At 54.4% G+C, this 57,671-nt stretch carries 48 protein-coding genes and 2 pseudogenes (1 of these 50 running past the window's edge); 19 read left to right on the top strand and 31 right to left on the bottom strand.

Features of this window, described 5'->3' with window-relative positions:
* Window positions 1–1,096, top strand: the 3' portion of a protein-coding gene (metG, locus tag GTGU_RS17615) for a methionine--tRNA ligase (protein ID WP_038160027.1). 938 nt of this gene lie to the left of the window's left edge; the window shows 1,096 of its 2,034 coding nt (coding positions 939–2,034); its start codon lies beyond the left edge, outside the window; its stop codon occupies window positions 1,094–1,096.
* Window positions 1,097–1,131: 35 nt separating this feature from the next.
* On the opposite strand, the gene rlmC is transcribed toward metG, so the two are convergent.
* From rlmC to GTGU_RS17565, 10 genes are all read right to left on the bottom strand, one after another.
* On the bottom strand, window positions 1,132–2,268 hold the full coding sequence (rlmC, locus tag GTGU_RS17610) for a 23S rRNA (uracil(747)-C(5))-methyltransferase RlmC (protein ID WP_038160019.1): 1,137 nt from the start codon (window positions 2,266–2,268) through the stop codon (window positions 1,132–1,134).
* Between the two features lie 42 nt (window positions 2,269–2,310).
* Window positions 2,311–2,784: a YbjO family protein gene (locus GTGU_RS17605; protein WP_038160017.1), complete on the bottom strand. Its 474-nt coding sequence runs from the start codon at window positions 2,782–2,784 to the stop codon at window positions 2,311–2,313.
* Between the two features lie 66 nt (window positions 2,785–2,850).
* Window positions 2,851–3,696: a putrescine ABC transporter permease PotI gene (potI, locus tag GTGU_RS17600; protein ID WP_038160016.1), complete on the bottom strand. Its 846-nt coding sequence runs from the start codon at window positions 3,694–3,696 to the stop codon at window positions 2,851–2,853.
* The gene (gene potH, locus GTGU_RS17595) at window positions 3,693–4,646 is read right to left on the bottom strand and encodes a putrescine ABC transporter permease PotH (protein ID WP_038160015.1); all 954 of its coding nucleotides are present in this window, start codon (window positions 4,644–4,646) and stop codon (window positions 3,693–3,695) included. The genes potI and potH overlap by 4 nt, the downstream gene beginning before the upstream one ends.
* Window positions 4,647–4,655: 9 nt before the next feature.
* Window positions 4,656–5,789 carry a putrescine ABC transporter ATP-binding subunit PotG gene (gene potG / locus GTGU_RS17590; RefSeq protein ID WP_038160012.1) on the bottom strand — a complete coding sequence of 378 codons (1,134 nt, stop codon included), beginning with the start codon at window positions 5,787–5,789 and terminating at the stop codon, window positions 4,656–4,658.
* 142 nt (window positions 5,790–5,931) lie between these two features.
* Entirely contained in the window at window positions 5,932–7,044 is a 1,113-nt protein-coding gene (gene potF / locus GTGU_RS17585; RefSeq protein WP_038160008.1) for a spermidine/putrescine ABC transporter substrate-binding protein PotF, read from the bottom strand.
* Between the two features lie 384 nt (window positions 7,045–7,428).
* Complete coding sequence (locus tag GTGU_RS17580) at window positions 7,429–7,908, bottom strand: type III secretion system chaperone family protein (RefSeq protein WP_038160005.1); 480 nt, start codon at window positions 7,906–7,908, stop codon at window positions 7,429–7,431.
* 86 nt (window positions 7,909–7,994) lie between these two features.
* On the bottom strand, window positions 7,995–8,897 hold the full coding sequence (rimK, locus tag GTGU_RS17575) for a 30S ribosomal protein S6--L-glutamate ligase (protein WP_038159999.1): 903 nt from the start codon (window positions 8,895–8,897) through the stop codon (window positions 7,995–7,997).
* 83 nt (window positions 8,898–8,980) lie between these two features.
* Complete coding sequence (gene nfsA, locus GTGU_RS17570; protein WP_038159991.1) at window positions 8,981–9,703, bottom strand: oxygen-insensitive NADPH nitroreductase; 723 nt, start codon at window positions 9,701–9,703, stop codon at window positions 8,981–8,983.
* A complete protein-coding gene (locus GTGU_RS17565; protein WP_038159983.1) occupies window positions 9,687–9,974 on the bottom strand; it encodes a YbjC family protein in 288 nt (95 codons plus the stop codon). Before GTGU_RS17565 ends, nfsA begins: the two co-directional genes overlap by 17 nt.
* A 163-nt stretch (window positions 9,975–10,137) precedes the next feature.
* On the opposite strand from GTGU_RS17565, the gene GTGU_RS17560 reads away from it, so the two are divergent.
* Window positions 10,138–10,401 (top strand): GrxA family glutaredoxin, encoded by a 264-nt coding sequence (locus GTGU_RS17560; RefSeq protein ID WP_038159980.1) that lies wholly within the window; start codon window positions 10,138–10,140, stop codon window positions 10,399–10,401.
* Window positions 10,402–10,429: 28 nt separating this feature from the next.
* Here the strand turns inward: GTGU_RS17560 and ybjM are convergent, their stop codons facing one another.
* Window positions 10,430–10,804 (bottom strand): inner membrane protein YbjM, encoded by a 375-nt coding sequence (gene ybjM, locus GTGU_RS17555; RefSeq protein WP_038159979.1) that lies wholly within the window; start codon window positions 10,802–10,804, stop codon window positions 10,430–10,432.
* Window positions 10,805–11,080: 276 nt separating this feature from the next.
* Between ybjM and GTGU_RS17550 the strand changes: the two genes are divergently transcribed.
* Complete coding sequence (locus GTGU_RS17550) at window positions 11,081–12,766, top strand: aspartate:alanine antiporter (RefSeq protein ID WP_038159978.1); 1,686 nt, start codon at window positions 11,081–11,083, stop codon at window positions 12,764–12,766.
* Between the two features lie 598 nt (window positions 12,767–13,364).
* Here the strand turns inward: GTGU_RS17550 and GTGU_RS17545 are convergent.
* Complete coding sequence (locus GTGU_RS17545; RefSeq protein ID WP_051857385.1) at window positions 13,365–14,450, bottom strand: acyltransferase family protein; 1,086 nt, start codon at window positions 14,448–14,450, stop codon at window positions 13,365–13,367.
* Between the two features lie 158 nt (window positions 14,451–14,608).
* On the opposite strand from GTGU_RS17545, the pseudogene GTGU_RS17540 reads away from it, so the two are divergent.
* Both GTGU_RS17540 and GTGU_RS17535 read left to right on the top strand, forming a co-directional pair.
* A pseudogene (locus GTGU_RS17540) lies at window positions 14,609–15,883 on the top strand (MFS transporter); the annotation flags it as partial.
* Complete coding sequence (locus GTGU_RS17535; RefSeq protein ID WP_038159976.1) at window positions 15,883–16,695, top strand: Cof-type HAD-IIB family hydrolase; 813 nt, start codon at window positions 15,883–15,885, stop codon at window positions 16,693–16,695. The pseudogene GTGU_RS17540 and the gene GTGU_RS17535, both read left to right, overlap by 1 nt.
* Before the next feature lie 3 nt (window positions 16,696–16,698).
* Here the strand turns inward: GTGU_RS17535 and GTGU_RS17530 are convergent, their stop codons facing one another.
* Entirely contained in the window at window positions 16,699–17,931 is a 1,233-nt protein-coding gene (locus GTGU_RS17530) for an MFS transporter (RefSeq protein WP_038159974.1), read from the bottom strand.
* Window positions 17,932–18,218: 287 nt separating this feature from the next.
* Here GTGU_RS17530 and ybjG point away from each other — a divergent pair, with 287 nt between their 5' ends.
* Window positions 18,219–18,827 (top strand): undecaprenyl-diphosphate phosphatase, encoded by a 609-nt coding sequence (gene ybjG, locus GTGU_RS17525; protein WP_038159972.1) that lies wholly within the window; start codon window positions 18,219–18,221, stop codon window positions 18,825–18,827.
* A 71-nt stretch (window positions 18,828–18,898) separates the two neighbouring features.
* Window positions 18,899–19,657, top strand: coding sequence for a DNA-binding transcriptional repressor DeoR (gene deoR, locus GTGU_RS17520; RefSeq protein ID WP_038159969.1), 759 nt, complete (start codon window positions 18,899–18,901; stop codon window positions 19,655–19,657).
* Window positions 19,658–19,666: 9 nt separating this feature from the next.
* On the opposite strand, the gene dacC is transcribed toward deoR, so the two are convergent.
* Window positions 19,667–20,866, bottom strand: coding sequence for a serine-type D-Ala-D-Ala carboxypeptidase (gene dacC / locus GTGU_RS17515; protein ID WP_038159962.1), 1,200 nt, complete (start codon window positions 20,864–20,866; stop codon window positions 19,667–19,669).
* 239 nt (window positions 20,867–21,105) lie between these two features.
* Here dacC and GTGU_RS17510 point away from each other — a divergent pair, with 239 nt between their 5' ends.
* The gene (locus GTGU_RS17510; RefSeq protein WP_038159959.1) at window positions 21,106–21,732 is read left to right on the top strand and encodes a glutathione S-transferase family protein; all 627 of its coding nucleotides are present in this window, start codon (window positions 21,106–21,108) and stop codon (window positions 21,730–21,732) included.
* Here GTGU_RS17510 and GTGU_RS17505 read toward each other — a convergent pair whose 3' ends face one another.
* Entirely contained in the window at window positions 21,733–22,806 is a 1,074-nt protein-coding gene (locus GTGU_RS17505; RefSeq protein ID WP_425427485.1) for a PQQ-dependent sugar dehydrogenase, read from the bottom strand. It lies immediately after the preceding gene.
* 154 nt (window positions 22,807–22,960) lie between these two features.
* Here GTGU_RS17505 and GTGU_RS17500 point away from each other — a divergent pair, with 154 nt between their 5' ends.
* Window positions 22,961–23,419: a hypothetical protein gene (locus tag GTGU_RS17500; RefSeq protein ID WP_038160175.1), complete on the top strand. Its 459-nt coding sequence runs from the start codon at window positions 22,961–22,963 to the stop codon at window positions 23,417–23,419.
* Window positions 23,420–23,447: 28 nt separating this feature from the next.
* On the opposite strand, the gene GTGU_RS17495 is transcribed toward GTGU_RS17500, so the two are convergent.
* The 4 genes from GTGU_RS17495 to GTGU_RS17480 form a co-directional block, all read right to left on the bottom strand.
* Window positions 23,448–23,831 carry a biofilm formation regulator BssR gene (locus GTGU_RS17495; protein ID WP_038159955.1) on the bottom strand — a complete coding sequence of 128 codons (384 nt, stop codon included), beginning with the start codon at window positions 23,829–23,831 and terminating at the stop codon, window positions 23,448–23,450.
* 151 nt (window positions 23,832–23,982) lie between these two features.
* On the bottom strand, window positions 23,983–24,441 hold the full coding sequence (locus tag GTGU_RS17490; protein WP_038159953.1) for a (2Fe-2S)-binding protein: 459 nt from the start codon (window positions 24,439–24,441) through the stop codon (window positions 23,983–23,985).
* A 50-nt stretch (window positions 24,442–24,491) separates the two neighbouring features.
* Window positions 24,492–27,707, bottom strand: coding sequence for a molybdopterin cofactor-binding domain-containing protein (locus GTGU_RS17485; RefSeq protein ID WP_038159945.1), 3,216 nt, complete (start codon window positions 27,705–27,707; stop codon window positions 24,492–24,494).
* Window positions 27,708–27,745: 38 nt separating this feature from the next.
* Window positions 27,746–29,224, bottom strand: a complete 1,479-nt coding sequence (locus tag GTGU_RS17480; RefSeq protein WP_038159944.1) for a nucleobase:cation symporter-2 family protein — start codon at window positions 29,222–29,224, stop codon at window positions 27,746–27,748.
* A 402-nt stretch (window positions 29,225–29,626) separates the two neighbouring features.
* Here GTGU_RS17480 and rimO point away from each other — a divergent pair, with 402 nt between their 5' ends.
* On the top strand, window positions 29,627–30,952 hold the full coding sequence (gene rimO, locus GTGU_RS17475) for a 30S ribosomal protein S12 methylthiotransferase RimO (protein WP_038159943.1): 1,326 nt from the start codon (window positions 29,627–29,629) through the stop codon (window positions 30,950–30,952).
* A gap of 70 nt (window positions 30,953–31,022) precedes the next feature.
* On the opposite strand, the gene gsiD is transcribed toward rimO, so the two are convergent.
* From gsiD to iaaA, 5 genes are read right to left on the bottom strand one after another with little or no spacing between them, the layout of a single operon-like run.
* Entirely contained in the window at window positions 31,023–31,934 is a 912-nt protein-coding gene (gene gsiD, locus GTGU_RS17470; protein ID WP_038159942.1) for a glutathione ABC transporter permease GsiD, read from the bottom strand.
* A gap of 1 nt (window position 31,935) precedes the next feature.
* A complete protein-coding gene (gsiC, locus tag GTGU_RS17465) occupies window positions 31,936–32,856 on the bottom strand; it encodes a glutathione ABC transporter permease GsiC (protein WP_038159941.1) in 921 nt (306 codons plus the stop codon).
* Window positions 32,856–34,394 carry a glutathione ABC transporter substrate-binding protein GsiB gene (gene gsiB / locus GTGU_RS17460; RefSeq protein WP_038159936.1) on the bottom strand — a complete coding sequence of 513 codons (1,539 nt, stop codon included), beginning with the start codon at window positions 34,392–34,394 and terminating at the stop codon, window positions 32,856–32,858. Before gsiB ends, gsiC begins: the two co-directional genes overlap by 1 nt.
* Before the next feature lie 27 nt (window positions 34,395–34,421).
* On the bottom strand, window positions 34,422–36,287 hold the full coding sequence (gene gsiA, locus GTGU_RS17455; RefSeq protein WP_038159935.1) for a glutathione ABC transporter ATP-binding protein GsiA: 1,866 nt from the start codon (window positions 36,285–36,287) through the stop codon (window positions 34,422–34,424).
* A 9-nt stretch (window positions 36,288–36,296) separates the two neighbouring features.
* Entirely contained in the window at window positions 36,297–37,238 is a 942-nt protein-coding gene (iaaA, locus tag GTGU_RS17450) for a beta-aspartyl-peptidase (RefSeq protein WP_038159932.1), read from the bottom strand.
* A 185-nt stretch (window positions 37,239–37,423) separates the two neighbouring features.
* On the opposite strand from iaaA, the gene moeA reads away from it, so the two are divergent.
* The 6 genes from moeA (at window position 37,424) to GTGU_RS17420 (ending at window position 45,243) form a co-directional block, all read left to right on the top strand.
* Window positions 37,424–38,659, top strand: a complete 1,236-nt coding sequence (gene moeA / locus GTGU_RS17445) for a molybdopterin molybdotransferase MoeA (protein ID WP_038159923.1) — start codon at window positions 37,424–37,426, stop codon at window positions 38,657–38,659.
* Complete coding sequence (moeB, locus tag GTGU_RS17440; protein ID WP_038159921.1) at window positions 38,659–39,408, top strand: molybdopterin-synthase adenylyltransferase MoeB; 750 nt, start codon at window positions 38,659–38,661, stop codon at window positions 39,406–39,408. The genes moeA and moeB overlap by 1 nt, the downstream gene beginning before the upstream one ends.
* A 148-nt stretch (window positions 39,409–39,556) precedes the next feature.
* The gene (locus tag GTGU_RS17435) at window positions 39,557–40,456 is read left to right on the top strand and encodes a glycyl-radical enzyme activating protein (protein ID WP_038159919.1); all 900 of its coding nucleotides are present in this window, start codon (window positions 39,557–39,559) and stop codon (window positions 40,454–40,456) included.
* Between the two features lie 4 nt (window positions 40,457–40,460).
* Window positions 40,461–42,893 carry a formate C-acetyltransferase/glycerol dehydratase family glycyl radical enzyme gene (locus GTGU_RS17430; protein ID WP_038159917.1) on the top strand — a complete coding sequence of 811 codons (2,433 nt, stop codon included), beginning with the start codon at window positions 40,461–40,463 and terminating at the stop codon, window positions 42,891–42,893.
* Window positions 42,894–43,011: 118 nt separating this feature from the next.
* A complete protein-coding gene (locus GTGU_RS17425) occupies window positions 43,012–43,827 on the top strand; it encodes a Cof-type HAD-IIB family hydrolase (protein ID WP_038159915.1) in 816 nt (271 codons plus the stop codon).
* A 150-nt stretch (window positions 43,828–43,977) separates the two neighbouring features.
* Window positions 43,978–45,243 (top strand): DUF1479 domain-containing protein, encoded by a 1,266-nt coding sequence (locus GTGU_RS17420; RefSeq protein WP_038160172.1) that lies wholly within the window; start codon window positions 43,978–43,980, stop codon window positions 45,241–45,243.
* On the opposite strand, the gene GTGU_RS17415 is transcribed toward GTGU_RS17420, so the two are convergent.
* Window positions 45,240–46,370, bottom strand: coding sequence for a LacI family DNA-binding transcriptional regulator (locus GTGU_RS17415; protein WP_169741187.1), 1,131 nt, complete (start codon window positions 46,368–46,370; stop codon window positions 45,240–45,242). The two genes, GTGU_RS17420 and GTGU_RS17415, sit on opposite strands and share 4 nt — an antisense overlap.
* A gap of 247 nt (window positions 46,371–46,617) precedes the next feature.
* On the opposite strand from GTGU_RS17415, the gene GTGU_RS17410 reads away from it, so the two are divergent.
* Window positions 46,618–47,919: an MFS transporter gene (locus tag GTGU_RS17410; protein WP_038159910.1), complete on the top strand. Its 1,302-nt coding sequence runs from the start codon at window positions 46,618–46,620 to the stop codon at window positions 47,917–47,919.
* 15 nt (window positions 47,920–47,934) lie between these two features.
* Window positions 47,935–50,298 carry a glycoside hydrolase family 31 protein gene (locus GTGU_RS17405; protein ID WP_038159909.1) on the top strand — a complete coding sequence of 788 codons (2,364 nt, stop codon included), beginning with the start codon at window positions 47,935–47,937 and terminating at the stop codon, window positions 50,296–50,298.
* 91 nt (window positions 50,299–50,389) lie between these two features.
* On the opposite strand, the gene GTGU_RS17400 is transcribed toward GTGU_RS17405, so the two are convergent.
* Window positions 50,390–51,985, bottom strand: coding sequence for an ABC-F family ATPase (locus tag GTGU_RS17400; RefSeq protein WP_038159908.1), 1,596 nt, complete (start codon window positions 51,983–51,985; stop codon window positions 50,390–50,392).
* A gap of 269 nt (window positions 51,986–52,254) precedes the next feature.
* On the opposite strand from GTGU_RS17400, the gene ldtB reads away from it, so the two are divergent.
* Window positions 52,255–53,175 carry a L,D-transpeptidase gene (ldtB, locus tag GTGU_RS17395; RefSeq protein WP_038159907.1) on the top strand — a complete coding sequence of 307 codons (921 nt, stop codon included), beginning with the start codon at window positions 52,255–52,257 and terminating at the stop codon, window positions 53,173–53,175.
* 85 nt (window positions 53,176–53,260) lie between these two features.
* Here the strand turns inward: ldtB and arsC are convergent, their stop codons facing one another.
* From arsC to GTGU_RS17370, 5 genes and pseudogenes are all read right to left on the bottom strand, one after another.
* Window positions 53,261–53,686, bottom strand: a complete 426-nt coding sequence (gene arsC, locus GTGU_RS17390; protein ID WP_038159899.1) for a glutaredoxin-dependent arsenate reductase — start codon at window positions 53,684–53,686, stop codon at window positions 53,261–53,263.
* Between the two features lie 12 nt (window positions 53,687–53,698).
* Window positions 53,699–54,849, bottom strand: a pseudogene (locus GTGU_RS17385) (arsenic transporter).
* A 45-nt stretch (window positions 54,850–54,894) separates the two neighbouring features.
* Window positions 54,895–55,215 carry a metalloregulator ArsR/SmtB family transcription factor gene (locus GTGU_RS17380; RefSeq protein WP_038159898.1) on the bottom strand — a complete coding sequence of 107 codons (321 nt, stop codon included), beginning with the start codon at window positions 55,213–55,215 and terminating at the stop codon, window positions 54,895–54,897.
* A 65-nt stretch (window positions 55,216–55,280) separates the two neighbouring features.
* Complete coding sequence (locus tag GTGU_RS17375; protein WP_038159897.1) at window positions 55,281–55,997, bottom strand: GntR family transcriptional regulator; 717 nt, start codon at window positions 55,995–55,997, stop codon at window positions 55,281–55,283.
* A gap of 2 nt (window positions 55,998–55,999) precedes the next feature.
* Complete coding sequence (locus GTGU_RS17370; RefSeq protein WP_038159896.1) at window positions 56,000–57,373, bottom strand: glycoside hydrolase family 1 protein; 1,374 nt, start codon at window positions 57,371–57,373, stop codon at window positions 56,000–56,002.
* Window positions 57,374–57,671 lie beyond the last annotated feature (298 nt).

Below are 57,671 nucleotides of genomic sequence, written 5' to 3'. Positions count from 1 at the left end.
CGGTTTCCGCAAGCCGACCAACCTGTTCGTTCACGGCTATGTGACGGTAAACGGCGCGAAGATGTCAAAATCACGCGGCACTTTCATTAAAGCCAGCACCTGGCTGAACCATTTTGATGCCGACAGTCTTCGCTACTACTATACGGCGAAACTCTCTTCCCGCATTGACGACATCGACCTGAACCTGGAAGATTTCGTGCAGCGCGTGAATGCTGACATCGTCAATAAAGTGGTTAACCTGGCGTCCCGTAACGCAGGTTTTATCGCTAAACGTTTCGACGGTGTGCTGGCCGCTGAACTGGCTGACCCGGCGTTGTATCAGACTTTCGTTGACGCCGCTGACACCATTGGTGAAGCCTGGGAAAGCCGTGAATTCGGTAAAGCGATCCGTGAAATCATGGCGCTGGCCGATGTCGCCAACCGCTATGTTGACGAACAAGCGCCGTGGGTGGTGGCGAAGCAGGAAGGTCGCGATGCCGATCTGCAGGCCATCTGCACCATGGGCCTCAATATGTTCCGCGTGCTGATGACGTGGCTGAAGCCGGTGCTGCCGTCACTGACCGAACGTGCCGAAGCGTTCCTCAACACCGAACTGACCTGGGACGCTATCCAGCAGCCGTTGCTCAGTCACAAAGTCAACGCCTTCAAAGCGCTGTATAACCGCATTGAGATGAAGCAGGTGGAAGCACTGGTAGAAGCTTCGAAAGAAGAGGTGAAAGCCGCTGCCGCTCCGATCACTGGTCCGCTGGCGGATGATCCGATTCAGGAAACCATCACTTTTGATGATTTCGCGAAAGTGGATATGCGCATCGCACTGATTGAACACGCAGAGTTCGTTGACGGCTCCGACAAACTGCTGCGCCTGACGCTGGATCTCGGCGGTGAGAAGCGTAACGTCTTCTCCGGCATCCGCTCAGCTTACCCGGATCCGCAGGCGCTGATTGGGCGTCTGACAGTGATGGTCGCCAACCTGGCGCCGCGTAAAATGCGCTTTGGCATCTCTGAAGGGATGGTGATGGCCGCCGGTCCTGGCGGGAAAGACATCTTCCTGTTAAGCCCGGACAGCGGCGCACAGCCAGGCCAGCAGGTCAAATAATTCTCTTACTACCGGGCAACGCTATGTTGCCCGGTTTATTTCTGGTCCACACGAACCAGTAGCGTCAGCACTTCGTAATGCGCAGTGTGCGGAAACATATCGAACAACTGCACACGCTCCACGCGATACCCCGGAAGATGGCGGAAATCAATGGTCATCGTCTGCGCATTACAACTCGAATAAAGTATATATGACGGTGCCACCTGGCTCAGGTAGTCGCACAGCGCTTTACCAATGCCCCGACGTGGCGGGTTGACCAGTACCAGATCAGGAACATCACCCTGGCCGGTGGCAAATCTTGTGGAGTCCAGCGCCTGAAAATGCAGGTTTTGCAATCCCAGTTCTGCTGCGGACTGTTTCGCGCAAGTAATGGCTTCTGGCGAAATTTCAATACCGGTTAAGGTCATTTCCGGTGTCGCGCAATGCAGACCAAAACCACCGACGCCACAGAACAGATCCCACATATGCTGCACCGGAAGTTGCCGCACCCAGTCACGCGCGGTGGCATACAACTGGCTCGCCACCGTCGGGTTGGTCTGGAAAAAGCTATGTGGACGGATCCACAACGGTATGCCGTTAAACGTCTCCGCCAGCGCCTGCTGCTCCGTGAAGAAGATCTCCTGCTCCCCTTCCATGATTGCCATATGCACCGGCTGAATATTCGCGGTGATCACCTTAAGTTGTGGGAGCTGCGCCTGCAGCCACGGCAGCGCTGCACGTAATTGTTCCAGCTTATTTTCTGAACGCAGCACAAAACGCAGCATCATGCCGCCATCGCGCTGGCTTTCGGTCAGCAACAGATATTTCAGCTCGCCGCGTTTACGGGCGACGTTATAGGGCGTCAGCCCTGCCCGGGCGATAAACGGCTTGAGGGCGGCGAACACCGGGTAAAACGAAGCCGGATAGAGCGGACAGGCGGTAAGATCTTCCGGCGTGCCGTCGCGGTGCAGCATGCCAAGCAGCGGTTTTTCCACGCTGCCACTGACCACCATTTTAGCTTTATTACGAAACCCCTGTTCCGGACCGCTGACGGGCGCACACCACTCAGCCACCGGCATGGACGCCAGCAAGTGGCGGAGATTATCCATTTTTGCCGCGAGTTGTTCGCTGATCGGCTGCGCTATCCACTGACAGGAGCGACAACGATCAGCATCATAGAGTGCGCACTGCATACTAAAGCCTTAACGAATTCAGGGGCGGGGATTGTATCACCGTTATTGTAAGCGGAAAAACCGACGACTCGCGGAGGGGATAAAAAGCAGAAGCAGCACCAGAATATCGGGAAGTTTTTGCATCATCAGCGAGCGGAAAATTTCCCGTTTCGAGCCCCCGGCAATACTGAAAAGTTCCGGATAACCATACCCGAGCGACGACGCCCATAGATAACCAGTGGTAATAATTTGCGTCAGCAGATACAGCCAGCGCGCCCAGTTGCGCCCTTTTACCAGCGAAAAAGCGCAGTAAATTTCGATGAACACCAGTACCAGACTACTGAGGAAAACCAGCGTCAGGCTCCATGTCTGCACGCTACGGTGAATAAATTCTCCGAGGCCGCGTACACCGAGCAGGTTAAAGATCATCAGAAAATCCAGCGCCCGGATCATGATGATGGCGAGCGCCGCCACCTGCACAATGGCAGGGACGTTTATGCGAGCATGCGACTGACGTGTTTTGGTAAAAAATCCCACAGCTTACTTCCCTGAAAACCGTGCCGCGACGGGCGCGGCACTTTCGCGGAGGAAATAGTAAATCCTTCAGCCACGTCTTGCACGCTGGATATCGCGCACCCGCTGCTTTTCTGCGCGAGCCATCAGATACCAGGCGATTAAACCAACAATACCCACCACACCGAGGATCAGCGATGCCAGGGCGTTAATTTCCGGATTGACCCCCATGCGCACGCTGGAGAAGACCAGCATCGGCAACGTGGTGGCACCGGGGCCGGAGACGAAGCTCGCAATCACCAAATCATCAAGCGACAGCGTGAACGCCAGCAACCAGCCGGAAATCACTGCGGGCATGATCATCGGTAGCGTAATGATGAAAAAGACCTTCAGCGGCGTGGCGCCGAGATCCATTGCAGCCTCTTCAATGGAGCGATCCAGTTCACGCAGGCGCGAGGAGATCACCACCGCCACATACGCCGTGCAGAAAGTGACATGCGCCAGCCAGATGGTCAGCATACCACGCTCAGACGGCCAGCCGATGGCGTGACCGAGGGCGACAAACAGCAGCAACAGCGACAAACCGGTGATCACGTCCGGCATAACCAGCGGCGCGGTGATCATAAAGGCAAAGCCGTTTGACCCGCGAAAACGCCCGAAGCGCACCATCACCACGGCGGCAATGGTACCAAGGATCGCCGCCATAGTCGCCGCCAGCGCAGCAATGGTCAGACTCAGCCCCACCGCGCTCATCATGGCGTCGTCATGAAACAGCTCTCTGTACCAGCGCGTGGACCAGCCGGCCCACACAGTCACCAGTTTTGAACTGTTGAAGGAGTAGATCACCAGCATCAGCATCGGTGCATACAGAAACGTAAACCCGAGCACCAGAATGAAAATACGCCACGGGGAGCGCACTACCGGCAGATTGTTCATCCGTGTTCTCCCATCTGTTTTTGCTGATGTTTGTGGAACCACATGATTGGCACAATCAGCAGCAGCAACATGATAATCGCAACCGCGGATGCCACCGGCCAGTCACGGTTATTGAAGAATTCCTGCCACAGCACGCGACCAATCATGATGCTGTCAGGCCCGCCGAGCAGTTCCGGGATTACAAACTCGCCGACCGCCGGAATGAACACCAGCATCGAACCGGCAATAATCCCGCCTTTCGTCAACGGCACAATCACGCTGAAGAAGGTTTTCAGCGGGCGCGCGCCGAGATCGAGCGACGCTTCCACCAGCGAGTAGTCAATACGGGTCAGCGCGGTATAAATCGGCAGCACCATAAACGGCAGATAGGCATAAACAATTCCGATGTACACCGCGAGGTTGGTGTGCAGGATGGTTAACGGCTGGTCGATAATGCCTGCCCACATCAGGAAATTATTCAGCACGCCATTGTTTTTGAGGATCCCCATCCAGGCGTACACGCGGATCAAAAACGAGGTCCACGATGGCAAAATCACCAGTAGCAACAGAATATTGCGCGTGGAGGGTTTGCTGTGCGCCACCGCCCAGGCTAGTGGATAACCCAGCAGCAGACAGCAGAATGTGGAGATCGCCGCCACCTGTAGCGACTGCAGGTACGCTTCAAAATAGAGCGGGTCATCGGTCAGTTGCAGGAAGTTGCCGATATTGAGCGTCAGCGAGAGCTGATCGTCCGCCCACTCGATGAGATCGGTGTACGGCGGAATCGCCCTTGCCATTTCAGCAAGGCTGATTTTGAACACAATCAGGAACGGCAACAGGAACAGCAGAATAAGCCAGATATACGGCAGGGCTATCACCAGCTTGCGACCGTGCAGCATCTGCATACGCGCCAGCCACGGCGCAAACCCTGTCGGTTTTACGGCGCGAACCGGTGGTTCTAATGTACTCATCGCCCCTCCTTACACCGTCAGGACTACACAGCTGTCAGCATCCCAGCACAGCCGGACTTCATCACCCCAGGTCGGCAGACCTTTGCGGTAGCGATGGGCATTCTGCAACTGAGCGCTGAGCATCTGACCGCTTTTGAGACGCACGTGATAAATAGAGAGATCGCCAAGATAGGCGATGTGCACCACTTCGCCGACGGCAAAGTTGTAGCCATCCGCCGGCGGTTCTTCGCAGAGCATGATTTTTTCCGGGCGCAGCGCGACGTACACCGGTACGTTGTCGACCACAGAGGCGTCCGGGTCGACCTTCAGCGGATGCACCAGCCCCGGCGAGTCAATCACCAGGCCATCGTCCTGGCGATCTTTCAATAACCCCTCAAAGACATTCACCGAGCCAATAAATTCTGCGCTGTAGCGGGTGGTCGGATGCTCATAAATCTCTTCCGGCTCGCCAATCTGCACGAACTTGCCGCGGTTCATGATGGCGATACGCCCGGCCATGGTCATCGCCTCTTCCTGATCGTGAGTCACCATGACGCAGGTCACACCAACGCGCTCAAGAATATCCACCACTTCAAGCTGCATCCGGTCGCGTAGTTTTTTATCCAGTGCGCCCATCGGTTCGTCGAGCAGCAGCAGTTTTGGCCGTTTCGCCAGACTGCGCGCCAGCGCCACGCGCTGACGTTGCCCACCGGAGAGCTGGTGCGGTTTACGTTTGGCAAACTCCTGCATATGTACCAGCGTGAGCATCTCCTGCACCCGACTGGCGATTTCCGCTTTCGGCAGTTTGTCCTGCTTCAGGCCAAACGCAATATTTTGCTCCACCGTCATGTGCGGAAACAGCGCATAGGACTGAAACATCATATTGATTGGTCGCTGGTAAGGCGGCACGCTGGAGAGATCAACGCCGTCGAGCACAATCTGCCCGGCCGTGGGGTGTTCAAACCCGGCCAGCATACGCAGCAGCGTGGATTTTCCGCAGCCTGAGGGGCCGAGCAGCGCGAAAATTTCGCCTTTGTAGATAGTCAGACTGACATCATCAACGGCATGTTGCCCGTCGAAGGATTTCGTCAGGTTGCGGATTTCCAGCAGCGGGGTCAGCGCTTTGCGGGTTTTCGCCTGTGGGCGGGGGGTCGCGTCATTCAATCGGGTGCTCTCCGGCAAAAAACAAGCATCAGTATGGACCGGTGCCATACAAAGTCTTTGTAGTGCAGGCGCACCGCTGTGGTGCGCCTGTTGCCGGTCGATGGAGCCTGCCCGGCGGGTAAAACTGTCGAAACGCGCTTAATTACTTCCCGCTTTTGACTTTCGTCCATGCACGGGTGCGTACGCGGTCAATCTTCGGATCCTGGACTTTCAGGGTGAACAGTTTGGCCTGTACATCTGCCGGCGGGTAGATACCCGGGTTAGTACGCACCTCTTCGCTCACCAGCGCCGTCGCCTCTTTATTGACGTTGGCGTAGTAAACATGGTCAGAGATATGCGCGATCACGTCCGGACGCAGCAGGTAGTTCAGGAACTGGTAAGCTTCGTCTTTGTTTTTCGCATCTGCTGGCATCGCGAACACATCAAAGAACGCCAGCGCCCCTTCTTTCGGGATGGAATAAGAAATATTCACACCGTTTTTCGCTTCTTTCGCGCGGTTTGCTGCCTGCCACACGTCGCCTGCCCAGCCGATAGCGACGCAGATATCGCCGTTAGCCAGATCGTTGATGTATTGCGAAGAGTGGAAGTAACGAATGTTTGGACGCAGCTTCAACAGCAGCTCCGTCGCCGGCCCGGTGTAGTCATCCGCTTTGGTGCTGTTCGGATCTTTGCCAAGGTAGTTCAGCACAGTGGCAAATACCTCTTCCGGTGCGTCGAGGAAGGACACACCGCAGCTTTTCAGTTTTTCCAGGTTTTCCGGTTTCAGAACCAGGTCCCAGCTGTTCAGCGGGGCATCTGTGCCCAACGCGGCTTTGACTTTATCAACGTTATAGCCAATACCGGTGGTCGCCCACATGTACGGCATCGCGTATTTGTTATCCGGGTCGTGACGTGCAATCAGCTTCAGCAACTCCGGATCAAGGTTTTTCCAGTTGGGCAGTTTGCTCTTGTCGAGCGGCTGGAATACGCCGGCCGCCAGCTGGCGCTCAAGGAAACTGGCTGACGGAACGACCAGGTCAAAGCCGGTACTGCCCGCCATCAGTTTGCCTTCCAGCACTTCGTTGGAGTCAAATACGTCGTAAACAACTTTAATACCGGTTTCTTTTTCAAAATTCGCCACCGTGTCCGGCGCGATATAGTCAGACCAGTTATAAACATGCAGGGTTTTCTGTTCAGCCGCGAGCGAACCAGCAGACACGGCCATCAGCGCACCCGTCACCAGACCGGTTAACCATTTCTTACTAAAAGCGGTCATATCTCTTTCCTTCTCAACGATTGTTAATAAACGAACCAAAATATTTGAGCCTGAAAGCATGCAAAAACCATGCATATTTTGTCATTGTGTTCAGAAAAGGAGAGACGGCGCTCCCCTGCGGTTACAGCTCGCTTTAGCGGCGTAATCCCACCGTTATTAATGGGATATCACCGGGGCATCGCAAGAATAACTGTAGCCAGGGTTGCAGGCTATAGCTCAGATTAAAAAACGCCTTTTATCAATTTTTTATGCAAGATCACTCTATTCGATAGAGCTTACTGGTCGGAATGGTGGTGAATAATTCTTTAATGGAAGGTTAAATGCAGAATAATAAAACGGAACAGGCAGCCGCGCTGGCAGCGACTGCGCTTAACACAGAGGGGATCAGTGAAGAAAATGGTACTGAATCTCTTCTTTTGGCAATTCTTCTTCTTCCGGTTTGTAGAGCAACTGATGCGCCGAAGCCTCAAGGATCACCATCGAAATCTGTTCTTCGCTCTGGCGGACAAACCAGGCGAATTGCTCAAGCGACACCCCGGCACCGGCGGATAAAGACTGGCAAACCACCAGTTTTGGCAGATTATCATCCTGAATATCCAGGAACGCTTTGATGGTCAGCGAACTGGCATTGATGGAAGAAAGATCGGCAGAAAGCGTCAGCAGCGCGGAGGGCTTCACTTCGGCAAGCGCGGAAAAGAGGATGACATTATCAAGAAGATCAATTTTGGCATCGAAAATCCCGTCGAAATTTTGCATATGTGGCAGGTGCAACGCCTGACAGGTATCGCATTCGAAAAAGTTTATGCCGAGTTCATCGAGCCACTGACGTAACGTGTCAAGACCCGGAACGACGAGTGAAGCCATATGCCTGAAACCTTTTGCTGAGAAATAACGGGGCACATATTACGCATAAAGTCTGACATATACTATGAAAGCCGTCGAAAATGGCATCATCCGCCAGTTTTCAGACAGAATCCCGGTTGTGCATGGCGCTCAATCCATTGAATCATACGTCCGGCAATATCGATACCCGTGGTTTTCTCAATGCCTTCCAGCCCCGGTGACGCATTCACTTCCATCACCAGCGGCCCACGGGAAGCGCGAAGGATATCAACGCCCGCGACATCCAGACCGAGCGTTTGCGCGGCTTTGATGGCAATCTCCCGCTCACGCGGCGTAATGTTGGCGATCGTCGCCACCCCACCACGATGCAGATTCGAACGAAAATCGCCGTCTTTTGCGCGGCGTTCAATGGCGGCAACCACCTGATCGCCCACCACCAGACAACGGATGTCACGCCCTTTCGCCTCCTGGATATACTCCTGCACCAGGATGTGCGCGTTCAGCCCGCGAAACGCGTCAATCACACTTTCTGCCGCCTGGCGTGTCTCCGCCAGCACCACGCCAATCCCCTGAGTCCCTTCCACCAGCTTAACCACCAGCGGTGCGCCGCCAACCATGTCGATGAGATCGCTGGTATCGTCCGGGGAATGGGCAATGCCAGTCACTGGCAGGTCGATCCCCTGGCGCGCCATCAATTGCAATGAACGCAGTTTGTCCCGCGCGCGCATGATCGCCACTGATTCATTCAGCGGATAACTGCCGAGCATTTCAAACTGGCGCAGCGCTGCGGTGCCGTAATAAGTAATGGCGGAGCCAATGCGCGGAATAACGGCATCAAAATGGGGAAGCTGGCGGCCTTTGTAATGGATAGAAGAGGCCGCCGGATTGATATTCATATAACAGGAGAGCGGATCGAGGATTTCGACCAGATGGCCGCGCTTCATCGCGGCCTCCCGCAGGCGTTTACAGGACCAGAGCGTTCCGTCCCGGGACAATATGGCAATCTTCATCCTGCACCTCTTCTGACGTCTGAAAAAGACCTGGGGAAAGTAAGCGTATCATACACTTAGTCAGGCACAGGCTGAACGGGATTTTAGCGCGTCGCCCAACCTTGTTTATGCAAGTAATCCAGGATGAACGGACGCGTTTCCTTAATGACGGTACGGCGGATGTGATCGCTCCAGGTATCCCGACGCGCATTGCTGTCGCGCGTCAGATAGTAGCGGGCCATTTCCTCGTCATATTGCGCCAGAATTTGTTCATCGACTGGCTGATATTCATTTTCATGTACCAACATGGCAGCAGGCATTCGCGGTTTCACGCCGGGGTCATCCGCAGGCCAGCCGAGGCACAGACCAAACAGCGGCAGCACATGTTTCGGCACTTTCAGTGCCTCGCCCACCGCTTCAATGCTATTACGAATACCGCCGATGAAAACACCGCCCAGTCCTAACGACTCCGCCGCCGCCATCGCGTTCTGCCCCATCATCGCGGTATCCACAGCACCGAGCAATAACTGTTCCGCCCTTCCCAGACTGGCATCAGGGCAGATTTGCAACAGGCGGTTAAAATCGGCGCAAAATACCCAAAACTCCGCCGCCTGCGCCACATGTTGCTGGCCTCCGGTGAGGGTGACAAACTGCGCGCGTAGTGCAGGGTTGGTAACACGAATGATCGAACTGCACTGCAGAAAGCTGGAGCTGGAAGCCGCCTGCGCACTGGCGATAATAGCGTTGCGCTGCGCCTCGCTGATGGGCTTATCGGTAAAATGGCGGATGGATCGGTGGCTGCATAGCAGATCAATGGTCGGCGTCATCACGTTTTTTCCTGTCAGAATATGAAGAGGTTTTGTCGCCCTGCATCAGTTGTGGCGCTATACCCTGCGCCAGTTTCCAGAACAGTGCGAAAGCCGCCGGAAGCATCAGGAAAATGCCCACGAAAATCATCACCACCGCCGCTATCTGGCTGGTAAAAGGCGCAGGCAGACGAATGTACTGATTCAGCGACAACCACGCCAGGGCGAGCAATATCATCCCTGCCGCTTCGAGGATCAGGACGCTTTTCGGTAACGCGCCGAGCGATTTCATGGATGTTCTCCGGCAGACTCTTTTCAGATGAGCATAACAAGAGTCATTATCAATACAAACCCTAAGCAATCGAAACGACAGGTAAAACCTTCTTTCCCTCGCACGCCGCTGGCGTCATCATAAGCGCTATTCGCCGTCAGGCTTTAGGTTAAGGAGAGAAACAATGTTTGCTGTTATTTTTGGTCGTCCGGGTTGCCCTTACTGTGTTCGCGCAAAAGAACTGGCTGAAAAACTGACCACTGAACGTGACGATTTCAACTACCGTTATGTTGATATTCACGCGGAAGGGATCACCAAAGCCGATCTGGAAAAAACGGTCGGTAAACCGGTCGAAACCGTACCGCAGATTTTTGTTGATCAGACACACATTGGTGGTTGTACAGATTTTGAAGCGTGGGCGAAAGAGAATCTCGGTCTGTTCGCGTAACGTTTTATTGACGCCCCGCTCCGGGGCGTCAACGATGGCTGCGTTTGTTTCCCAGCAAGCTACAGATAAATAACCCGCACAGCGCACCCAGCGCGCACCAGAATACCGCACTGAATAGCCATGCCAGTTCCTGCCAGAAAGAACGTTGTGTCGCCAGAAACAGGCGCATAAGCAGAAGACATAACGGCATCGCCAGAATCGCGCCCAGCACCGGACGCACGACGCTTCCCCTGACGGAAATAATGCTCGCCAGCGCGCCAGGGATCAGGAAAAAGAGTAAACCCAATTCAGAATTACCGGACGCAGGAAACGCGCCTTTCATATGCAAAGAAACTGAAAAGCAGACCACAATAAAAAGTAAGAAACAGCAGGCCACGCCTACCCAGCCATGTTCAGACTTCAAAGAATCCTCCTGACAGCATCTCTATCAAACTCACGATTTGCCCCGAAAGGCCCCAGTCAGATAAAGCATTCAGGCATTCCATGCCAATAAGCGCTTACACGCATAAAAACGATTGTGACTAGCCGTAGCATCGTGGAACGATTAAACTAACGAGCTTAATTTGATGGTTATTACCGCTTCAGGAAAAGCGCATTTTCCCTTTCAGATTCGAGGGAAACCTTAGCCCAAATAACCATTTCTTTCAACAACTTACTCGTAAACAAGAAGTTAGCTTCCGTGAATATAAACGTCGCAGATTTGTTAAATGGGAATTACATCCTGTTATTATTTGTGGTACTGACGCTCGGTCTTTGTCTTGGAAAATTGCGTCTGGGCCCGGTCCAACTTGGTAATTCCATTGGCGTTTTGGTGGTCTCCCTCTTATTAGGTCAACAGCATTTCAGCATTAACACTGATGCATTAAATTTGGGCTTTATGCTGTTTATTTTTTGTGTAGGTGTGGAAGCCGGACCTAACTTTTTCTCTATTTTTTTTCGCGACGGTAAGAATTATCTGATGCTGGCGCTGGTGATGGTCGGTAGCGCATTGATTATTGCGCTCGGGCTCGGAAAACTGTTTGGCTGGGATATTGGCCTGACGGCCGGTATGCTTGCCGGCTCGATGACCTCAACCCCGGTGCTGGTTGGCGCAGGCGACACACTTCGCCATTCCGGCATGACCGGAACGCAACTCTCCTCGGCGCTTGACCATCTGAGTCTTGGCTATGCGCTGACCTATCTGATTGGTCTGGTGAGTCTGATTGTTGGCGCACGCTATCTGCCAAAACTGCAGCACCAGGATCTGCAAACCAGCGCGCAACAAATCGCCCGCGAGCGCGGGCTCGATACCGACATCAACCGCAAAGTCTACCTGCCGGTCATTCGTGCTTATCGCGTCGGGCCTGAACTGGTCGCGTGGGCGGATGGCAAAAACCTGCGCGAACTGGGAATTTATCGCCAGACAGGTTGCTACATTGAGCGCATTCGTCGTAATGGGATCCTCGCAACACCAGATGGCGATGCGGTATTGCAACTGGGCGACGAAATCGCGCTGGTGGGCTATCCAGATGCCCATTCCCGGCTCGACCCGAGCTTCCGTAACGGCAAAGAAGTCTTCGACCGCGACCTGCTCGACATGCGCATCGTGACGGAAGAGATCGTGGTGAAAAACCATAACGCCGTTGGCCGCCGTCTGGCGCAACTGAAACTGACCGACCACGGCTGCTTCCTTAACCGCGTGATCCGCAGCCAGATAGAAATGCCAATCGACGATAATGTGGTACTTAACAAAGGCGATGTATTACAGGTTAGTGGCGATACCCGACGGGTGAAAACCATTGCCGACCGCATTGGGTTTATCTCCATTCACAGCCAGGTGACCGACCTGCTCGCCTTCTGCGCTTTCTTCATCATCGGCCTGATGATCGGCATGATCTCCTTCCAGTTCAGTACCTTTAGCTTTGGCATTGGTAACGCCGCCGGTCTGCTGTTCGCCGGGATCATGCTGGGCTTCCTGCGTGCCAACCATCCGACTTTCGGCTATATTCCGCAGGGCGCACTGAACATGGTGAAAGAGTTCGGTCTGATGGTATTTATGGCAGGCGTAGGCTTGAGTGCGGGTAGCGGCCTGACCCACAGCCTCGGCGCGGTCGGCGGACAAATGCTGATCGCCGGATTGATCGTTAGCCTGGTGCCGGTGGTGATCTGCTTCCTGTTCGGGGCATATGTTTTACGAATGAACCGCGCACTGCTGTTCGGTGCCATGATGGGCGCCCGCACCTGTGCCCCGGCAATGGAAATCATCAGCGATACTGCACGCAGCAACATCCCGGCGCTGGGCTATGCAGGCACCTATGCGATAGCCAACGTACTGCTGACGCTGGCGGGCACGCTCATCATCATCATCTGGCCGGCGTTAGGATAAAACTGAAGTTTGCAAGCAGAAGAAAAAATTTATGTGAACTACAGAACTTTTTTATCTGACATCAGTCATAAGTAATGCCACTGCTTTTCTTTGATGTCCCCATTTTGTGGAGCCCATCAACCCCGCCGTTTCGGTTCAAGGTTGATGGGTTTTTTCTTTTCTAATTTTAATGTTGAGAGATCAATGGATAAACTCAAACAAAAGCTTCGGGTTAGCATCTAAGCCGATCATAAAGAAGCTGGTTATAGCTACGCCAGGCGAGATAATCACCTGGGAAAATTCAGTTTTACCATCTGTTGATTCAACGCAAAACTCTCGAAGTTGCACACACATGGAACAAGTGACCATTCTTTACTTTTTAGTAACATTTTTTTCACATTTAATGGTTGCTATTACATAAATCTTTTTATAGTTATGGTTTCGCTTCACATGCTATGTCTATATTAATCTTCATGCCAATATAATTGATTTTCTGATTAAAACCAGGAAATCAAATCATTTTTTAGTAACCCTAAACGCTATAAAAGCCATTGTAAAATTAACAAGACTATCATAAAGTGCGAAGCTCATCCAAGACGTGATTAGCTTCGCTATAATCTTACGTCGAAGTATTTATAGTATGTTGCCCTTTGTTATTAGACAGGCATTTACTCAGCCTGATAACGGGCTTTTCAATACCAATATGACATAACCATGATAAAACTAACAGGACTAATAACAATATCAACCCTGATATAATTAGTTGCTGGTTATCCATTTCTGCTGAGAAAAACCATTTCCGAAAGTATAAAAATGATACTCCATGGAGTAAATATAAAGGGTAGGATACATTACCAAGAAAATAAAGTATTGTATGTAGTGGTTTAATATTCTGCAAGTTTTGCATAAGGAAGAATAACACACACAAACCTAGAGTGATCATACTGAATACTAACTTAGTTATTCCATGTATAATAATCGCTTGATTTCCACTAGCCGGATAAAGGATAAAAATAAGAAAAAGTAAAAGAGCGAGAGAGATGCATATTTTTTTATTCGTTCCAACTAAGGGTAGGAACCATTTTGCAGCAAGGATGCCAAAGATAAAGTAATACACTTGATTCAATGGGTTAATATATGTCGCCCACTGTCGCGCTAACGTTACCGATGGATTTATCATGAAGAAAGAACAATACAAAAGAAGCAACACTGATAATACAAGCAGTACAGATGCCAGCATTCTGTTTTTCACCATGACAATAAATATGGGAAAGAAAAGGTAAAAAACAACCTCATTACCTATAGACCATCCTCCCATAATCATATATTTTGTTGGGTTTGTAATACCAAACAAAAGGAAGATGTTTTGAACATACCTCCATTTATCAAAAGTAAATCCATTAACAAAACCGCAATAGAAGACGGTAAAAGCAATTAATGCTACCCAATAGACAGGCGCCAACCTCAAAAAGCGTCGCGCAATAAAAATGCCATATTGAGAAGAACTCCATTTATCCGCGCGATGAGCAAGGTATAGCGCCATTCCACTAATTATATAAAATGCCGTGACGGCATAAATCCCCAAGCGTCCTAAGAGCGTATTTGAATCTGAAAAACCCCAATTTGTAAAAGAAAGGGAAAAATGATAGATCACGATACTCAATGACATCAAACCACGAAGATAGTCTATAGACTGGATACGCATCGAAAAGCCTCAAGATATTCTATAGAACGCAATTTATCAAAATATCGGTAAAACATCTAATTATAATTTTATCAAACACTTTTTCATTTTTTGAATAGTTACATTTCAAAACAGATTAGCCTATTGTTTACATTTAATTTACATATTGTTTTTTTCCCCTTCCGAACCCACGACAGTCCTGCCCGCTTTCTGCTACTGTGTCAGGTATCACTTTTATCAGGCGTTATGGGATGACGACAGAACACTCTCGCAAAGCCCTGCGGTTACGCATGTGGGCACTGTTTACTTTGTTTTTCCTTCCTGGCTTATTGATGGCCTCCTGGGCTACCCGCACACCGGCAATTCGCGACGTGTTATCTGTTTCCACGGCAGAAATGGGCGTCGTGCTGTTTGGTCTTTCTGTCGGGTCAATGAGCGGTATCCTCTGTTCTGCATGGCTGGTCAAACGTTACGGTACGCGAAACGTTATTCGCGCCACCATGTCCTGCGCCGTGCTGGGCATTATTGTTCTGAGCGTTGCGCTATGGCTCTCCTCGCCACTGGTATTCGCTCTCGGTCTGTGCGTTTTTGGCGGCAGCTTTGGCGCCGCGGAAGTGGCGATTAACGTTGAAGGCGCTACCGTTGAGCGGGAAATGAATAAAACCGTACTGCCGATGATGCACGGCTTTTACAGTTTCGGCACTCTGGTCGGCGCCGGGATCGGCATGATGGTGACCGGGTTTGGCGTTCCGGCGAGCATCCATATTTTACTGGCCGGGCTGGCGGGCATCGCACCGATTGTCATCGCCATCAAGGCGATCCCGGACGGCACCGGGCGTAATTCTGCAGAAGAGGCGCACCAGCAGCAAAAAGGCGTGCCATTTTATCGCGATATTCAACTAATGCTGATCGGCGTGGTGGTGCTGGCGATGGCGTTTGCCGAAGGCTCCGCCAATGACTGGCTACCGCTGCTGATGGTGGACGGTCACGGTTTCAGCCCCACCTCTGGCTCCCTGATTTACGCGGGCTTTACGCTCGGCATGACGGTCGGGCGCTTCACCGGCGGCTGGTTTATTGACCGCTACAGCCGTGTGGCAGTGGTCCGCGCCAGCGCCATGATGGGCGCGCTGGGCATTGCATTGATTATTTTCGTCGACAGCGCCTGGGTCGCCGGGGTTTCGGTGGTGCTCTGGGGGCTCGGTGCCTCACTGGGCTTCCCGCTCACCATTTCCGCCGCCAGCGACACCGGCCCGGATGCCCCGACGCGCGTCAGCGTGGTGGCGACCACCGGGTATCTGGCGTTTCTGGTCGGCCCGCCGCTGCTCGGCTTCCTCGGTGAACACTACGGCCTGCGCAGCGCCATGCTGGTGGTCCTGATGCTGGTGTTGATTGCCGCGCTGGTGGCGCGTGCGGTGGCGAAACCTGATGCTGAACCTGTCATGGAGAAAAATTGATGAGCGTAAAACTGATTGCGGTCGATATGGACGGCACCTTTCTGAACGACGCAAAAACCTATAACCGTGCGCGATTTCTGCAGCAGTACCAGCGCATGAAGCAGCAAGGCATTCGTTTTGTGGTCGCCAGCGGCAACCAGTATTACCAGCTGAAATCCTTTTTCCCTGAAATTGCCGCAGAGATTGCGTTTGTTGCCGAAAACGGTGGCTGGGTGGTGAATGCCGGAGAAGATGTTTACAACAGTGATCTGCCAAAATCTCATTTTGATAAGGTGGTGCGCTATCTGCAAACACGATCGGAATTTGAGATCATCGCCTGCGGTAAAAATAGCGCTTATACCCTGCGCAAGTATGATGACGCGTTCGTCACCATGGCGGCACGCTATTACCATCGGCTGGAGCGCGTGGACGACTTCAACAACATCGACGACACCTTCCTCAAGTTCGGTCTGAACATTGACGACAGTCTGGTGCCTGAAATGCAGGCGCTTCTGCATGAAGAGCTGGGCGATATCATGACCGCGGTCACCACCGGCCACGGCAGCATTGATCTGATCATCCCTGGCATTCATAAAGCCAACGGTCTGCGGCTGTTGCAGGCGCAATGGGGCATTGAGGATAAAGACGTGCTGGCGTTTGGCGACAGCGGTAATGATCTCGAAATGCTGCGGCAGGCGGGGTACGGATTTGCGATGGCGAACGCCTCACCCGCAGTGAAAGCGGTCGCCTGTTTCGAAGCGCCGAATAACAATGATGAAGGGGTGCTGGAAATTATCGAAAAAGCGCTCAATCAGGACGCGCCGTTTCGTTAAACATCACCCCTCACGTGAGGCGCCGACGGTTTTATCTTTCAGAAAGTAGACCGTCAGCGCCAGCCACAGCACGCCGTTCAGCAGATTGAAGACGCTGAACAGACCGTTGCCGCCCCACAGGTAAGCATATTTGCTGGCTTCAATGCCGACGGTGAAAATCAGCATCTGCAGCATGCCCATCGCCGCGGAAACCGTGCCTTTGCTGATATCACTGGCAAATAGCGTCAGACGTACCAGACCGGCGTTCGCGATGCCAATGCCAAATGCGTAAAGACTGAGCCCGGCGGTCATCCACAGATAAGCATGACCGGAGACCACTGTCGCGGCCGCCGCCAGCACCAGCCCGACCATGATCGGTGCGACACCCATCAGGATCAACGCCCGCACAGTACGACGCGACGTCAGCCGCGCCAGCACCAGATTACCGATAATCAGCGCGCCGAAAATCGGCACCTGCAACAACCCATATTCATAGGCGCTGGCCTTCTCGCCGCTAATAATAATGATCGGCGACTGAGCAATCCATGCCAGCAACGGCAGACTGACAAACCCTATCGCCAGCGATCCGGCGGCAAAGCGGCGGTTTTTCAGCACCGCGCCATAATCCTGCCCCAGATCCTTCAGCGAGAGTTTTTCACCGAGTCGTGTCGCGGTTTCCGGCATCGCCCGCTGCAAGCCAACGAAAGCGATTGCCGCCAGCAACGCGAAGAGCACAAACATCGTCTCCCACGGCGCAACATGAACCCACGCAGCCCCCACCAGTGGCCCCAATAGCGGCGCAATCAACGCGACGTTCGCCATCAGGGCGGTGATTTTAATGCACACCGCCTCCTCAAACGACTCCTGTATCGCGGCGTACCCTACCGCACCGATAAAGCACAGGCTGATCCCCTGCAAAAAGCGCAGGAAGGTGAACTGTTCAATATTTTGCGCCAGCAGCGTGGCGAGGCAGGTAATAACAAACCACACCACGCCGGTCAACATCACCGGACGGCGACCAACGCGGTCAGACAGCGGCCCTAACAGCCACTGTAAAAACATGCCTCCTGCCAGATAGGCCGTCATTGACGTCGGCACCCACTCGATACCCGCCTGATACTGCTCCACCACCGTCAGCATGCCCGGTTGGATCATGTCATTGCCGATATAGGTGGAGAATTCATAGAGCACGAGACACAGAGGAAACAGTAACGCCTGGCGCCCCAGACGTTTACCGGAAAGCGAATGATTTTGCATACCCACTCTTATTCAAAAAAACGCGCAAAGTGTAATGAAATCCCTGACCAGGGGATACTACATTGTGGTCGACAGCAGTAATTATGACCTTTTTTCATTCGTTTAAGATTCGCTTAAGTATTAACTCATATACTTCCCGCTACATGTCAACTTGCCTCGGATTGTTCGTAAACTGCGGACAACTAAGACAACGTGAATTTACCACAGCGGTCATCGCTTTTATGGTGAAGGCGTATGAACCCCTCTGGCGCGGCATAATTTGCCCCACTGCAATGAGTCTGGAAAGTATGCTGGAAAATATCAACTACACCTTGTTTTCGCTAATTAACGCCACGCCTGCTTCGCCGTCATGGTTAATATCACTGGCTATTTTTATCGCGAAAGATCTGATCAGCATTGTGCCGTTAATGGCGGTCGCGCTCTGGTTATGGGGACCATGCGCGCAGGTCAGCGAGCAGCGCAAACTGGTGATCAAAATCGCGCTGGCGCTGGCATTCAGCATGACGCTCTCCTGGCTTGTCGGCCATCTCTACCCGCACGACAGACCGTTTGTTGAGGGCGTTGGCTACAACTTCCTGCACCATGCGCCGGATGACTCTTTCCCGAGCGATCACGGCACGGTAATCTTCACTTTTGCCCTGGCTTTCCTGTTCTGGCATCGCCTGTGGTCGGGCGTCATCCTGATGCTCACCGCCATCGCGATCGCATGGTCGCGCATTTACCTCGGCGTGCACTGGCCACTGGATATGCTGGGCGGCTTGCTGACCGGCATGATCGGCTGTCTGGTGGCGCAAATGCTCTGGCAACGCGTCGGACACGTTATCTATTTGCGACTGCAGCAGCTTTACCGTTTATGCTTTTCTGTACCCATCCGCAAAGGCTGGGTGCGTGACTAACCCCCGCCACGCAGGTAATATTGCCCACGACGCCCTGCCAGTGCAGGGCGCGTTTTCTCTGACGGGGACATATGGAAACACGGCGGGACGAGCGGATTGGTCAACTGATTCAGGCACTGAAGCGTAGCGATAAGCTTCACCTTAAAGAAGCGGCTGCATTGCTTGGCGTTTCAGAAATGACGATTCGTCGCGATCTTAACAGCCACAGTGGGCCGGTCGTACTGCTCGGCGGTTACATTGTACTGGAACCTCGCAGCGCCAGCCATTATCTGCTGAGCGATCAAAAATCCCGGCTGGTTGAGGAAAAACGCCGCGCCGCCCGTCATGCCGCCGCGTTACTGGAAGCCCATCAGATGGCGTTTTTCGACTGCGGTACCACCACGCCGTGGGTGATTGAAGCCATCGATAATGACCTCCCCTTCACTGGCGTCTGCTACTCACTGAATACCTTTCTGGCGTTACAGGAAAAGCCACATTGCCGGGTTATTCTCTGCGGCGGCGAATTTCACGCCAGTAACGCCATTTTCAAACCGCTCGATGTTCATGACACTCTCACGCATCTCTGCCCGGATATTGCGTTTTACTCGGCCGCTGGCGTGCATGCGGTTCAGGGCGCAACCTGTTTTAATCTGGAAGAGTTGCCGGTAAAACACTGGGCGATGCGGCAGTCACGCCGTCACGTGCTGGTGGTTGATCACAGCAAATTTGGCAAAGTGCGCCCGGCCAGAATGGGTGATGTGAAGGTGTTTGATACGATTGCCAGCGACACCCGTCCCGATGACGACCTGGTGACGCTGGCGAAAACACATAACATTACGCTGCTGTACTGACCGCGATGATCAGAACCAGCCGCCAAACCATTCGTGGAATTTCATCAGCACGAAATCCACGATACGACTGAAGAACCCGCCCTCTTTCACCTCTTCCATCACAATCAGTGGACGCTGTTCAATGGTTTTATCGTTGAGTTTGAAGTCAATGGTGCCAACAACCTGCCCTTTGCTCAGCGGCGCGGTCAGTTGCGGTTGTGTCAGTGTATAACTGGCCTTGAGGTTTTTCAGCTGACCTTTCGGAATGGTTATCGAACCTGCTTCACCGGCACCGAGTTTGGCCTCGTTGCTGTCGCCGTACCAGACACGCTGCTCAATAAAGGTGGCGTCGGGCTTAATGGGAGTAACGGTTTCAAAGAAACGGAATCCCCACGTCAGCAATTTTTCGGATTCATTAAAACGAATTCGGTCGGTTTTGGTGCCAAGTACCACCGCAATCAGACGCATATCCCCTTGCGTGGCCGAGGAGACCAGATTGTACCCCGCCCCGGCGGTGGTACCGGTTTTTACGCCATCCGCATTCAGGCTGGTGTTCCACAACAGGCGGTTACGGTTCGGCTGGCGGATTTTATTAAACGTGAACTCTTTTTCTTTGTGGATGGCATACTCTTCCGGCACGTCATGGATCATCGCTTTGGTCAGCAGCGCCATGTCACGGGCGGTACTGAACTGCCCTGGCGCATCCAGGCCGTGCACGGTTTTGAAGGTGGTTTTGGTCAGCCCCAGCTTCTGCGCGTAACTGTTCATCAGCCCGACGAACGAATCCTGGCTGCCGGCGACGTAATCAGCAATCGCGATACTGGCGTCGTTACCGGACTGAATAATCACCCCTTTATTCAGATCTTCCACTGAGACCTGATCGCCCGGTTTGAGGAACATCACCGACGAACCGCGCAGTGCCGGGTTACCCGTCGCCCAGGCATCTCTGCCTACCGTCACGCTGTCAGTGAGTTTGATTTTGCCTGCCTTCAGGGCCTGACCGACTACATAGCTGGTCATGATTTTTGTCAGACTGGCGGGGTCCAGTTGTTCGTCGGCGTTGCCTTCCGTCAACACTTTGCCACTGGCGTAATCCATCAGGATCCACGCTCGCGCGTCAACGGTGGGTGCGGCGGGCGCTTGTTCCGCCGCCTGCAAAGAAGGTACAACGAGGAGTAAAAGTGCGGAGCCTGCCGCCAGGCTGCGAAGAGAAAATGCATCACGCGTCATAAGAGCCACCCAAGTATCCATTCCAAAAACCGCTAATACGCACCAAATGGTGAGTAATAACGTAGAAATGACCTCAAAGAAACAGTGAGTTGGTAAAGTTTTTAAAGTTTACGCAATAACTCGCCACCGTGCCGAAAACTCAGTGTTTTTTTTGATCACGATTGCTTACCGCCTGACTTTCGCTCAACATGTCTGGCCATCACCACCTGAATGCATCATCACAAAAGCAGGAGTTTTTTATGATAACGCTGTGGGGCAGAAACAACTCAACAAACGTTAAAAAAGTTCGCTGGACACTGGAAGAACTCGGATTACCTTACGATCAGATCCTGGCGGGAATGGAGTTCGGTATTAATCATGATGCGAACTTTCTGGCAATGAACCCAAATGGTCTGGTACCCCTGCTCCGTGATGACAGCACTGACCTGGTGCTGTGGGAATCCAATACCATCGTGCGGTACCTGCTGGCGCAATATGGTCAGGGAACGCTGTGGGTGGAATCGCCGGTGCAGCGCGCGCAGGGTGAAAAATGGATGGACTGGGCGAACGGCACGCTCTCCCCGGCGCATCGTGTGATCCTGATGGGGCTGGTGAGAACGCCGCCAGAACAACGGGATATGGCCGCGATAAACGCGGGTATCGCCAGTTGCGAGCCGCTGTTCGCTATGCTGGATAATGAACTGGCGGCGCATCGCTGGCTCTCGGGTGACGCGTTTGGCGCAGGCGATATCGCCATTGCCCCCTTTGTGTATAACCTGCTGCAGACGGTGGAGACCTGGCAGCCGCGCCCTCATCTGCAACGCTGGTACAAACAGCTGGCGGAGCGCCCGGCCTTCCAGAACGTCATCGCCATTCCGGTCACCTGATTACCGTTGCGGGCTGACTTTCAGTAATTCACCGTCGGACTCATCGGTTAAGACATACAGATAACCATCGGGTCCGACGCGCACGTCACGAATACGCTGCTGGCGATCCCCCAGAATACGCCCGTCTTCGGTAACCTTTTTACCGTCAACGCTCAGCACAATCACATCTTCGTCCTTCAGGGCGCCAATAAACAGTTTCCGCTGCCACTGCGGGAAGGTCTTCGCGTTGTAGAACGCCATTCCGCTCACCGCCGGGGATTTTTCCCACCAGAACAGCGGCTGTTCCGTGCCCGCCACCTGCTTGCCCTTCGCTTCCGGGATCGGTAATCCGCTGTAATTAATGCCATGCGTCGCCAGCGGCCAGCCATAGTTTTTGCCCTTCTCCGGGATGTTAATTTCGTCACCGCCGCGCGGCCCGTGCTCGTTAAGCCAGACGGTGTTGCTCCACGGATTCAGCGCCATGCCCTGCGGATTACGGATCCCGTACGACCAGATCTCCGGCCGCACGCCCGCTTTACCAACAAAGGGATTGTCTTTCGGTACTTTACCCTGATCCGTCAGACGCACGACTTTCCCCTGCAGCTTGTCCAGATCCTGCGCTGTCGGACGCTGATTATTCTCGCCGAGGCCGATAAACAGATAGCCTTTGCCATCAAAGACCAGTCGTCCGCCAAAATGGTTGCCAGTGGATAGTTTTGGCATCTGGCGGAACACCACCTGGAACCCTTCCAGACGTTTAAGATCGTTACTCAGGCGACCATATCCTACGGCAGTGCCTGCTTTTCCATCGTCACCCACCTCGGCGTAACTCAGCCAGATGCGGCGCGATGCTTCGAAGTCCGGCGCCAGTACGACATCAAAAAGCCCGCCCTGCCCGTTGTTCCAGACGCGCGGCACGCCGGTAATGGGATCGGAAAGTCCCTTACCCGACTGCCAGTGACGAAGCTGACCGCCCCGCAGGGTAATAAGCATGCCGTTATTATCGGGTAAAAACGCCAGCGACCAGGGGTGATCAAGTTTGCGCTGCAACACCTCGACGTTCACCTCCGCGGCATGTGCAGAAGCCATCAGCATCGCAGACAGTAATAGCGTGGGAACAGTAAGGCGCATAGCAGGCTCCTTTAATCGACTCTGAAATAAGGGTAGCCAGCACGAACAGGCATGACGGGATTTTTACAAAAACTTAAGCTGGTTGTGGGTTTATCAAGACAAAATTGCAGATGGGATTATGAATTTTAAAAATAAACAATTTCTGTTCTGGGGCATTATGGATGCTCTGGCTTTTCTGTCGTATTGCTTCTTTTCACTGACGAGACACAGGATCCCTTTTATTTCTGACATCCGTGAGGTTATCGCTACCATTGACATAGTTATCGGAGGTGATAGCGCCGGCACTCTGCTTATCGGTTATTTTATTTGCGAACTGCTGATGCTCGTTTCATTGCTTGTCTCTGCGTATTTATTCTTACGAAAAAAAACGGCAGCAATTACTTTTGCTTTTGTTCAGGAAATTCTGCGATTCATCACGATGAAATGTTCCATCGCCATTTTTCCGATAGTTTTAACCGTGACGGGGTTTTCGGTGCTCGCCATTAACGTGGGTCTGTTTTTACTGTCCGAGATGATAAAAATCGGTTCGTTGATGTATTGCAGGAAAAAACAGTCTGCAGAACACACAGCGCCATAAGACAGGGGGAGCCCCGCTCCCCCTGATTTCAGACATGCGCGTGTGAAGATACGGCATCCAGTTTCTGGATGCTTGATGTCAGTGTTTCAAGACAGCGTTCAAGCGTCTCTACGTTAACAGTGATGTATAATGGGCAATCCCGGTGCCCGGTCATCAGGCAAATCGCGGCGGACGCGACCGCCTCCCCCGCCTGACGCAACGTGTCTCGCTCTTCTCGCGTCAGGGACTTCCTGAGTGGTACGATTTCGTTGATCATTTCCTTACACAGTTCAAACAGATTTTCACGTAGATGATCATTTTCGCTGACTGACATGTATCCCTTCGCCTTTCTCAATTGCAGATAGGCATCGAGGTCACTACGCGCATTGATGAGTTTTTTCATCATGTTGCGTTTCAGTCTGCCAACGCTCATGCTCTTTTCCTCCTCTGTTATCCCCCTGACACCTTCATAGTATGGTTACTTTTTGTACAGAATGATGAGCAAGGTCAATGTTTGCCGTTTTACTTAACATCCTTTACAAAGTTACAACACCCGGAGAGCGCCTCCGGGTGAAGTGTTGTGTTTACGATTTTAGTGCATGGTGGATAGAGTCCAGGATTGGTTGATAGCCAGTGCAGCGGCAGATATTCCCTTCCAGCACATCTTTGAGCTGCCCGTCCGTTGGCTGCGGTGTTTTCTCCAGCAACGCCGTCGCGCTGACCAGCACGCCGGGCGTACAAAATCCGCACTGAACACCGCCTTTTTCGACGAAGGCAGTCTGCAGTTTTTGCGTGACAGGATTATCGTTCAACCCTTCCAGTGTGGTGATTTCTGCGTCATCGCACTGGGCGGCCAGCACCAGACAGGAGCAGACCGCGTTACCATTCATGATCACGGTACAGGCACCGCATTCACCGATAGAGCAGCCCTCTTTGGTGGCGGTAAGCCGGAAGGTATCGCGGACCAGATCTAACAGCCGCATGTTCCCTTCCACTTTCGCTTCGACCAGTTTGCCGTTGATCTTCACTTTAATTGTGCTCATAGTTTTGTCCCTTTTGCAGGGCGACCTGCGCCCTGTTTCCTGTGATAACGTTATTTGCTCAGCGATATCTGTACTTCCGCCATCATGTCACGGAACATACTGATAAAAACCGGTCGCTTGTAGGCCGCCGACCAGCGCTTGCCAATGGCGGCATCGATCAGTTTTTCCAGCACCTCGCAGGCGTTGTCGATGGTTTCGCTGTTCAGATGATGCCCAAGCAGACAGCATTCCACGTCCAGCAGTCGCTGCGGTTTGCTGAATAACGCGCCATCCACCAGGCGGCAGTAGTTCACCACGCCGTTGTCGTCGTACTGCATCAGCGCGCTCAGACTCTGACGGGTAATGTTCAGTGCATTGCGCCGTCCAAGCTGGTGATAAAAACCCTGTGCGTCAGGTCTGGCGGGTGGCGGCAGAATAACTTTCGTCAGCAGCTCATCCGGCTGACGCTGTGTCTTATACCCTGAGAGCAAAAACTCCCCCAATGACAGGTTGCGTACAGCAAAACGGGATCGCAGTTCAATGCGCGCATCGTAGAGAATAGCGGGAGGGATGGAGTCGCCGCAGGGCGCGGCGTTGACGATGTTGCCGCCAATCGTAGCGCGGTTGCGGATTTGATGCGAACCCACGGTGCGACATGCTTCAACCAACAGTGGGTAGCGTGTGCGCAGCAACGGATGCTCCGTAATGCGGTTGAAAGTCACCGCCGCGCCGATCGTCACCTCATGGTTGTACGGATCTTCGCTGATGGCGGACAGTTCCTCCAGATGCGAAATATCCACCAGCTTCATTGGTCGGGTCTGCAGACGCCCCTGCACAATAACATCCGTCCCACCCGCGATAACGCTGACGCCCTCGTCGGCCAGTAGCGTCAATGCCTCCTCCAGATTTTGCGGGCGACTGACTGTCACGTCGGTCAGGCGCAGCACTTGTTTTTTATTATCGGGCTCGATCATCAGCTCACTCTGGCGGGCGGGCTTTTTCAGGTTATAACCGAGAATGACCTGCTCCAGCGTCAGGGGGAGCTTATTGAAACGGGTGTTGAGAGCGAAACTTACCGCGTTGTTGATGGCGGCAGCAGCCAGTTCTGTCGCTGGTTCGCCGATCCCTTTCGCGCCCAGCGGACCGGACATGTCCGGGTTTTCGACACCGATGACTGTAATCCGTGGGATATCTTTGATGGTCGGCAGCAGATAGCTGTCGAAGTTTTCTGATTTGACCTGGCCGTGCTCAATGTTGAAATCTTCCAGCAGTGCATAACCAAACCCTTGCGCAACCCCACCACAGACCTGGCCTTCAAAGCCGACCGGGTTCAGCACATGCCCGACATCATGGGCGGCGGTGACATGCAGAAGATCGGTTTTTCCGGTGCTGGTGTTCACTCTGACTTCCGCCACCTGGCAACCATACACCCAGGTGAAATAAGGGCTGCCACACCCTTTTTCTTCATCCCAGTGGATTGGCGGCGGTACGTACCATCCATATTCGGTCAGGCTGACGCTCGCCCATTTGGTCTGATTGACCGCCGCTTTGAAATCGAGGCGGCGACTCTGGTCATGCTTGTTGATGATAAAACCGTCCTGCCAGAGAGTATCGGCAAGCACGGTCGTGCCTATGCTCTTGCCGGTAACATTCAGAATGCGTTGTTTAATTTTCTCTGCCGCGTCAAGGATCGCCCCGCCACCGACCATTGTACCGCGCGTGGCTGCCGTCGAACCGCCATCACCGATCATTGAGGTCGGTGGTTCGCTGAAATGGATGTCCGCGAGTGTAATGCCAAACGCCTCTGCCGCAATCAGCGACATGGTGGTCTGTAGCCCCTGCCCGTTTTCCGATACGGAGGTGGAAATATTCACGCTGCCGTCTTCGTTGACCTGAATCAGTGCCGTGGAGGTATCGACCCCTTCCGCGCCGATGGAGCAGCCGCGATAGCTTAATGCCAGACCGATACCATAACGGTAAACGCCGCCCTGCTGATTGAGTTCGCGATAGTGCTGACGTTTTGCCATGTATTCTGAAGAAGCTGTTGCTTTTGCCAGTACTTCCAGCGCGGACACCGTGTGCTTATCGAACACCTGCCCGGTCACCGAGGCGTCGCCCTGACGCAGAGCGTTAATTTCCCGCAGCGCCACCGGAGACAGGTTCAGCTGTTCTGCGATGTCATCCATGAAGGACTCATGGGCGTAGACCACCTGCGGCGAACCAAAGCCGCGCATCGCGGAGGTGTAACTGTTATTGGTATACACCGCCGTCACATCGATGTGGACGTTGGGAATATGGTAGGGTCCGGCAGCCTGCACGGAGGAACGCCAGGTGACAAACGGCGACGACGCCGCATAACCGCCGCTGTCCGCCAGAATGTCGATTTTCATCGCCACAATCCGCCCGGAATCATCCAGCCCGGCTTTGTACCTCATTTTGTAAGGGTGGCGCTTGCAGCTCTCGATGATCGACTGCTCACGGTTGTAGGCAAACTTAACCGGACGCCCCGTCAGACGGGTCAGCAGCGCCGAGCGACAGGCAAGATGATCGATAATATCGTCCTTACCACCAAACGACCCGCCCATGACCGCACGTTTAATGTTGATCTGGCTTTGCGGGCAGTCCATAAATCTGGCGACAAAACCGCGAACGCGGTGCGGGTTCTGAATCGAACCAGAAATAATCAGACTGCCGTCAGTCGGGTCAAGCCAGGTGAGAATAACCTCCGGTTCGATGTAGGCGTGTTCCTGAAAACCGACTTCATAATCGCGCTCAAAGATATGCTTCGCCTGAGCAAAACCCTCGTCGATATTGCCTTTGATCGTGTGGTGGTGCGCGGCGATGTTATCGCTACGATCGGGATGGATAAGGCGGGCACCGGGTGCCAGCGCCGCCTCCACATCGGTTAATGGCGCATAGGGTGTGTAACGCACGCGAATTTTGTCTGCCGCTTCGCAGGCCGCGGCATAACTGGTGGCGGCAACCACCGCAATCACATCGCCGTGGAACACCACCTCATCCTTTACGATGGGCAGGTAATCTTTAACAATAACGCCCACGACCGGCGTACCGGGGATATCCTGCCAGGTGGCGATTTTAACCACCCCGTCCACCGCCAGCGACTCGCTGAGATCGAGCTGTTCAATTTTTCCGCTCGGAATATCCGCATAACGGCATACGCCATATAACATGCCCGGCAGGGTGATATCATCACCGTAAATTGCCGTCCCTTTTACTTTCGCGAGTCCATCCACACGTCCTTGCGACGCTGAACGTAAGGCACACATAGTCTTCCCCTTTTCACTATCCGTTGTTGATGTTCGGGTTACATTGATTTCGTTTGACTTTCATCTTTCTGTACTTTTCGCAGCAGCAACCACATCCGTACTGTTCTGACCGCCACGCGCCGGGCGGCAGTGCTGGAAGGTAATAAGTCAGGTTCGTGGCTGTCATGTTGATGCGTATGGAGTAACGGCAGACCTTTCCCGTTCAGCGTCAGGTTTGCCAGAATGGCGATGACCGTGCCGATGGTAATGCCGCTGTGAAGAAACATTTTCAGCATCGGCGGGAACTGATCGAAGAGGTGTGGTACCAGCACCGGCATCAGCCCGAGGCCAATGGTCAGGGCCACCACCATGCCGTTATTGTTGTCGCGGTAGTTGACGCTACCCAGTGTGCGAATACCCGCCACCACCACCATGCCGAACATCACCACGCCCGCGCCGCCCAACACCGGTTTGGGGATCACCACCACCAGTGCCGCCATTTTCGAGAACATACCCATCAGCATTAAAATCAGCCCGGAGACCGCGACGACGAAGCGGCTACGCACTCCCGTGAGACCAATCAGCCCGACGTTCTGAGCGAACGCCGCATAAGGAAACAGGTTGAAGAGCCCGGCGATAGTCGTGGTCAGGCCGCAGGCGGTTAAGCCATTACGCAACGTTTCGGCACTGGCTTTTTTACCGACGATGTCCCCGGTCGCCATTATCGAGGACATGGTTTCCAGCATTACCACCACCATCGTCACCGACAGCAGTGCGACAGGAATAAGATGAAACTCGGGTTTTGCCATCCGCATGACGTGCGGGAAGCTGAGCCATGACGTGGATGCAACGAGGTGAAAATCGATCGATTTAAACAGCCACCAGATAAAGCTGCCGGAGACTAAACCAATCAGCACAGCGATATTTTTTATCATCCCGGAACCGAAGGTATAGACGTTCAGAATGATAAAAAGCGTGACCGCCGCGATGGCCAGCGATGTCAGATCGCCAAAGGCCGCCTGCCCGCTGCCACCTTCGCCAATCCAGTTTCCCGCCACCGGCATTATCGACAGACCAATTAAGGTCACGATGGAGCCCATCACCACTTTGGGAAAAAAGCGGACCAGGCGGCTAATCCACGGCGCGCATATCAACGTGAAAATACCGGCGCAGATCACCGCCCCGGAAACCCCGCCGATACCATACTCTTTGCCAATTAAAATCATCGGCACCAGCGCGGCAAAAGTGCAGCCCTGAACCAGTGGCAACCGGCAACCCAGCCAGCGGCCGATGCCCAGCGCCTGAATGATAGTGGCGGCGCCACAGATAAATAAGTCTGCGCTGATTAACAGGATGATTTGCTCCACCGGTAACCCCACGGCGTTACCAACCACCAGCGGTACGGCAACTGCACCGGCGTACATCACCAGAACATGTTGCAGACCATAGAGGAACATTTGCCCTACAGGGAGGATTTCATCGACGGGTGAGGAAGAGGACGCTGAGAGTCCACGACGGCTTAACGCTGATTCATTCATAAAAACATCTTTCCTTTTACGGCCAGAATTGCTCATTCCAGGAGGCAATCGGGGTGCCAGAATATGGCTGAAGTACGCAATAAAGATGCAAACCTGAAGAGCTATGCGTGATGTGTGCCAACATTGGCCGGGCGAGGGTTATCAGTGAATTAACGTGATGGGTTTCATAAAAAACCGCACCAGACAACCTTGCAGATGCAGAATTAACCGCCAGAAATTTAAATAAAAGCGAGAGTTGATAATGATAAATTATCACATTGAGAGAATTACGCTGTCAGATGAGACAGAATGTCAGTGCCAGGCCTGATACAGAGACTGACGACAATCTCCAGTACAATTTCTCCCCCGATCTCTGTAGAATCGCTGCCCTGACCATTCCAATAATTGAATAATTTTTGAGCTATGAGCAATGTAACGCAGCAGCCTAAGATTGGTTTTATCTCATTAGGCTGCCCGAAAAATCTGGTTGATTCCGAGCGCATCCTCACTGAACTGCGTACCGAAGGGTACGATGTGGTTCCCCGTTACGATGATGCCGATATGGTTATCGTGAATACCTGTGGTTTTATCGATAGCGCGGTCCAGGAATCGCTGGAAGTGATAGGTGAAGCGCTGAACGAAAACGGCAAAGTTATCGTCACCGGTTGTCTCGGGGCGAAAGAAGATCAGATCCGTGAAGTGCATCCGAAGGTACTGGAAATTACCGGCCCGCACAGCTATGAGCAGGTACTGGCGCATGTGCATCATTATGTGCCGAAGCCGCAGCATAACCCGTTCACCAGCCTCGTACCGGCACAAGGTGTGAAGCTGACGCCACGCCACTACGCTTACTTAAAAATTTCCGAAGGCTGTAACCATCGCTGCACTTTCTGCATTATTCCGTCCATGCGTGGCGATCTCGACAGCCGCCCAATTGGCGATGTGCTGGCAGAAGCCAAACGCCTTGTCGATGCGGGTGTGAAAGAGCTGCTGGTGATCTCCCAGGACACTTCCGCCTATGGTGTTGATGTAAAACACCGTACTGGTTTTTACAACGGTGAGCCGGTCAAAACCAGCATGGTCAGTCTGTGCGAACAGCTGGCGAAACTGGGCGTCTGGGTGCGTCTGCATTATGTCTATCCGTACCCTCACGTTGATGATGTGATCCCACTGATGGCGGAAGGCAAAATTCTGCCGTATCTCGATATCCCGTTACAGCACGCCAGCCCGCGCATTCTCAAGCTGATGAAGCGCCCGGGTTCGGTCGATCGCCAACTGGCGCGCATCAAACAATGGCGCGAAATCTGCCCTGAACTGACGCTGCGTTCGACCTTTATCGTAGGTTTCCCGGGTGAAACCGAGGAAGATTTCCAGATGCTGCTCGACTTCCTGCAAGAGGCGCGTCTGGATCGCGTTGGCTGCTTCAAGTACAGCCCGGTCGAAGGCGCAACCGCCAACGAACTGCCGGATCAGGTACCGGAAGAGATCAAAGAGGAGCGCTGGAACCGCTTCATGCAGCTTCAACAGCAGATTTCTGCCGAACGCCTGCAGGAGAAAGTGGGCCGCGAAATCCTGGTGATTATTGATGAGGTCGATGAAGAAGGCGCGATTGGCCGCAGCATGGCCGATGCCCCGGAAATCGACGGCGCGGTCTATCTCAACGGTGAAACGAAAGTGAAACCGGGCGACGTGGTTCGTGTGAAAGTCGAAAACGCAGACGAATATGATCTGTGGGGTAGCCGGGTTTAATTATCCTGATTGCCACACCCGCTCTTGTAGCCCCGGTAAGCGCAGCGCCACCGGGGCATTTCACAAATGCCTACCCTTTTATTTTCGGATCCAGCGCATCACGAAGCCCGTCGCCTAACAGGTTAAACGCCAGCACCGTCAGGAAAATCGCAATCGCCGGGAAGATCGCCACGTGTGGGGCAATCACCATATCAGCACGCGCTTCATTGAGCATTGCGCCCCATTCCGGCGTTGGCGGCTGCGCACCCAGGCCAAGGAAAGAGAGACTGGCGGCGGAGATTATCGACACACCAATACGCATGGTAAAAAAGACCACAATCGACGACACGGTTCCCGGCAGAATATGGCGGAACAGAATGATACTGTCACTGGCGCCGATGCTGCGCGCGGACTCAATAAACGTCTGATGTTTAAGCACTAAGGTATTGCCGCGCACCAGGCGGGCAAACGCCGGGATCGAGAAGATAGCCACGGCGATGATCACATTTGCCATCCCGCTTCCCATCACCGCGACGACCGCAATCGCCAACAGAATGCCTGGGAACGCGAACAGCACATCGCAGATACGCATGATGATGCGATCCCACCAGCCTTCGTAGTAACCCGCCAGCAGCCCCAGCACAATGCCAATAGCCGCGCCAGTCAGTACAGCAAACACCCCGGCGGCGAGCGAGATCCGCGCGCCGAGCAGTACCCGACTGAAAATATCGCGGCCAAGAGAGTCAACACCAAACCAGTGCATCATTGACGGCCCGTCGTTCAACCGGTCGTAGTCAAAGTAGTTTTCCGCATCAAACGGCGCTATCCACGGCGCGACCACCGCCACGGCGATCAGCAGCAATACAAACACGCCTGCCGCCAGCGCGATGGGTTGACGGCGGAATCGCCGCCAGAATTCACGCCATGGCGTGCGCACCTGACCGGGTTTGACCGTCGGCATGGCGTCTAAAACGGCTTGTCGTCGCCAGTTTAACAATCTCACCTTATTTGTACCTGATCGCCGGGTTAATGGCTGCGTAGAGCACATCTACCACTAAGTTGATAAGAATGAATTCCAGAGAAAACAGCAGCACTTCAGCCTGAATGACCGGATAGTCACGCATTTCAACAGAATCCACCAGCAAACGCCCCAGCCCCGGCCAGTTAAACACTTTCTCCACGACGATAGAACCACCGAGCAGGAAACCAAACTGCAGACCCATCATCGTCACCACCGGGATCATGGCGTTACGCAAACCGTGTTTGAGCACCACCAGCGTTTCGCTCACACCTTTCGCCCGTGCCGTGCGCATATAGTCTTCGTTGAGCACATCCACAAACGAGGCGCGGGTAAAGCGCGCCATCACCGAGGCCACCGCCGCGCCGAGGGTAACAGAGGGCAGAATGTAATGACGCCAGCTGTCCGCCCCTACGGTGGGCAGCCATCCCAGTTCTACGGAGAAGATTTGCATCAACAGCATCCCGAGCGCAAAGGCCGGAAACGAAATGCCGGTCACCGCCAGCGCCATGCCGAGCCGGTCAGGCCAGCGATTGCGCCACACTGCCGCCGCAATGCCCATCGCCATGCCGAAGATTACCGCCCACACCATGCTGGCGAGAGTCAGCCACAGCGTCGGCAGAAAGCGGCTGGCGATCTCTTCCGACACCGGACGCCGTGACACCATCGAGTGGCCGAAATCGCCCTGCAACACGTTGACGATGTAATCGAAGAACTGAATATGCAACGGCTGATCGAGTCCCAGTTGTTGCCGTACCAGTGCAATAACCTCTGCGTCCGCCTCGGGACCGGCGATTAATCGCGCCGGGTCCCCAGGTAACAGGTGGACGAACAGGAACACCAGCACTGCCACAATCAGCAGCGTGGGGATCAGTCCGAACAGCCGTTTGATCACATAATTGAGCATTACTTCAGATCAGCCTCGTCAAAACTGAATCCGGTATCCGGCATGATATAAAAACCGGTCAGATTTTTGCTGTGTGCCGAAACCAGTTTTTCCACCACCAGCGGCACCCACGGCGACTCTTTCCAGATGATATCCTGTGCGTCTTTGTACAGGCGGGTTTTCTCTTTTGGATCGTTGGTTTTCAGTGCGTCGGCCAGATCGCTGTCCACCTGCTTGTTGCTGTAAAACGCGGTATTAAACAGGGTTGGCGGCCAGTTCTGCGAGGAGAACAGCGGCGACAGCGCCCAGTCTGCTTCACCGGTCGACGCAGACCAGCCGGTGTAGAACATCCTCACCCCGCTCTCTTTCTGCCCCTTGCCCTCCACTTCCGCCGCACGCTGCCCTGCATCCATCGCCGTTACCTGTGCCTTAATCCCGATTTGCGCCAGTTGCTGCTGAGTAAACTGCAGCACCTTCTGCGCCGTGCTGTGATTGTGCGACGACCACAGCGTGGTGCTGAAACCGTTGGGGTAACCCGCCTCTTTCAGCAACGCTTTCGCTTTGGCCGGATCGTACGGCCACGGCTGATATTGCTGCGCAAAAGCAATCGACGGTGGCACAATGCCCGTCGCCGGAGTGGCATACCCGGCAAACGCTACTTTCACCAGCGCCTGACGGTTAATGGCGTAGTTGATCGCCTCGCGCACTTTCGGGTTGTCGAACGGCTTTTGCGTCACGTTCATGCTGATGTAACGTTGCATGATGGACGGGCTGGCGACCAGTTCCAGTTTGCTGTTTTTTCCGAGGATCGCCGCCTGCTCATAAGGGATCGGGAACGCGAACTGCGCTTCACCCGTCTGTAACATTGCCGCACGAGTATTGTTATCCACCACCGGACGCCAGGTGATGGTGTCGAGCTTCGGCAATCCCTGCTGCCAGTAACCGGCGAATTTCTTCACCTTCACAAAATCGGTCTGGTTCCAGGTATCCAGTTGATACGGACCCGTCCCTACCGGGTGGAAACCAATCTCTTTGCCATATTTTTTCAGTGCCGCCGGGGAGATCATCGCCGTCGCCGGGTGCGCCAGGATATTGATAAACGCAGAGAACGGCGACTTCAGGGTGATTTTCACCGTGGTGGGATCAACCACTTCCGTCTTGTCGATATTTTTGTACAGGTTATAGCGCTTCAGATGGTTGGCCGGGTCGCTGGCACGGTCAAGGTTAGCTTTCACGGCGTCAGCGTTAAAGTCTGTGCCATCCTGGAACTTCACCCCCTGACGGAGTTTGAGGGTATAAAACAGACCGTCATCGGAAACGGTATAACTCTCCGCCAGCACGTTCTGCAGTTTCATGTCCTTATCAAGGCCAAACAGCCCCTGATAGAAGGATTTCGCCACCGCCTGCGACAGGGTGTCGTTAGCATCGTAAGGATCTAATGTGGTGAAATTAGAGCCTACCGCCACCACGACATCTTTTTGCGCAAAGGCGGGCGCGGCTGTCAGGGCGGAAATAACACCCAGCGCCAGCAGCCACTTACCTGAAATTCGTTGTGTCATCTCACTCTCCTGATAATCCCTGCTTAATTAACGTGTCAGCGCATTCGCCGCCGGGTCGCGGGCGACAAAATGGCCCGGCGCAACCTGTTGCAGCGGTACGCTGACGCTTTGTTCTCCCCGCTTGTAAATATTTCCTGGCATTTCGTCTGACAACAGCACGCGCTGTGGAGGACGATGCGCCGGATCGGCCACCGGAACGGCGGCCATTAGTTTGCGGGTGTAGGGGTGTTGCGGGTTTTCAAAGACGGCACGCCGGGGACCCATCTCAACGATCCGCCCCCGGTACATCACCGCCACGCGATGGCTGATGCGCTCGACCACCGCCATATCATGGGTAATAAACAAAAACGCGATGCCCATCTCACGCTGCAGGTCGAGCAGCAGATTGATGATCTGCGCGCGAATGGAGACGTCGAGTGCGGAAACCGACTCATCGGCCACCACCACTTTCGGGTTCAGCGCCAGCGCCCGGGCGATGCAGATACGCTGACGTTGCCCACCGGAAAACTCATGGGGATAGCGCCAGGCGTGCTCCGCGTTGAGTCCCACGCGCTCCAGCAACCAGCCAACGCGACGACGGGCAGCATCGCTGTCCAGCAGACCGTGCACCAGCAGCGGCTCCATAATCGAATACCCGACCGTCTGACGCGGGTCGAGCGACGCGTAAGGATCCTGAAAAATAAACTGAATGTCGCGCCGCAGCGCCTGTAACTTGCCTGATGAGAGCAGATCCACGCGCTGCCCCTGAAAGGTGATGGTGCCGCTTTGCGCCTCAACCAGTCGCAACAGTGCGCGTCCGGTGGTTGATTTCCCGCAGCCGGATTCCCCCACCAGCGACAGCGTCTCCCCCGGCCATAAATCAAAACTGACCTTTTCCACCGCGTGGACTTCACGGGTAATGCGATTAAGAATGCCGCTACGCAGCGGGAAACGCGCGACCAGATCGCGTACCTGCAAAATGGGCTCGCCGGCCACCACGGTGTCCTGCTCCGGTTCTGGCGGGGTAAAGGGGGTACCTTCTGTCACCAGTGGAAAACGTCGTGGCAAATCACTGCCGCGCATCTCGCCGAGCTTCGGCACCGCAGCCAGCAATGACTGCGTGTAAGGGTGTTGCGGCGCACTGAAAATCTGCGTCACGCTGCCGGTTTCCACCGCCTCACCTTCGTGCATCACCAGCACCCGATCGGCGATATCAGCCACTACGCCCATATCATGGGTGATAAAAATCACCCCCATCGCCATCTCTTTTTGCAGGACGGCGATAAGCTGTAAGATCTGCGCCTGAATGGTGACATCAAGTGCCGTTGTCGGTTCATCGGCGATCAGCACCGCCGGGCGACAGGAAAGCGCCATGGCGATCATCACCCGCTGGCGCATGCCGCCGGAAAGCTGATGTGGGTAGCGCGACAGCATCGATTGCGCTTCCGGGATGCGCACCCGGTCGAGCATTTTCCGCGCTTCCGCCATCGCTTTGTCGCGGCTGAACCCCTGATGCAAACGGATCGACTCGGCAATCTGCTCACCAATGGTAAACACCGGGTTGAGTGAGGTCATCGGCTCCTGGAAAATCATCGCAATATCAGCACCGCGAACGTGACGCATCTGCGCGGCGCTCTGTTCGCCCAGCTCAATCACCCGCTGATTACGACGGCGGAGCAACAGATGATCGCTGCGCATCTCCCCACCCGCCTGTTCGATCAGCCGCAGCAGCGACAGCGCGGTGACCGATTTACCGGAGCCGGACTCGCCCACAATCGCCAGCGTCTCGCCACGCCTGAGCTTAAACGACAGGTTACGGACAGCGGGTACCGACTGCTGTTCATGGGAAAATGTGACGTTAAGGTTTTTAACCACCAGCACATCGTTGGGATCTATCTCTCGACTGTGAGGCAAACTGGCTCCTTACTCACTGTAGATGCCGACATTGGGGGCATCGCCGGCAAAGGCAAACGCGCGATACATTCCCTCGCTGTTAAAGGGCAGCGCAACATTGCCTTCGCGATCGATGGCGATAAGTCCGCCGCTGCCGCCAAGCGCGGGAAGTTTTTCGAGGATCACCCGCTCGCAGGCTTCCTGCAGGCTTAGTCCGGCATACTCCATCAGCGCCGAAATATCGTAGGCTGCCAGTGTACGCATAAACACTTCGCCGGTACCGGTGCAGGAGACGGCGACACTGGCGTTATTGGCATAGCATCCGGCGCCGACGATCGGCGTATCGCCTACGCGACCCGGCAGTTTGTTGGTCATTCCGCCGGTGGAAGTTGCCGCCGCCAGATTGCCCATTGAATCCAGCGCCACAGCGCCGACAGTGCCCATTTTGCTGCGCTCATCAAGCGGGGCCGCATCATGGTCGAGCCGGGTTTCCCCTGCCTCGCGCGCCTGTAAAAGCTGCTGGTAACGTTCCGGGGTCGAAAACAGGCTGTTTTCCACCTGTTCCATGCCCTGCGACGCAGCAAACTGTTCAGCGCCTTCGCCAATCAACAGCACATGCGGGCTGCGCTCGAGCACCAGTCGCGCCGCCAGAATGGGGTTACGCAGATGCTTTACCCCCGCCACCGCGCCCGCCTGCAACAAATTACCGTCCATAATACAGGCATCCATTTCATGCTGCTCAGCCGAGGTAAATACTGCGCCAGTGCCGGCGTTAAATAACGGACACTCTTCCAGCAAGCGGACGACTTCAGTGACCACATCAAGCGCACTGGCATCCGCTTCCAGCATTTGTTGCCCTTTTTCAACAATGGCCGACAGCGCCGCAACGTACTGCTGCTCACGCTGCGGAGAAAGTTGTCCACGAGAAATCGCGCCTGCGCCACCGTGAATGGCGATCACCGCCTTACTCATTTCTTCGCCTTGTGATGAATTGAACTGCTTTTTCTATACATATCATTAGACTGTCGCCTTGCTTATCTCTTTTTTGAATATAGAAAGTGCCACCAGTGCTGTAAAGGCTACACCTCTTGTGGCATACAGCGCATTGCCCTTTTCTGCCATAATGGGCGCAATTGAATTTTCAGCAGGAGTTTCCCATGGATTTTAACGCCGGACTGATGCCGCTTGAGGCTGCCCTGTCGCAAATGCTTTCCCACATCACGCCGCTCGCCGCATCGGAATCCGTGCCGCTGGTGCAGGCGTTTGGCCGGGTCACCGCAACTGACGTGGTATCGCCGTTGGACGTACCGGGTTTTGATAACTCGGCGATGGACGGGTATGCGGTCAGGCTGGCGGATGTGCAGAGCGGCGCGCCATTGCCGGTCGCCGGCAAAGCCTTTGCCGGGCAGCCATTGCAGGGCGAATGGCCCGCCGGTACCTGCATTCGCATCATGACCGGCGCGCCGGTTCCCATGGGCTGCGATGCAGTAGTGATGCAGGAAGAGACGGAACACACCGATGCGGGCGTGCGGTTTACGGCGCCGGTTAAAGCCGGGCAGAACATCCGTTACCGTGGCGAGGATATCGCAACGGGCGCCACGGTGTTCCCGGCAGGCACGAAACTCAGCGTGGCGGAACTGCCGGTGCTGGCGTCACTGGGGATCCCTGACGTCAACGTAGTACGTAAAATCCGCGTGGCGCTGTTTTCAACTGGCGATGAATTGCAGTTGCCTGGCCAGCCACTGGGGGACGGGCAAATATATGACACCAACCGCCTGGCAGTGCACCTGATGCTGGAGCAGCTTGGTTGCGAAGTCATTAACCTCGGCATTGTGCGAGACGATCCCGAACAGTTGCGCCAGACGTTTATCACCGCCGACAGCCAGGCTGACGTGGTGATAAGCTCCGGCGGCGTGTCAGTGGGCGAAGCGGACTACACCAAAGCCATCCTTGAAGAGCTGGGCGAAATCAGCTTCTGGAAACTGGCGATCAAACCGGGCAAACCGTTCGCTTTCGGCAAACTGAAAAGCAGCTGGTTCTGCGGTCTGCCGGGCAACCCGGTCTCTGCGGCCCTCACCTTCTACCAGTTAGTGCAACCGCTGCTGGCCGCGCTGAGCGGCAGCAACGCCCCGGTGTTTCCGACCCGCCAGCGCGTACGTACCACCACGCGACTGAAAAAAACACCGGGCCGCCTCGATTTTCAGCGCGGCGTGCTCAGCGTTAACGCGAAAGGCGAACCGGAAGTGACGACCACCGGGCATCAGGGCTCGCATATTTTCAGCTCCTTCAGCCAGGGAAACTGCTTTATCGTGCTTGAACGTGAGCGCGGAAATGTGGACGCGGGCGAATGGGTTGAGGTGGAACCCTTTAATCATTTGCTTGGAGGGGTGTAATGGCTGTCGAACTGAGCGATGCGGAGATGCTGCGCTACAATCGCCAGATTGTGCTGCGCGGTTTTGATTTTGACGGTCAGGAAGCACTGAAAGCCGCGCGGGTGCTGGTCGTCGGGCTGGGCGGTCTCGGCTGTGCCGCCGCGCAGTATCTGGTTGCCAGCGGCGTCGGCAACATGACGCTGCTCGATTTTGACACCGTATCGCTCTCCAATCTTCAGCGCCAGACGCTGCACAGCGACGCGACCATCGGCCAGGCGAAAGTGGAGTCCGCGCGCGCGTCACTGGCGCGCATTAACCCGCACGTTCAGTTCACCACCCTTAACGCCCTGCTGGACGACGACGCGCTACAGGCGCAGATTGCGCAGCACGATCTGGTGCTCGACTGCACCGACAACGTCACCATTCGCAATCAACTGAACACGGGCTGTTTTGTGCATAAAACACCGCTGGTTTCAGGCGCGGCGATTCGTATGGAAGGTCAGATTAGCGTCTTTACGTATCAGCCGGGTGAACCCTGTTACCGCTGCCTGAGCCGCCTGTTTGGCGAAAATGCGCTGACCTGCGTGGAGGCGGGCGTAATGTCGCCGCTCGTTGGCGTCATTGGTGCGTTGCAGGCAATGGAAGCCATCAAGGTGCTGACGCATTACGGCACGCCTGCGGTCGGCAAAATCGTGATGTATGACGCGATGACCTGCCAGTTCCGGGAAATGAAGCTAATGCGAAACCCTGACTGCGAGGTGTGCGGGTAAGTCACGGCACCCCGCCACAGGCATTAATCCTCTCTCCATCACAACGTGACGAGGTCCCTGCAGACAACCTGTCACCTTTTTGATTTGCATCAACTCAACTTTCATTCGAAAGTTATTTACTTTTCATATGCAAAAGGAAAGGTGATTTATGATCTTCAACATTCAGCGCTACTCGACCCATGACGGCCCCGGTATTCGTACTGTGGTGTTCCTCAAAGGGTGTTCACTCGGATGTCGCTGGTGCCAGAATCCGGAGAGCCGTTCGCGCTCCCGCGACCTGTTGTTTGACGCCCGTCAGTGCCTCGACGGCTGTCAGATCTGCCAGCAGGCCGCGCCGGAGGTCATTGAGCGCGCGCTGAATGGTTTAATGATCCACCGCGAAAAACTGACCGAAGACCATCTTACGGCGCTCGACAATTGCTGTCCGACACAGGCACTGACGGTATGCGGCGAAACGAAAAACGTTGATGAGATCATGTCCACCGTTTTGCGTGATAAACCGTTTTACGATCGCAGCGGCGGCGGCATTACCCTCTCCGGCGGCGAACCGTTTATGAACCCGGAAATAGCGCTGGCTCTACTGAAACAGAGCCATCAACAGGGTATTCACACCACCGTGGAAACCTGTTTGCATGTACCGTGGAAATATATCGAACCGGCGCTGCCATTTGTTGATCTGTTCCTGGCGGATCTGAAACATGTCGACAGCGAAGTGTTTAACGCCTGGACCGACGGTTCGGCGAAACGGGTACTGGATAACCTCAAACGCCTCGCCGCTGCCGGGAAAACGCTGATCATCCGCGTCCCGCTGATCCCTGGTTTCAACGCCGATCACGCCTCGATTACCGCCATCACCCGTTTTGCCGCTGACGAATTACACGTCAGTGAGATCCATTTTTTGCCGTATCACACGCTGGGCATGAATAAATACACGCTGCTCGGCCAACCCTACTCTGCCCCTGACAAGCCGCTGGATGACCCGGAATTACTGGCCTTTGCGCAAGACATTGCCCGCCAGAAAGGGTTAACGGCGACCCTACGAGGATAACCCGATGACCACTTTGACTCTTAACACGCTCTCCGCCCGCATTCAGGCGCACAAAAAAGCGCTGGTTCACATCGTGAAGCCGCCGGTCTGTACCGAACGCGCCCGCCATTACACTGAAATATATCAGCAGAACATGGATAAACCGATCCCGGTACGCCGCGCTTTGGCGCTGGCGCATCATCTGGCGGAACGGACTATCTGGATCAAGCATGACGAGCTGATTATCGGTAACCAGGCGAGCGAAGTGCGCGCTGCGCCGATTTTCCCGGAATACACGGTCAGCTGGATTGAAAAAGAGATCGACGATCTGGCCGACCGTCCCGGCGCTGGCTTTGCGGTCAGCGAAGAGAACAAACGCGTACTGCATGAAATTTGCCCGTGGTGGCGTGGCCAGACCGTTCAGGACCGCTGCTACGGTATGTTTACCGATGAGCAAAAAGCGCTGCTGGAAACCGGCATCATCAAAGCTGAAGGCAACATGACCTCCGGCGATGCGCATCTGGCGGTAAACTTCCCGCTGCTGCTGGAAAAGGGGCTCGACGGGCTGCGCGAGAAAGTGGCGGAACGCCGTTCACGTCTGAACCTTACCGTGCTGGATGACCTCCACGGCGAACAGTTCCTGAAAGCCATCGACATTGTGCTGGTGGCCGTCAGCGCTCATATCGAACGCTACGCCGCGCTGGCACGGGACATGGCACGCGATGAGATCCGCGCCAGCCGTCGCGATGAGTTGCTGACGATCGCGGAAAACTGCGATCGCATCGCCCACCAGCCGCCGGAAACCTTCTGGCAGGCGCTGCAATTGTGCTGGTTCATCCAGTTGATGTTGCAGATCGAATCCAACGGCCATTCTGTATCGTTTGGTCGCATGGACCAGTATCTCTACCCGTGGTATCGCCGCGATGTTGAACTGAATCAGACACTGACCCGCGAACAGGCGATTGAGCTGTTTCACAGTTGCTGGCTGAAACTGCTGGAAGTGAACAAGATCCGCTCCGGCTCTCACTCGAAAGCCTCTGCCGGTAGTCCGCTGTATCAGAACGTCACCATCGGCGGTCAGACGCTGGTCAACGGCAAACCGCAGGACGCGGTCAACCCGCTGTCGTACGCGATTCTGGAATCCTGTGGTCGTCTGCGCTCCACGCAGCCTAACCTCAGCGTGCGCTATCACGCCGGAATGAGTAACGATTTCCTTGATGCCTGCGTGCAGGTGATCCGCTGCGGCTTCGGCATGCCTGCGTTCAACAACGATGAAATCGTGATCCCGGAATTTATCAAACTTGGTATCGAGCCGCAGGATGCGTACGACTACGCTGCGATTGGCTGCATCGAAACCGCCGTCGGCGGCAAATGGGGCTATCGTTGCACCGGCATGAGCTTTATTAACTTCGCCCGCGTGATGCTCGCCGCGCTCGAAGGCGGCCGTGATGCCACCAGCGGTAAAGTCTTCCTGCCACAGGAACTGGCGCTGTCGAAAGGCAATTTCCGTGATTTTGACGAGGTGATGACCGCCTGGGATCGCCAGATTCGTTATTACACTCGTAAATCGATTGAAATCGAATACGTGGTCGACACCATGCTGGAAGAAAACGTTCACGATATTCTCTGCTCAGCGCTGGTCGATGACTGTATCGAGCGCGCGAAAAGCATCAAGCAGGGCGGTGCAAAATATGACTGGGTATCCGGTTTACAGGTCGGCATCGCTAACCTCGGCAACAGCCTCGCCGCTGTGAAAAAACTGGTGTTCGATGAGGGCGCGATTGGCCAGCAACAACTGGCGGAGGCGCTGGCGGATGATTTCGACGGTTTGACCCACGAACAGTTGCGCCAGCGTTTGATCAACGGGGCGCCAAAGTATGGCAACGACGACGACAGCGTTGATGATCTGCTGGTTCGCGCTTATCAGACCTACATTGATGAGCTGAAGCAGTACCATAACCCGCGCTATGGTCGCGGCCCGATCGGTGGCAACTATTACGCCGGGACGTCGTCAATATCCGCCAACGTGCCGTTTGGTGCAGCTACCATGGCGACACCGGACGGACGCAAAGCCGGAACGCCACTGGCGGAAGGGGCAAGCCCGGCTTCCGGCACCGACCATCTCGGCCCGACGGCAGTCATCGGCTCCGTCGGTAAACTGCAGACCGGTTCGATTCTCGGTGGCGTGCTGCTCAACCAGAAACTGAATCCGGCGACGCTGGATAACGACAGCGATCGGCAGAAGCTGATGATCCTGCTGCGTACCTTCTTCGAGGCGCATAAAGGCTGGCATATTCAGTACAACATCGTGTCGCGCGAAACATTGCTGGATGCGAAAAAACACCCGGATCAGTACCGTGATCTGGTGGTGCGCGTGGCCGGTTACTCGGCCTTCTTTACCGCCCTGTCGCCGGATGCGCAGGACGATATCATCGCGCGTACCGAACACACATTGTAAGGACCTGCCGGGTGGCACTGCCGCTACCCGGCGTTTTCTTTCATTCGAAATAAATTTGTGGTTTAGCTCACATTATCATTAGAATGCTTCTGGTCGCAGTCACCCCAGGAGCACAGGTATGACCGTAAAAGTAATCGTCACTGATATGGACGGGACTTTTCTCAATGATTCCAAGACATACGATCGTGAACGTTTTCAGGCGCAATTCCGCGCGCTGAAAGCGCGTGACATCGAATTTGTCGTCGCCAGCGGCAACCAGTATTACCAGTTGATCTCCTTCTTCCCTGAACTTAAAGATGAAATGTCGTTCGTCGCAGAGAATGGCGCGCTGGTATATGCCCATGGTGAACAACTGTTTCATGGTGAACTGACGCAACATGAGTCGCAGATCGTCATCGGGGAATTGCTGAAAGATGAGCACCTGAATTTCGTGGCCTGCGGTCTGGAGAGCGCCTACGTCAGCGACAAAGCGCCAGAGAATTTCGTGGCCCTGATGGCGAAACACTACCACCGCCTGAAACGCGTCACCGACTACCGCGAGATCAACGACACGCTGTTTAAGTTTTCGCTTAACCTGCCGGACAGCGATATTCCACAACTGGTGGACAAACTCCACGTCTCCCTCGATGGCATTATGAAGCCAGTCACCAGCGGATTCGGTTTTGTCGATTTGATCATCCCTGGCCTGCACAAAGCCAACGGTATCAGCCGCCTGCTGAAACGCTGGAAACTGTCGCCGCAGAACTGCGTGGCCATTGGAGACAGCGGCAACGACGCGGAGATGCTGGCGATGGCAAAATATTCTTTTGCCATGGACAACGCCGGACAGGCGATTAAAGACATTGCCCGTTACCGGACTGATGACAACAATCACAACGGCGCGCTGAACGTAATTCAGGCCGTGCTGGACAACGCCTCGCCGTTCGATAACTAATCCCCAACCGGAGCGCCCTGCTCCGGTTTTTTGTTCTCCTCCTCGCACTTTCACTCTGTAGCAAGTTATTTAACTTGCATTAACCGGTTTTTAACTTACAGTATCATTTGTAAGTTAAATAACTTTCGAATGAAAGATTACGAGGTCATCATGACACTTACTTTTACCCACGGTACGCTCCCTGCCGATCATAAAGCGGCGATCCGGCTGATGAAAAAGGCGCTTCGCGAGCAGATCGGCGATGTTCAACGAGCATTCGCTGCAGTGTCAGCGCGAATCGAAGCGCGTGTGGCTGAGATCGATGCGCTCAAAGCACAGGGCGATCCGGTCTGGCCAGTCATCGATTTTCGTCGTCTTGCCGCAGGAGAAGTGAGCGACGTGGAGCGCGAGGCCATCAGACGCCGCGGTTGTGCGGTGATCAAAGGTCATTTCCCGCGCGAGCAGGCGCTTGGCTGGGATCGTTCAATGCTGGAATACCTCGACCGCAACCATTTTGACGAACAGTACAAAGGCCCGGGCGATACATTTTTCGGATCACTGGAAGCCTCGCGCCCGGAAATCTTTCCGATTTACTGGTCGCAGGCGCAGATGCAGGCGCGACAGAGCGATGAAATGGCCGCTGTTCAGTCATTCCTGAACCGGCTGTGGACGTTTGAAGGCGACGGCAAGCAGTGGTTTAACCCGGATATCAGCGTGATCTACCCTGACCGCATTCGCCGTCGTCCGCCGGGTACCACCTCGAAAGGCCTCGGCGCGCATACCGATTCCGGCGCACTGGAACGCTGGCTGTTACCGGCTTATCAGCAGGTGTTCGCCAGCGTATTCCGCGGCGATATCGACAATTACGATCCGTGGAATGCGGCACACCGCACCGAAGTGGAAGAATATACGGTCGATAACACCACCAAATGCTCGGTATTCCGCACCTTCCAGGGCTGGACGGCGCTATCGGATATGATCCCTCATCAGGGGCTGCTGCATGTGGTGCCGATCCCGGAAGCGATGGCATACATTCTGCTACGCCCGCTACTGGACGACGTGCCTGACGATGAACTGTGCGGTGTGGCGCCGGGTAAAGTATTGCCGGTGTCGGAGAAATGGCATCCGCTGTTGATCCGCGCACTGACCTCCATTCCGGCGCTGGAAGCAGGAGACTCTGTGTGGTGGCATTGCGATGTCATTCATTCCGTCGCGCCAGTGGAAAATCAACAGGGCTGGGGCAATGTGATGTATATCCCCGCCGCCCCACTGTGTGAAAAAAACCTGGCTTATGCGAAGAAAGTGAAAGTGGCGCTGGAGCGTGGCGCGTCTCCGGGGGATTTTCCCCGCGAAGATTACGAAGTCGAATGGAAGGATCGTTTCACGCTTGCCGATCTCAATATTCACGGTAAACGCGCGCTGGGCATGACGCCTTAATCATCGTACAGCCCCTCGGGTGAAACGGGGGTACGCCTGCTGCCCTGGCGTACCCGCCGTACTGACTCCCGCACCGCCAGCGTGCCGTTCAGCAAAAGCGTTCCTGCTGGCGCATCCGGACGGATCAGCCGCTGCTGGAGCATATGCACCGCCTCGACGCCCAGCTCGTCACGTGGCACATGCACTGCGGTCAGCGGTACATCCTGGATGGCCGCCAGGTTAAAACCATCAATGCTCATTACCGACACATCCTGCGGTACGCGCAACCCCCGCTTTTGCAAGGCGTTCATCGTCCCGACCGCCATAAAATCGCTGCCCACCAGAAACGCCGTCGGCAGCGCTTTTCCTGCCAGGTTGTCCAGCCATTCGCCCACCAACGTTTCCGTCTCTCTGGCGCTAAAACTCGGCACCAGAATAAGATCCCTCGGTTCCTGAAAACGCAGGTTGTGCTGCTTCCACGCCGCTTTGATGCCGGTCAGACGCAACTCCATGGTATAGCGCCGCAGACACAACACATTCACAACGGTTCTGTGCCCCATCTCAAAAAGATAGTTGGCGGCAAACTGACCAATCAGCCGATGATCCGGCGAGATTGATGGCAGACGCATCCACTCGTCGCGGCAGTTGATCAGTACGCATGGTTTCGCCACATCTGCCGCCAGATCATGGATATGCGTATCATCGATGCCCAGAAGCACCGCCGCCTGCGTTCCGGGTTCATGCATCCGCGAGAGAAACAGGTTGGCGTCGCTGTCATTCTCTTCCAGCGCACAAAAGCGCAACCGCACTTCATGGGAGGCCAGCGCTTTGCTGATGCTCTGGATCACGCGGTAGTAAAAGATGTCAGACCGCTCATCAAAAGCACGCTGCGGCGCAAACACCAGCAGGCTGTTGAGCAGCATACGACCGGCCGCCATGCCATCCAGCACACCCAGTTCGCGCGCACAGGCTATTACCCGGCTGCGCGCCTTCTCGCTGGTATTGGCTTTTCCCGCCAGCACACGCGAAACGGTGCTGGCAGACAACCCGGTTCGGGCCGCAATTTCAGCGATTTTGAGCTTTTTATCCATTTTGTGATCTGCCTCCGATTTAGAAATGAAAGAATTTTCACAAGCAATGACATCCATTCTGACCATGCAAAATCGTAATCACCGTGAACTATTCATCACTTCATGAAAAAACTTGCATAAATATGACTGTTGCGGCGTATTTTTTCGTCTTAACCTGAATTGGCTCGATAACTTCCATACTAGTTACGTAAGGAATCGGCAAAATAAAAGCAAAAATAACAACAGGTTAATAACAACTGGTATGACAGCTCTCAGGTGAGCGGGTCATTTTCCCCCTACGACGACATGCCTTGTGGAGACAGCGATGAGCCAGGGCCTTAACAACGATATGGCGGTCAGCAAAACCCGCCGGGTGATAAAAAACTTACGCTGGTGGATGCTTATCCTGTTCCTCCTCGGCGTGACCGTTAACTACATCACCCGCAACTCTCTGGGCATTATTGCCCCGGAACTGAAAGACAGCCTCGGCATTACGACCGAGCAATATTCATGGATCGTCGGCGCTTTCCAGCTTGCCTACACCCTCTTCCAGCCGTTGTGTGGCTGGCTTATCGACGTCATTGGCCTGAAACTCGGCTTTCTGATCTGCGCCACGTTATGGGCAGTCGCCTGTATCGCCCATGCCGGCGCGGGCAACTGGCTGCATCTTGCGATTCTGCGCTTCCTCATGGGTGGCGCGGAGGCGGCGGCGACACCCGCTAACGCGAAAACCATCGGCGAGTGGTTCCCGAAATCGGAGCGCCCGATTGCCGCGGGCTGGGCTGGTGTGGGCTTTTCCATTGGCGCCATGCTGGCACCACCAATCATCTATTTCGCCCACGCATCGTTTGGCTGGCAAGGCGCCTTTATGTTTACCGGCGTGCTGGCGCTGCTGTGGGTGGTGCTGTGGTGGGCATTCTATAACAACCCGGATAAGCACCCGAACCTGGGCAAGTCCGAGCTGGAATACATCAAACAGGATAACGAAGCACCGCCGGTAAAACTGCCGTTCCTGACCGCGCTGAAAACAGTAGGTAAAAACAAACGCTTTTACGGTATCGCCATCCCGGCGTTTATGGCGGAACCAGCGTGGGCGGTGCTCAGTTTCTGGGTGCCGCTGTATCTGGCCAATGAGCATGGCATGGATCTGAAACAGATTGCCATGTTCGCCTGGCTGCCGTTCCTCGCTGCCGATCTCGGCAGCATCGCCAGCGGCTATCTGACCAAAATTTATACCCGTCTGTTCGGTGCTACACGGGTGAATTCGATCGTCGCCAGCTCCGTAACTGGCGCGTTCCTGATGATTTCACTGGCGATTGTCGCCATCACCCGCGATCCATACATCACCATCGTGCTGATCTCCATCGGCGGTTTCGGCCACCAGATCATCTCCTGCATGCTCAGCGCGCTGGTAGTGGAGTCGTTCGATAAAGGCCAGATGGCAACCGTGAACGGCATGCGTGGTTCTGCCGCGTGGATCGCCAGTTTCCTGTTCTCCCTGCTAATTGGGGTTACCGCTGACAAGATTGGCTTTAACCCGTTGTTTATCGCCATGGGCTTTTTTGACCTGATTGGTGCCCTGTTCCTGGTTGCTTTTATTGCTGAACGTCGCGCGAAACGCGCCTGAGAGTGGATGTAAATTATGAAGACGCTTAAACACTGGACATTTGAAACGCAGTCAGCCCATCACGTCGAACTGAATGTCGACGGCCAGCACAGCCTGTGTCTGTACATGCTGGAAGAGGGGATGTTTCGCGTATTGATCAAACGCAAGGGCGAACTGGCGTTGGACAGAACCTGGAGCATTGCGCCAGCGCAGGATGTCCCGTGGGAAGGTCGTTCCCGTGAAGATCTGAGCGGCTTCACCTGCCCTGCCTGGACACTGGCGCAGCAGGACGACCATTTGACCATCGCCACTGAAAAGCTGCGTGTGACGGTGCATCAGCCACTGTGGCTGGAGTGGCACTACCGTGACGAGACGGGTGAATGGCAGTACCTGGCTGGCGATCGCCCGACCAGCGCCTACCTGCTGAACGCTCACGGTGACGGCGTGGCGCACTATCTCAGCCGCCGTAAAGACGAGCGTTTCTATGGCCTCGGCGAAAAAGCGGGCAATTTACAGCGCACCGGCAAACGGTATGAAATGCGTAATCTCGACGCGATGGGCTACAACGCGGTCAGTACCGACCCGCTGTATAAGCACATTCCGTTCACCATCACCCGCCGTGACGACATCAGCATGGGACTGTTTTACGACAACCTGAGCAGTTGCTGGCTGGATCTGGGTAACGAAATCGACAACTACCACACCGCCTACCGCCGCTGGCAGGCCGAGGCGGGCGATATCGACTACTACATTTTCACCGGCAAACGTGTGCTGGATGTCACCAAAGCCTTTGTGCGCCTGACGGGTAAAACCCTTTTCGGGCCGAAGTGGAGCCTGGGCTACAGCGGCTCAACCATGCACTACACCGACGCGCCGGACGCGCAAAATCAGCTGATGAATTTCATTCGTTTGTGCGAGGAGCATGCGATCCCCTGCGATTCTTTCCAGCTCTCATCCGGCTATACCTCAATCAACGGCAAACGCTATGTCTTTAACTGGAACTATGACAAAGTGCCGCAGCCGAAGGTGATGACGAAAGCGTTCCACGACGCCGGTCTGCATCTGGCGGCCAACATCAAGCCGTGCCTGTTACAGGATCACCCGCGCTACAACGAGGTTGCGGAACGTGGTCTGTTTATCCGTGATTCAGAAACCAACGCACCGGAACGCTCCAGTTTCTGGGATGACGAAGGCTCTAACCTCGATTTCACCAACCCGGATACTATTGCCTGGTGGCAGGATGGCGTCACCAGCCAGTTGCTGGAAATGGGGATTGATTCCACCTGGAACGATAACAACGAATTTGAAGTCTGGGATGGCGAAGCGCGCTGTAACGGCTTCGGCAAGGAAATCGCCATTAAGCACATCCGCCCGGTGATGCCGCTACTGATGATGCGCACCTCGATGGAAGCACAGCAGCGTTTTGCGCCGGAAAAACGCCCGTATCTGATCTCCCGTTCCGGCTGTGCCGGGATGCAGCGTTACGTGCAAACCTGGAGCGGTGATAACCGCACTAACTGGGATACCCTGCGCTACAACACCCGCATGGGCGTTGGTATGAGCCTTTCCGGGCTGTATAACGTCGGTCATGATGTGGCCGGGTTTTCTGGCGACAAACCCGATGCCGAGCTGTTCCTGCGCTGGGTGCAAAACGGCGTGATGCATCCACGATTTACCATTCATTCATGGAATGATGATCAGACGGTCAACGAACCCTGGATGTATCCGGCGATCACCCCGGCTGTCCGCAGCGCTATTGAGTTGCGCTATCGTCTGCTGCCCTATCTCTACACGCTGCTGTGGCAGGCGCATGCCGACGACGAGCCGATGCTACGCGCGACGTTCCTTGATCATGAGCACGATGCGCAAACCTTTGAGGAGTGCGATGATTTCCTGCTGGGCCGCGATATTCTGGTGGCAAGCGTTGTGGAGCCGGGCCAACGCCAGCGCCGCGTGTGGCTGCCGGATAACGAGTCCGGCTGGTACGATTTTTACACCAGCGAGTGGTTCTCCGGCGGTCAGTGGGTCACCCTGGATGCGCCGCTGGAAAAACTGCCGTTGCTGGTTCGTGCCGGGGCCGGTCTGCCGCTCAGCGAGCGCATCACCTATGTGAATGCTGCGAAAGATGATCGCCGTGAACTGCGTTTATTCCCGCTAAAAGGCGTCGGTACCACCGCAGGCATGCTGTTTGAAGATGACGGTGAAAGCTGGGGCTATAAAGACGGCAACGCCCTGTGGCTGGAGTGGGAAATGGTGTGCGACGGCGCGACCATTAATCTGAACGTGAACCCCCACGGGGATTACGTTCCGGCATGGAAAACGCTGAAGGTGACGTTACCGGCGGGGGAAAAACGAAAACTGCTGGTGAATGGCATTGAAGGAAGTGAGTGGGTGTTTTAAGTCATTGATTGCCGGGTGGCGGCTACGCCTGACCCGGCCTACAACATCCGAACCGTAGGCCCGGTAAGCGTAGCGCCACCGGGCTTTGTTTTTACCCGTCGATCCCTTTACTGCGCAGATAATCTTCGTAATTCCCGCTGAAATCCACCACGCGCTCTGGCGTAATCTCAATCACCCGGGTCGCCAGTGAGGAGACGAACTCACGGTCGTGTGAAACGAAGATCAGCGTGCCCTGGTAGAGCTCCAGCGCCATGTTCAGCGATTCAATCGATTCCATATCCAGGTGGTTGGTCGGTTCGTCCATGACCAGGATGTTCGGTTTTTGCATCATCAGCTTACCGAACAGCATGCGGCCTTTCTCACCGCCGGAGAGCACTTTTGCCGGTTTTTTGATGTCGTCCTGGCTGAACAGCAGACGCCCCAGAATGCTGCGTACCGCCTGCTCATCATCACCTTCCTGTTTCCACTGGCTCATCCAGTCAAACACCGTCAGGTCATTTTCGAACTCGTATTCATGGTCCTGCGCGTAATAGCCAACCTGCGCATTCTCAGACCACTTCACGGTGCCGTTGTCCGGGGGCAGCTCACCGACCAGCGTTTTCAGCATGGTGGATTTACCCACGCCGTTAGCGCCGAGGATCGCAATCTTCTCGCCCACTTCCAGCAGCAGGTTGAAGTTTTTAAACAGCGGGCCGTTATCAAAACCTTTGCTGAGCGCCTCCACTTCCAGCGCGTTGCGGAACAATTTTTTGTCCTGCTCAAAACGGATGAACGGGTTCTGGCGGCTGGAAGCTTTAACCTCATCCAGCTTGATTTTGTCAATCTGCCGTGCACGGGAGGTCGCCTGGCGGGATTTTGAAGCGTTGGCGCTAAAGCGGCTGACAAACGACTGCAGCTCGGCAATCTGCGCCTTTTTCTTGGCGTTGTCGGCCAGCAGGCGTTCGCGCGCCTGGGTGGCCGCCGTCATATATTCGTCATAGTTACCCGGATACACCCGCAGTTCGCCGTAGTCGAGATCCGCCATATGGGTGCAGACCATGTTCAGGAAGTGACGGTCATGCGAAATGATGATCATGGTGCTGTCGCGCTCGTTCAGCACCTGCTCCAGCCAGCGAATGGTGTCGATATCCAGGTTGTTGGTTGGTTCGTCGAGCAACAGGATATCCGGATCGGCAAACAGCGCCTGCGCCAGCAGCACACGCAGCTTCCAGCCTGGCGCCACTTCGCTCATCGGCCCGTAATGTTGCTCAACAGGAATGCCCACGCCCAGCAACAGTTCACCGGCGCGGGATTCAGCGGAATAGCCGTCCATTTCACCGTATTTCACTTCCAGATCAGCGACTTTGTAGCCGTCTTCTTCGCTCATTTCAGCGAGGCCGTAAATGCGGTCGCGCTCCTGTTTTACCTCCCACAGTTCCGCGTGGCCCATGATCACCGTATCGAGCACGGTAAAGTTTTCGAAGGCGAACTGATCCTGACGCAGTTTACCGATGCGCTCGTCAGGATCGAGCGACACATTGCCCAGCGTCGGTTCTAAATCGCCGCCGAGTATTTTCATAAAGGTGGATTTACCGCTACCGTTGGCGCCAATCAGGCCGTAACGGTTGCCGCCGCCAAATTTGACGGAGATATTTTCGAACAGCGGCTTACTGCCAAACTGCATAGTGACGTTGCTGGTGACTAACACGGAGATATCCTGAAAGATGTGACAAACCGCTTATTATGCCACTGTCTGGCCTTTTTTTCACGGTTACGGCGATTTTCATTGTCTGCCGTTTCCATTGTTCCGAATTTGTCGCCAGCCTTTACAACAACGGCTACAGTAGCAATCAGGATGAAAAATACTGATTTCGTACACATCTGAATTCCCTGTTTGCGGGAATGCACATATAATGCGCTCCCATCTGAGGTCTTAATTCTCCAACAACGCCAGTGTGGCAAATTATTTCGCACAACATGAATATGAAATTATCGACAGTTTTTGCGGCTGCTCTGGCCGTTGTAGGCTTTTGTAATACTGCGTCCGCTGTGACGTATCCCCTTCCCACCGACGGCAGCCGTCTGGTAGGTCAAAACCAGGTCATCACGGTGCCGGAAGGCAACACCCAGCCGCTGGAGTACTTCGCGGCGGAGTACCAGATGGGCCTGTCCAACATGCTGGAAGCCAACCCGGGCGTTGACACCTTCCTGCCAAAAGGCGGCACGGTGCTGAACATTCCGCAGCAGTTGATCCTGCCGGACACGGTGCACGAAGGTATCGTGATCAACAGCGCCGAAATGCGTCTGTATTACTACCCGAAAGGCACTAACACCGTGATTGTGCTGCCGATTGGTATCGGCCAGTTAGGCAAAGACACACCAATCAACTGGACCACCAAGGTAGAGCGTAAGAAAGCGGGCCCGACCTGGACCCCAACCGCGAAGATGCACGCAGAATACCGCGCTGCCGGTGAGCCACTGCCTGCCGTAGTTCCTGCCGGCCCGGATAACCCGATGGGCCTGTACGCGCTGTACATCGGACGTCTTTATGCCATTCACGGTACCAACGCCAACTTTGGTATCGGTCTGCGCGTGAGCCACGGCTGCGTACGTCTGCGTAATGACGACATCAAGTTCCTGTTCCAGAACGTGCCGGTCGGCACCCGTGTTCAGTTTATTGATGAGCCGGTAAAAGCCACCACCGAACCGGATGGCAGCCGTTACATCGAAGTTCACAACCCACTGTCCACCACCGAAGCCCAGTTCGAAGACGGCGAAATTGTGCCGATCACGCTGAACAAATCGGTACAGCAGGTGACGGGTCAGTCTGACGTTGATCAGAACGTCCTGAATCAGTCGATTCAGGCGCGCTCAGGGATGCCGGTTCGTCTGAACTAAGCCAACACGGAAAAAACCGCACCCGGTCTTCCCGCGTGCGGTTTTTTTATATCTGTGGTTTATAAAGCATTTAGCCTCTGTCAGTTTATTTCAGCCGCTTGCCTTCATCATCAACGACTTTCTCGCCATCTTCCTTGGTAAACGCCCCTTTTTGTGCATCCGGGAGAATATCCAGAACAACTTCTGACGGGCGACAAAGCCGCGTCCCCAGCGGCGTGACAACGATGGGGCGGTTAATCAGAATCGGATATTCCAGCATAAAATCGATGAGTTGATCGTCGCTAAACTTGTCTTCCGCCAGCCCCAGCGTTTCATAGGGCTCAACGTTTTTACGCAGCAGCGCGCGCACCGATATCCCCATATCGATAATGCGTTTTATCAGTTCATCACGCGATGGCGGCGTTTCAAGGTAATAGATAATGGTCGGTTCGGTACCGCTGTTGCGGATCATCTCCAGCGTATTACGCGAGGTACCACAGGCCGGGTTGTGATAAATAGTGATGTTGCTCATAGCAGTATCTCGTTACAAAGTGAAAGAGAGACGTAGCGCCAGCGCGGCCAGGGTGACTAATAGCACTGGCAGGGTCATGACAATCCCAATACGGAAGTAATAGCCCCAGGTGATCGTTATGTTTTTCTGTGAAAGTACATGCAGCCAGAGCAGCGTCGCCAGGCTGCCGATGGGGGTAATTTTCGGCCTCAGATCGCAACCGATGACATTGGCGTAAATCATCGCTTCTCTGATCACGCCTGATGCGGTACTCCCCTCAATCGACAGCGCACCAACCAGCACGGTAGGCATATTATTCATGATGGATGATAAGAACGCGGTAAGAAAGCCAGTGCCAAGCGTTGCCGACCATAGTCCATTATCCGCGAGTACGTTCAATACACTGGAAATGTATTCTGTTAGCCCGGCGTTACGCAATCCATAGACCACCAGATACATTCCGAGTGAGAAAATGACGATCTGCCAGGGCGCGCCACGCAACACTTTGCCAGTGTTAATCGTATGACCTCGCTTCGCGACTGCCAACAAAATGACAGCACCCGTCGCCGCAATCGCGCTGACCGGAATGCCAAGTGGCTCCAGAACAAAAAATCCAATCAACAGAACGAGTAACACTATCCAGCCAGTTATGAAGGTTACTGGATCTTTAATCGCTTTTGCCGGCGTTTTCAGGCGAGCCAATTCATAGACGGGAGGAATATCTTTACGAAAGAACAGATGCAACATTACCAGCGTGGTGATGATAGCGGCAATATCCACCGGCACCATCACCGATGCATATTCGGAGAATCCCAACCGAAAGAAATCTGCCGAGACGATATTCACCAGATTCGATACGATCAGCGGCAGGCTGGCGGTATCAGCGATAAATCCGGCAGCCATAACAAACGCCCTCGCCCGTTTCCCCAACGGGAAACATGCAGCGCCGCCCACTCAAAAAAGCCAGACTCATCCAGCAGAAGGCTGATGATGATCACCGCAATAAATGTCGCGGTAGCATTCCAGACGATATGCCATACCTCCGGGACATCGCTAATATGTATCGCACCACTGAGCAGTGCCAGAATTGCGCCTGCGCTTGCGCTCCAGCCAATACTCAGTCCCTTCGGCTGACAGATAACAAAAATTAGTGTCAGTACAAAAATCCCGCCCGCCAACAACATTTCAGGTTCCTTATATATGTAATTTTGAATATGTCATTGTGCTTCTCAGCACACAGATGAAACGTTCTTTTTCAGCCATGCACGGATTTCCGGGCGCAGACATTGCCAGGAGGTGGCAATGATGTCGGCCGCCCAGGCGGGTATATGCGGAGAAAGTCGGTAGTAAACCCACTTGCCAGCCCGACGATCAAGCACCAGGCCTGACTCGCGCAGGAGCGCCATATGGCGGGAAATTTTGGGTTGAGATTCTGAAGTCGCGGCGCAGAGTTCACAAACACACAGCTCACCGGACTCCTTCAGCAGCATGACGATCGCAAGGCGCGTTTCGTCGGAGAGAATTTTGAAAAGCTGAACGGGATGGAGCATTTTTAGCCTCAATGCATTTATGCTAACACATATGTTAATCCATATATGTTAGCATTAAAATCCCTTTATCCGTTATTCACGATAACCATGGCGCCGTGGTCGTAGCGATAATGGCACCGGGCATACTCCAGCGGCGTACCGTCCTCAAGATAGATAACCTGTTCCACTTCCAGCACCGGATCGGTCATGTCGCAATGCAGATACTGCCGATCCAGTTCATCAGGTTTGAGCGCCCGCACAACGCGCCGGGAGCCCATCAGCTTCAGCCCTAACGTCTCCTGGATGTAGCGAAAAACCGAACTTTCCAGATGCGATTTATTCAGACCCGGTACCAGTGACACCGGCATAACGGTTTCATCGAGCGATACCGGTTCCCCCTTCAGTAACCGCAGGCGGGCAAAGTCGTACACTGGCGCGTCGGCGTTAATCAGCAGCGAACTCTGCTCGTTTTCACTGGGGAAACGCAGTTCAAAGCGGAGCACCTGACTTTCCACCGGGCCGACATGTTCCCAGGTTTTGGTCGCGCCAAAGTAGTCGCTCCCTGCCAGCTCCCACTGAGAAAGCTGATTGTAATTTTTGCGGATAAACGTTCCCTGCCCCTGGCGGGTATAGATCAGCCCTTCGACAATCAGCTGGCGCATCGCCTGCTGGATGGTCATCCGGCTGGTGTTAAACTCCGCCGCCAGCGCGTGCTGGTCAGGCAGTGGCGCATTCGCCGCATACTGCTGGCTGTCAATGCGCTGTTTAATTTCCCGCGCGATGGCGAGGTATCTGGCGGTCATCGTTACATCTCTTCGCCGTTGCTGTGAATGGCCTGTTTCAGCCACGCATAGCTTTTCTTCGGCACGCGTTTGAGGTCTTTAAGATCATGATTATCGCGATTCACATACACCACGCCGTAGCGTTTGCGCATATCGCCCTGAGAACTGAGGATATCAATCAGCCCCCAGCCAAGATAACCAATGACCTCAGCGCCGTCCTCAAAAATCGCCGCTTTCATGGCATTGATATGGTCGCGGTGATAATCAATACGGTAATCATCTTCGATCGGGTTTACGCCATCCCAGGCTTCAATCACGCCAATACCGTTTTCAATCGGGAATACCGGCAGACGCCAGTCGTTGTAATAACGGGTGATGATGGTACGAAAACCCAGCGGATCAATCTGCCAGTTCCACTCGGTGGCTTTCAGGAACGGGTTATCTTTCATGCCATAAGTGAGATAATTATTTACTGCCGTTCCCGCCGGGATCGCGTCGCTGTCGAGGGTGCGGCTGGCGTAATAGCTGAACGCCAGATAGTCGCATTTCGTGGTGGTGAGCAGCGCCAGATCAGCAGGCTGATAAATATCGGTAAACCCTTCGCGTTCAACCACCGCCAGCACTTCCGGGCTATAGCCTTCCCCGGCGTATACTCGCAGCAGATTCTGGTTGGTGAATTCGTCGTACTGTTGTGCGCAAAAGACATCCTGCGGTTTGCAGGTCGCCGGGTAAACCAGCTGATGCGCCAGCATACCGCCCATCAACGCCGCAGGTTGGCTATCGTGCAGATAACGGGTCAGATGCACGTGTGCCATCATCACATGATGCTGGATCTGATACAGCTCGCGCAGCGTCCGGTCACCACGCATATAGCCGGAAATGAGGAATGCATCCGGCATGTGGTAGAGGTTTTGTTCGTTAAAGGTCAGCCACCATTTCACGCGGTCGCCAAAACAGTCGATCATCTTCTGACCGTAGCGAATAAAAGCCTCCATCACCCGGCGGTCGGTAAAGCCGTTGTAGGTTTCCGCCAGCGCCAGCGGCATGTCGAAGTGATAAAGGCAGATCATCGGCTCGATGCCACGGGCAATGAGATCGTTGATAAAGCGATCATAAAAGGCGATGCCTTCGTCGTTAAAATCGCCGTCACCCGTCGGGCAGACACGGCTCCAGGCAATCTGAAAACGATAACAGTTCATCCCCAGATCTTTCATCAGATCGAAATCTTCCGGGTAGCGGTGATACGAATCGGTAGCGACTTTCCAGTCGGAGGCAAATTCGCGCGGCTCGCGGATGTCATACACCGACATCCCCTTCCCGCCCTCATTCCATGCGCCTTCTGTCTGCATACTGGATACCGAGTTTCCCCACAAAAAATTGGCTGGCAGTCGATTCATCTCTCGCACCTCTTAATATGACTAGTCATTTAAAATTTCATGACTAGTCATATTAGTCATGGATACTTTTCAGGCAAATGAAAAGCGCACTTTTTGTGATCACAAATAAAAAAACCGGGCACCCACGAAGGTGTACCCGGTTCAGAAAGGAAATTACCCGGCAAGCTCCCTGCCACCGGGATGACTACATTAAAACGTCTTCTTATAATTCAGCATCATCCCCTTATCGCTGATGCCGTCCTCCTTCCAGTGGAACGCGTCAAGCTGCAGGGCGCTGTTTTCGCCGCTGTACTTCACG

This window comes from Trabulsiella guamensis ATCC 49490 (assembly GCF_000734965.1).
In the GTDB taxonomy this organism is placed as follows: Bacteria; Pseudomonadota; Gammaproteobacteria; order Enterobacterales; family Enterobacteriaceae; genus Trabulsiella; species Trabulsiella guamensis.
The sequence above is the reverse complement of the archived record's forward strand: the minus strand, read 5'-3'. Positions and strand labels throughout refer to the sequence as shown.

Bases quoted from the DNA above. Each gene is read 5' to 3' on its own strand.
- rlmC (WP_038160019.1), bottom strand. From the start codon at position 2,268: ATGCAGTGCGCACTCTATGATGCTGATCGTTGTCGCTCCTGTCAGTGG.
- potI (WP_038160016.1), bottom strand. From the start codon at position 3,696: ATGAACAATCTGCCGGTAGTGCGCTCCCCGTGGCGTATTTTCATTCTG.
- potH (WP_038160015.1), bottom strand. From the start codon at position 4,646: ATGAGTACATTAGAACCACCGGTTCGCGCCGTAAAACCGACAGGGTTT.
- potF (WP_038160008.1), bottom strand. From the start codon at position 7,044: ATGACCGCTTTTAGTAAGAAATGGTTAACCGGTCTGGTGACGGGTGCG.
- GTGU_RS17580 (WP_038160005.1), bottom strand. From the start codon at position 7,908: ATGGCTTCACTCGTCGTTCCGGGTCTTGACACGTTACGTCAGTGGCTC.
- rimK (WP_038159999.1), bottom strand. From the start codon at position 8,897: ATGAAGATTGCCATATTGTCCCGGGACGGAACGCTCTGGTCCTGTAAA.
- nfsA (WP_038159991.1), bottom strand. From the start codon at position 9,703: ATGACGCCGACCATTGATCTGCTATGCAGCCACCGATCCATCCGCCAT.
- GTGU_RS17565 (WP_038159983.1), bottom strand. From the start codon at position 9,974: ATGAAATCGCTCGGCGCGTTACCGAAAAGCGTCCTGATCCTCGAAGCG.
- GTGU_RS17560 (WP_038159980.1), top strand. From the start codon at position 10,138: ATGTTTGCTGTTATTTTTGGTCGTCCGGGTTGCCCTTACTGTGTTCGC.
- GTGU_RS17545 (WP_051857385.1), bottom strand. From the start codon at position 14,450: ATGCGTATCCAGTCTATAGACTATCTTCGTGGTTTGATGTCATTGAGT.
- GTGU_RS17535 (WP_038159976.1), top strand. From the start codon at position 15,883: ATGAGCGTAAAACTGATTGCGGTCGATATGGACGGCACCTTTCTGAAC.
- GTGU_RS17530 (WP_038159974.1), bottom strand. From the start codon at position 17,931: ATGCAAAATCATTCGCTTTCCGGTAAACGTCTGGGGCGCCAGGCGTTA.
- ybjG (WP_038159972.1), top strand. From the start codon at position 18,219: ATGCTGGAAAATATCAACTACACCTTGTTTTCGCTAATTAACGCCACG.
- deoR (WP_038159969.1), top strand. From the start codon at position 18,899: ATGGAAACACGGCGGGACGAGCGGATTGGTCAACTGATTCAGGCACTG.
- dacC (WP_038159962.1), bottom strand. From the start codon at position 20,866: ATGACGCGTGATGCATTTTCTCTTCGCAGCCTGGCGGCAGGCTCCGCA.
- GTGU_RS17510 (WP_038159959.1), top strand. From the start codon at position 21,106: ATGATAACGCTGTGGGGCAGAAACAACTCAACAAACGTTAAAAAAGTT.
- GTGU_RS17505 (WP_425427485.1), bottom strand. From the start codon at position 22,806: ATGCTGATGGCTTCTGCACATGCCGCGGAGGTGAACGTCGAGGTGTTG.
- GTGU_RS17500 (WP_038160175.1), top strand. From the start codon at position 22,961: ATGAATTTTAAAAATAAACAATTTCTGTTCTGGGGCATTATGGATGCT.
- GTGU_RS17495 (WP_038159955.1), bottom strand. From the start codon at position 23,831: ATGAGCGTTGGCAGACTGAAACGCAACATGATGAAAAAACTCATCAAT.
- GTGU_RS17490 (WP_038159953.1), bottom strand. From the start codon at position 24,441: ATGAGCACAATTAAAGTGAAGATCAACGGCAAACTGGTCGAAGCGAAA.
- GTGU_RS17485 (WP_038159945.1), bottom strand. From the start codon at position 27,707: ATGTGTGCCTTACGTTCAGCGTCGCAAGGACGTGTGGATGGACTCGCG.
- GTGU_RS17480 (WP_038159944.1), bottom strand. From the start codon at position 29,224: ATGAATGAATCAGCGTTAAGCCGTCGTGGACTCTCAGCGTCCTCTTCC.
- rimO (WP_038159943.1), top strand. From the start codon at position 29,627: ATGAGCAATGTAACGCAGCAGCCTAAGATTGGTTTTATCTCATTAGGC.
- gsiC (WP_038159941.1), bottom strand. From the start codon at position 32,856: ATGCTCAATTATGTGATCAAACGGCTGTTCGGACTGATCCCCACGCTG.
- gsiB (WP_038159936.1), bottom strand. From the start codon at position 34,394: ATGACACAACGAATTTCAGGTAAGTGGCTGCTGGCGCTGGGTGTTATT.
- iaaA (WP_038159932.1), bottom strand. From the start codon at position 37,238: ATGAGTAAGGCGGTGATCGCCATTCACGGTGGCGCAGGCGCGATTTCT.
- moeA (WP_038159923.1), top strand. From the start codon at position 37,424: ATGGATTTTAACGCCGGACTGATGCCGCTTGAGGCTGCCCTGTCGCAA.
- moeB (WP_038159921.1), top strand. From the start codon at position 38,659: ATGGCTGTCGAACTGAGCGATGCGGAGATGCTGCGCTACAATCGCCAG.
- GTGU_RS17435 (WP_038159919.1), top strand. From the start codon at position 39,557: ATGATCTTCAACATTCAGCGCTACTCGACCCATGACGGCCCCGGTATT.
- GTGU_RS17430 (WP_038159917.1), top strand. From the start codon at position 40,461: ATGACCACTTTGACTCTTAACACGCTCTCCGCCCGCATTCAGGCGCAC.
- GTGU_RS17425 (WP_038159915.1), top strand. From the start codon at position 43,012: ATGACCGTAAAAGTAATCGTCACTGATATGGACGGGACTTTTCTCAAT.
- GTGU_RS17420 (WP_038160172.1), top strand. From the start codon at position 43,978: ATGACACTTACTTTTACCCACGGTACGCTCCCTGCCGATCATAAAGCG.
- GTGU_RS17415 (WP_169741187.1), bottom strand. From the start codon at position 46,370: ATGGATGTCATTGCTTGTGAAAATTCTTTCATTTCTAAATCGGAGGCA.
- GTGU_RS17410 (WP_038159910.1), top strand. From the start codon at position 46,618: ATGAGCCAGGGCCTTAACAACGATATGGCGGTCAGCAAAACCCGCCGG.
- GTGU_RS17405 (WP_038159909.1), top strand. From the start codon at position 47,935: ATGAAGACGCTTAAACACTGGACATTTGAAACGCAGTCAGCCCATCAC.
- ldtB (WP_038159907.1), top strand. From the start codon at position 52,255: ATGAATATGAAATTATCGACAGTTTTTGCGGCTGCTCTGGCCGTTGTA.
- arsC (WP_038159899.1), bottom strand. From the start codon at position 53,686: ATGAGCAACATCACTATTTATCACAACCCGGCCTGTGGTACCTCGCGT.
- GTGU_RS17380 (WP_038159898.1), bottom strand. From the start codon at position 55,215: ATGCTCCATCCCGTTCAGCTTTTCAAAATTCTCTCCGACGAAACGCGC.
- GTGU_RS17375 (WP_038159897.1), bottom strand. From the start codon at position 55,997: ATGACCGCCAGATACCTCGCCATCGCGCGGGAAATTAAACAGCGCATT.
- GTGU_RS17370 (WP_038159896.1), bottom strand. From the start codon at position 57,373: ATGAATCGACTGCCAGCCAATTTTTTGTGGGGAAACTCGGTATCCAGT.